Source organism: Vibrio sp. 10N.286.51.B11, assembly GCF_041469245.1.
GTDB lineage: Bacteria > Pseudomonadota > Gammaproteobacteria > Enterobacterales > Vibrionaceae > Vibrio > Vibrio crassostreae_C.
This window is the reverse complement of record NZ_JBFRKI010000012.1, coordinates 1-57,671: the sequence shown is the minus strand read 5'-3', so window position 1 is coordinate 57,671 and position 57,671 is coordinate 1. Positions and strand designations below refer to the sequence as shown.

Below are 57,671 nucleotides of genomic sequence, written 5' to 3'. Positions count from 1 at the left end.
GGAACCACTATGAGATTAAGCTTAAAGATGAAAATGGCGAACGCTTACTTTCTTATCAAGGCAACTGGCGTGATATTTTCCAAAACTGGGAAGCGATGGCTCTTAGTTATCCAGGGTTCATCAAATCATTCATCTCTAAGTTTGTTAATGCTTCAACGGTGGATGGTTACAATCCGTATCGAATTACTAAAGATGGTGTAGATTGGGAGCTGTTAGAGGCGGATGATCCTTGGAGTAACATTGGTTACTGGGGCGATCATCAAATCATTTATCTATTAAAATTCCTTGAGTTAGCAGACAAATTTGAGCAAAGCGATCTTATCGAATTACTAGAGAGTGACATTTTTAGTTATGCCAACGTGCCTTACGAGCTTTGTGGAGTTCAAGGCCTCTTTGATAACCCTAAAGATACCGTAGAGTTCAACCAAGACTTGCAGGAATTGACAGAGCAACGTGTAAAGAGCTTAGGCAGTGACGGTCGCTTGTTGATGACGGGTGACCAAGAAGTTTATATGGTCAACTTAATGGAGAAGATACTCGTCCCTTTATTGGCGAAATTGAGTAACTTAGTGCTTGATGGTGGTATTTGGCTCAATACACAACGTCCAGAATGGAATGATGCAAACAACGCTATCGTTGGCAACGGCCTCTCAATGGTAACCTTGTACTACATGCGTCGCTATGTTGCCTTTATGCAGCGCCTGTTAGAGAAGTCACCATCGTCATACAGTATTTCCAAAGAAGTGTTTGAGTGGATGTCTTCTGTTACACAGATCGTTTCAGAGGCAAATACAGAGATTCGTCAAGATACGGTCACTCGTCAAACGCGTAAAGCAATGCTGACTAAGCTGGCTAAATCCGCTGCTAATTATCGTGAGCGCGTGTACCGAGTAAATGGATTCTCAGGGAAAACGAAAGTTGAGAAAGAAGCGATTGTTCAATTGATGGGCGCGAGCTTAAAAGTCCTAGATTCTACGATTGCAAACAACTTGCGTGAAGACGGTTTGTACAATGCGTATAACATCTTGAGTTGTTCTGGTGAGAGCTTAATGGTTGAAGAGCTTTACCCTATGCTAGAAGGGCAAGTTGCAGTATTGAGCTCGGGTCTATTATCATCTAAACAAGCGGTTGAGTTGTTGGATAAATTGTTTGCCAGTGACATGTATCGTGCTGATCAAAATAGCTTCATGCTTTACCCTGACCGTGAGCTGGCTTCTTTTATGGACAAAAACTGTTTAGACGCTAAAGACATTGACCAGAGCAAATTGTTAAGCATGATGGTTGTTGCCAAAGATAACCGATTAGTAAACCAAGACAGCAAAGGTTCTTACCACTTCAATTCAAGCTTTGAAAACAAAGGTTTCCTTCAGGCTGCGATTGATGAAATTAAAGCCGATTACCCGTCAATTAGTGATGATGAATTTTGTCATGTATCTAGTTTGTATGAGCGTGTATTCAACCATAAAGCCTTTACTGGGCGTTCGGGAACCATGTTTGGTTATGAAGGTTTAGGTTGTATCTATTGGCATATGGTTTCTAAGTTGCTGCTAGCTGTGCAAGAAAACTATCAGCATGCTTGGAGTATGGACTCTAATAGCCAGGAAACTCTTAAATTAGCGGATTACTATTACAAAGTGAGAGCTGGTATTGGTTTCAACAAAACGCCGGAAAACTACGGTGCGTTTCCGACGGATCCGTATTCTCATACGCCAAAGCACTCTGGAGCACAGCAGCCAGGGATGACAGGGCAAGTTAAGGAAGAAGTGATTACTCGTTTTGGAGAGCTAGGTCTAGAGGTCGTTGATGGCACAATTGTAATTAACCCTTCACTTCTTAGTCCTAAAGAGTTCTTACAAAAAGCGGCGACTTTTGACTGCCAAAATATTGAAGGACAAATGCAGAGCTTTATTGTTCAGGCTGGGCAACTGGCTTTTACTTACTGTCAGGTACCGTTTATTTACCAACTCAATGATGAGCCAACACAGGGTATTGAAGTTCAGTTTAAAGACGGAACAAGTGAGGCATTTGCATCGTTAACGCTAAACCATGAAATGGCTTCACAGCTCTTTTCTCGTAGTGGTCTTATTGAGAAAGTCGTTGTCGTGTTGTCAAAGCACCAGTTACTCTAATTCTAATTTAAAGTGAAATAAAAAGGCTCTAAGTGAATACTTAGAGCCTTTCTTTTAAGTGTAAAAAATGGGGTGCTTGATATACAAAAATCAAAGTTTAGCCACGGACTCTCTTACAATCAATGTCGGGGTTAGTTTGTGCTTCAATGGGTAGTCGCGTTTATTAATTAACGATAAAACACCTTTTGCAGCTTCTTCTCCCATCTCATGAACTGGAAAGTCGACCGTCGATAAGCGAGGACGAATATGCTGGCTATGAGTATCGTTATCGAAGCCTACGACTGAAAGGTCTCGCCCAATAATGAGGTTTCGCTCTACTGCTACGTCATATACAGCAAGCGCGATGTTGTCATTTTGACAGAAAATCGCGGTGATCTCAGGGTCTCGGTCTAACAAGCGTCGCGCAGCTTCGTGGTTGCCTTGATGATCAAAGCGTCCCTCTACAAACAGCCCTGCGTCGTATTCGATACCGAACTCTAACAAGGCATTTCGATACCCTTGAAAGCGATCTCTACTATCAACTTTACTCAACTGGCCTGTGATACAAGCGACTTTTTTATGCCCGTTCTCAAGTAAGTGCTTCGTTGCAAGGTAGCCACCAAGCTCATTATCAATGTAAATACAGCGATCAGAAATCTCAGGAATAAAACGGTTGAGAACAATCATTGTTTCACTGTCTTTCGCTATTTTGATCAGTTCGTCATCACTGAGCTTGTCTGAGTGAACAATGAGGCCATCCACAAGTTTAGATTGCAAAAACTGGATAGAATCGAGCTCTTTGGTTCGTGATTCCTGGCCACTTGTAACGATTAAGTGAATATTATTTTGGCGAACGGTATCTTCGGCTGTATGCATTAATGGTCCATAGAAAGGCCCATCAAGCGAACCAACTAGCATGCCAATGCTATTTGAACGACTGGAGGCTAGAGCTTGTGCAAACGCATTAGGCTTGTAGCCCAGTTGCTCAATAGCTTTAAATACTTTTTCGCGATTGGCTTCCTTTACCGTAGGGTGACCATTTAATGCTCGTGAGACGGTTGATTGAGAAACTTGAGCAAGTTCAGATACTTCTTTAATGGTGATCAATGGTAGTGGCCTTATCTCTACAAGGAGTGAACTAAGCTATATTACCTTCGTGATCAATAAGAGCCTAGTAATCCAATGATTAATATTTAAAAACTCTGAACTGCTTAACGCTAAATTTGAAGGTCAAGCATACAAAGTAAGGTAACGAATATTTTCATATACTCGATTAAATATCAAGCAAGCGCTTTCTTTGTTGTTGTAGTGAAAGTGAATCTGTTTTTCTGATCTTAGTTATGAACTAGATAAAATAGAAGTCTGAGAATAAAGGGCTACTAGGGCGTTATCGCAGATAATCGGGTTATGAAAATTCTTGGGAATCTATATAAACCGCAATGAACTTTAGCAAAATGTGAAACCCAACAAGAAAGCGCTTTCTTAAAGTGAGCGTTGTCTCTTTTTTGAACTATGCACTTTTATATACTCATTTTGAAACGGTTGTGCATGGCATATTGGGTCCATGCTCGCGGAGTTATTCATTTATCGACTTTCTGTTATGGGCTCCGATATTAAGTGTCGCCTGCTTAGAAAGTCGTGATACAAGGAGTTGTAATGCAAGATCTAACCAATCAGGCAAAGATATTAACGTCTTTTATTTCTGCCGCTTTGATGTCTGGTTGCACGGCGATAGAGCTGCCGGTATCCGAAAGTGCTGACTTAGCTCAAACTGAAAAAGCGATTGTGCTATCCCATGCTCCAGTTACTTTAAGTTCAGACTGGCAATTGGTGTGGGAAGACCAGTTTGAAGGCGAGCAAATAAATAAACGTAATTGGTCATTAGAAGTGAACTGTTGGGGAGGAGGGAACAATGAACAACAGTGCTACACGGATGATCCTAATAACGCATTTGTTAAAGATGGCTTTTTACACATTGTCGCGCTGAAGCAAAGTCATACTGGGCCTGACAATGCCGAAGGTACGATTGGCGGAGCAACTAAAACACTCCCTTATACTTCTGCGAGGCTTAGCACAAAAGACAAGCGTGACACCAAATATGGCCGTTATGAAATCAGAGCAAAGTTACCCGGTGGACAAGGTTCATGGCCCGCGATTTGGATGCTGCCAACCGACAATAAATATGGTACATGGGCTGCTTCTGGCGAAATCGATATTATGGAAGCGGTTAACCTAAACACACTTTCAGATGCGGCGGGAGCGAAAAATGATGCTCTAGAGAGCCGGGTCTACGGGACGTTACATTACGGACGAAATTGGCCAGACAATGTTTATAAAGGGCAAGCCGCGACATTGCCAAATGGTGTGAACCCTACTGAGGGCTTCCATACATACGCGATTGAGTGGGAAGAAGGTGAAATTCGTTGGTATGTAGACAATATTCATTACGCGACTCAAACTCAAGAGGGCTGGTACAGCCAATATGAAGCGGAAGAAGGGAAACTCATTAATGCGAGTGGAGCAGCTCCGTTTGATGAAAAGTTTCATTTGTTATTGAACTTGGCCGTCGGTGGGGCGTGGTCAGCAAACGCAAATGATAAAGGCATCGACGAAGGTTTGTTTCCGAAAACAATGCTAGTTGATTCAGTAAAGGTTTACCGTTGTAAGGTTGATCGTTGGAAAGGAAAAGGGTGTGCAAGTCGTTCTGAACATGCAATACAAGTGATAGGGCACGAAGCTCCAGAGATCTTAGCAACCGATGATAGTTATGCTGATGGACCAACGTTGGAGATTTTTACCGAAACTCTTAACGCAAGCTTGGCTTATGCAAGTTATGACCCATTGGATATTGTTGACTATCAAGAAGTGACCGAACCAGATCGTGGAACAGTGCTACAAGTGAATAAGAATCAAGGATCAGGAAATATCTATTTTCGTTCTCCTGTAACAGATGTGACACATTGGCAAGAGACGGGTGAACTGGTCTTTGATTTGAAAGTTGAGAGCATGGCCGACGGGGTTGAACTATTGGTTAAGATGGACAGTGGCTGGCCGAAAACAAGTGACTATACCGTGCCGCTATCAGCAATCAATGAATGGAAGACGGTACGTATTCCAATCGCTGACATTTTAAAGAGAGACAACCGTTTTGCTGGTGGGAATCAAGCTGATCCAACAACGATCACTAACCTTTTAGTGTTTGAGCCTCAAGGAGAAATGAGTTTTAAATTAGACAATATTCGATTTGAAAAGTAAGCTTTTTAACAAAAGGGTTTGAATAAAATTCTGAATATAAAGGGAACATACAATGTATGTTCCCTTTTTTATTTTGACGATTATTTGAGGAAGGCAATCGACGATGTATTCCGAAACAGGTTCTGAGTGATTGAACGGAGTAATTCGTCCTTAATATGTGAACAGTGATATTTTACTTGGTTCCATGATTGTTCAAACAAAATACTTAACATCTCTATTTTTGTGACTTACGCATAAGAAAGCGCTTTCTTTGGTGGGGTTGATCACGGTTTATATTCACGAGATCGATTTATACTCTTTCCATACCAACTGAGCGGTTAATGCCAATAAGGTTAAGAGTGCATAGTGAATGTGGGCTTAGATTTGATCTTCTTTAAATCTGTTCGATTGGTTTTTTTAAGAAAAATAAAGAAAGCGCTTTCTTTGTGAAAGTATAATTTGGAACATGGAGTTATTATGAAACTTTCTAAGCTTACCCTTGCTTGTTTAGTCGCTACAGCTGGCTTGTCTACTGCACCTGCTGTACATGCCGAAAAATCGGATGGATTTGAATTTCACGGTTATTTCCGTGCTGGTGTTCTATTCAGTGAAAATGATGATTTTAAACGAGCAAAGTTCCCAGCATCTAAAGAGCGTTTAGGTCGATTGGGTGTTGAGTCGGATAGCCACTTTGAAGTTGCACTGCAGAAAAATTTTGAGAATGACGGTGGTCAGAAAATTCGAATCAAAACACGAGCAGCAGCCAACAATGCGGAATATGCAACCAACCAACTTGGTGCCAATGCCGATGCAACCAACAGCGAAATTGGTATGGCAGAAACTTTTGTCGAGTTTGAAGGTGTATCTGAAACCGGTGTTGTATGGGGTGGTAAGCGCTTTTATGGTAAAGATAATTACATCTTTATGACCGACTTTTTCTACACGGATATGTCAGGTACTGGTGTTGGTATTGAAGGTGTTGAGCTAGGTGGTAATAAGTGGGACTTTGCTTATATTGCAAGCGATGACTCTGGCGATACAAGTTTCTGGGGTGACAGCAACAACATCATGCATGCACTTCATGCTGGCGTGAACTTTGGCAGTGTTGAGCTTCACGCTATGGCTAAGTATATGCCAGACAATATGGTCGATTTAGGTTTTGGTAATGGCCCAGAAGCATTCGCTGAGAATGGCTATGAAATGACGGCAATTGTTCACACTGAGTCTGTCTTTGGGTTGTCAGATAAAGGTTTTACAAAATACATCGCGCAGGCTGGTAAAGGCTTAGGTTCAGGTAACCTTTTAGGCGGTACTCTTACGACTTACAACACGTACAAGCCTGGTAGCGACTATCAAAGTTGGTTAACGACAGGCACGGGCTGTGGTACGTCTTGTTTGAAGGCTGTTGATGAAAACGATGTATCGCTACGTGCTTTAGCATGGGGTGGGTACTTTTTTGAAAATGGTGTGAATATTTTCCACTCTCTTCAAACCCAGTACAACGATTTTGACAATGGTGACACAGACGGCTGGGTATCAGCAATGGTGCGACCAACGTTCCCAATTTCAGAAAACTTCTTTATCGCTACCGAAGCTGGTTACATGTACAACTACGAAGACCGAAATGGTGAGTCAAAGAATTCTTATGATTACAAGCTAACAGTAGCACCGACTCTAGTTGTGCACTCTGGCTTCGGTCCATCTCCAGAAATTCGCTTCATGGCATCTTACCTTGATGGTGAAATGCAAGATGGTACGGGTAAAGAGGGCGACTTTGTTGTAGGTATTCAAGCTGACATGTGGTGGTAGAATTTTTTACCTTCGGGTCTTAAGTGATATCGAGCATACCGGGGGAGTGGTATGACGGCCTTGCCTTTAGGGCGGGCAAGGTTCTCGATATCCTATTTATTGCAATAGTTGAGCTCTTTCCTAGCAGCACAAAGAGTTTCATTTTTATTGCTATGAGTCTTCCATATTTGAGTTTCGTTTCAAATGTGTTCTTGCCAAAGATACTCATCGACCGCTTCGAAAGGAGCGGTTTTTTTATGTGTGACATATCTAATCTTTTAAGGCTTAAGGCTTAAGGCTTAAGGCTTAAGGTTTAAGGGGGAAAGGGTTATGAGTTATGGGAAGAATGTTGCTTTCTAAATTCGCGAGGGCTGCATCCATTTTGGGCCTTAAAACATTTGGAGAAATAGTTGCTGTCAGAAAAGCCGCAAGACTCAGCAATGTGTTGGATGCTTTTGTTGTCGTTTAATAATAAGGATGCCGAGTGTCGAATTTGAAGGTCTTTGACGTATTGGTTTGGGGATGTATTTAAAAACTGCCTGAATAACCTTTCTAGTTGCCGCTTGCTGATATAGGCCGCTTGCGCAATGGTTTCTGTATCTAATCCTACTTCTTTGTAATGACGGTCAATATGTGCGAGAGCACGGCTCAATGCCAGGGTTGTTTTTGGTAAGCTATGGGTCTGTTCTTGATATCGCCGAGCAAGTTCTATCGCAAGTTGCTGCATTGTGCTCGTCAATATGATTTCAAACCCCTGTTCTGCGTTGTCGTATTCCGATTTGATTTGTTGTAGAAGTCCATTGATTCGTTTCAACTGAGAAAGTGATAACGTAAGCTTTGCTTGATATTCAGATGCTTGTCGAGCAATTGGTTCTACCTTGAAAAGCGCTTGATAACCTGGCATTTGACGCATTGAAGGGACCTCAAAAAAAGGCAATGCCGTATCAAACATCAAGTTTACAATCTTCAGTTTATTTACTTCACAAAATCCATGTTCAATATCCCCATTAATAACAAATACATCTCCTGTACTTAAAGGGTAAGTGTGGCTAGCTACCGTATGCTTTCCACTACCACTCACAACTAAGAAAAGTTCAGAAAAGTCATGGCTATGTACGTCAAAGTCGAAATCGTGATGACCATCGACATAGGCAAATTTTATCTGAGGATATCTCTGATGACTTTGGAGTCTAAACTTGGTTTTCATGTCGCTATTTTACCTATTTCTGTCGCTTATTTGGTAGTTAAACGCCGTGGTTAAGATTACTATTTTTTGAACAAAGACAATATTAACTTTTAGAGCGAGAGGTCAAATTTTTGCTCTAAGTAAAAAAATAGTAGGACTTTAAATGAATACTGTGGAAATTCTCGAAGCACAGAAGCAGCTTGCACCCATAAGTCGACAAGCGGCTACTGAGGGCATTGTGCTACTAAAAAATAGTGATTCAATATTGCCATTGCAGGCTAGTGATACGGTGTCTCTTTTTGGTCGCTGTCAGATTGATACCTACCGAAGTGGCACTGGATCTGGTGGAGCTGTGAATGTCCCTTATTCCGTTAATGCATTACAGGGCTTGTATGAGAATCCAAACATCAATCTTAATCTCAGTTTGGTGGAGGTATACAAACGTTGGGTCAAGGACAACCCGTTCAATGACGGAGGAGGTGGTTGGGCAGCAGAACCTTGGTTTCAAGATGAAATGCCTCTTTCAAATTCAGTTGTGATGGATGCCGTTGCCAAATCTAACAAAGCCGTTATTTTTATCGGTCGAACGGCGGGTGAAGATCAAGATAATGCACAGCAGCAAGGCAGTTACAATTTAACCGCGCTAGAAATACAAATGTTGGAGAAAGTGACAGAATATTTTGATGATGTCATTGTGATACTGAACGTGACCAACATAATCGATATGTCATGGACAAGTTCACTTAAAGGTTCTGCTGCGATTAAGGCTGTTCTGTATAGCTGGGCCGCAGGTATGGAAGGTGGGCATGCTTTAGCTGATGTTTTATCAGGTGATGTTAGCCCGAGTGGACGTTTGACCGACACTATTGCGCACTCTTTATCTGATTATCCTTCCAGCGCTAGCTTCGGAAATAAAGAGCGTAATCTGTACCAAGAAGATATCTATGTCGGGTATCGGTATTTTGAAACTTTCAATCCTAAAGCTGTTCAATTTGAGTTTGGTTTTGGGCTGTCCTACACCCGCTTTTCCAATCAATTAAATGCGCTAACGATTCTTGGTTCTGGCTCTGAACAAGAGTTGGTCTTCGATATTGAAGTTAAAAACATAGGCGAGAAATACAGTGGTAAGGATGTGGTTCAACTGTATGTTGAATCGCCTCAAGGTCACCTTGGTAAGCCTTCACGAGCACTGATCGGTTTTGTGAAAACACCGACCTTGGACCCGCAAGATACGGTGTGTTTGACTATTTCATGTCCTCTATCTTCCTTCGCATCATTTGATGACTCCGGTAAAACGGGACACCCAAATAGTTACGTACTTGAAGCTGGAGAATATCACTTTTATCTAGGAGGAAGTGTTCGCCAGGCAAAGCTTGTTAGTGAGAGCGTTAAAATAGAAGAGCTGTTGGTTGTTGAGCAATTAACGGAAGCACTTGCTCCTGTCACCGGATTTAGTAGGTTGATCCCAAAAGGCAACGAGGAAAATGGTGTTTACAGTTGCGATTACGAATCTGTGCCGCTGCGAACTATTGATTTGAGTAAACGTATTCTGAGTGAGGTTCCAAGCTCTATTCCTCTTGGTGAAGATACGGGCATTCGTTTACTGGATGTTAAGCAGGGGCGAGCGAACATTGACGAATTTATCTCGCAAATGACCGTAAAGCAGTTAGCGACAATTGTTCGTGGGGAAGGTATGTGCAGCCCTAAGGTGACGCCAGGTACTGCTGCTGCTTTTGGGGGTGTTTCGCCGAGCTTATTTGATTTAGGTATCCCTGTCGTTGCAGCTGCTGATGGTCCGTCTGGTATCCGAATGGACAGCGGACATAAAGCATCTCAAGTCCCAATTGGTACATTATTAGGCTGTACATGGAACCCAGAACTGAATGAGAAACTATTTCATTTAGTGGGGAAAGAGATGCAAGCCAATCATATTGATACGTTGCTTGGTCCTGGGATTAACATCCACCGCCACCCTTTGAATGGTCGAAATTTTGAGTATTTCTCAGAAGATCCATTTCTCTCAGGGGTAATAGCTGCATCTCAAACTCTTGGTCTTAAAGCTGCAGGAGTATCTGGCACAATCAAGCATTTGGTGGCGAATGATCAAGAAACGTCACGGTTTGATGTTGATAGTGTTATATCTCAAAGAGCACTTCGTGAGATTCATCTGAAGCCTTTTGAAATAGCGGTAAAACAAGGAGGAGCTTCGAGTGTTATGACCTCCTACAACCCTATTAATGGTCACTGGGCTGCATCCAATTACGACCTCAATACTACGATTCTTCGTGGGGAGTGGGGTTATAAAGGGATAGTGATGACGGATTGGTGGGCAAAAATGAATGACCCAATCAAAGGTGGCTCTGAAAGTCGAAGTTACACATCCTTTATGCTTCGCTCTCAAAATGATCTTTATATGGTTGTTGAGCATGATGGTGCGGAAAATAACGTGTCGAATGACGATACGTTACAGGCGCTTGAAAACGGAACGTTGAGCTTAGGGGAGTTGCAACGAAGCGCGATGAATATTTGTCGTTTTATTATGGACTCTCCAGCAATGGGTCGCCCATTAGTCGCTTTTGATCCAGTTAAGAGCTTTGAGGCGACCCAAAATCTTAATAAACAACAGAGTAAAACTGATGGAGACTTTTGCTCTCTGACGGCAGAGCAACATGCAATAGTATTACCACTTAATATCAGAGAAAACCGTAGCATTGTTTTGGAAGTTAAACAGGCTGGTGTGTATCGATGTGCAGGTATTGTTAACTACGATAGTGGCACTTTGGCTCAATCTGCGTGTAGTTTAAGTCTCAATAACGTGTACGCGATGTCTCTATCAGTGAATGGTACTAATGGCGAGACAGTTTCAGTTGAGGGGCTCTCCGTTAAGCTTGATAAAGGCTTTTATTCTTTGGATATTGAATTCATCAAATTAGGCTTAGAATTGGAGCAATTAGTATTTTCGTTTATGCCTGAATAGGGCTAAGGGATAACAGTCGTTTATTTAACTCTCGTTGCTCAAAAAAGAGGTAAAGTGAGAGAAAATAAACGACTACTTTGAGGTTGAGTTATTGTGCTTTTTGATATTGCTTCATCGCGTCAACAAAGGAGTTTCGCATCCCTTCGATTCCTAATCGCTCAGATTCTTCAACGTAAGTCAGTGCTGCACTAAAATCTCCAGATGAAACCGAGTTTTCTATAAGAGTTTGATAAACCTCTTTCTTATTCAGTGTATTTTCCGTTAATAAATCTGATTGGGCTACGGTTGATTCTGGAATAATTTGTTGAACTCGCTTTTGACGGTTTTGTTCTTCAACAACGGTGGTTACCGCTGTGAATTTAAAATCAAAGGAGACTTTCCCGATTGCAGAATGAGGGATGGCGTAGTCCGTGTTATGAGCGATGTTTGCCTGGATATCACCAGAACGTATCGCCATATCACTTGGTTTTTCGACAGGAGTTGTTTCCGCGAGTGCTTCGCTGGTTGTGAATACGACCAAGTAAGCAGGAGCCTCGCCGTTTAAGTAACGTTCTTGCAGTTCGATTTGCGCGCCATATTGTGCACCATCAAGCAGGCTAAGTGGTTGGTACTTAATACTTTCATTGCCAATGACATCTAGCGGCTGGTAATTTTTGTCTAAGACTAAAAGTGACGGAACGAATGCTGAATAACTAGCATTTGAAGTCACTGAAAAACGAATAGCATCTAGTGTTGCAGGAAGCTTTAGCCCTCCAGCAAAGGATCGGCCCGATTTGAACTCGATCTTAGGGCTTGCTGTGGTGATCGAAACAGATGTTTCTTCTGGGTTCGTAACGCTTTGATATTGAATTGTACTCAGGTTTTCACAGCAGTTTTCGTTGTTCTGTAGTGACTCTAGCCCCGGAGAAGTTTTGTGGTAGCTAACCGGTGACTCTGTCACTGTTGAACAGGCGCTTAGTGCGAATACCGCTGGTAGAATTGCTAAATATTTCATAATTTCTCACAGTTAAAAAAGCATATCTGATTCAGAGTGCCTGATTGATAATAGAGACACACTACAAGAAAGCGCTTTCTTTTTGAGTGACGAACACCAAATTTAAAGAAATACTCGCTAATAATTAGTACGAATTAGGTAACAGGCTGCCGTTGGGCTGTTACCTAGATTGAAAGTTAACGAGATACCGAACTTAACAACTGAGTAAAGCGTTGCCATGATTTTTGGTCAGCTTCATGTTGATAGTTATTCGATCCGAATACTGTGAAGGCGTGTGGCGCACCACTATAAGTGATCATCTCATGCGGAACTTTGGTTGATTCAAGTTGAGCGGCGAGGCTTCCAAAGTCGTGCATTGAAATCATGGCATCAGCCGTGCCGTGGAACACGACTACGGGAGCTTTAGTCTGCGAGTAGTCTTGACCTTTTGGTGTTGATAAACCGCCATGGAAGGTGACATAAGCCTTCGAAGGAATGCCCGCACGAGCGGCTTCCAATACAGCGGCTCCGCCGAAACAGTATCCCATCATTACGTTGTTATCTAAGTTGCCGCCAAGTCTTTTCGCTTCCATGGCACCAGCGTTGAGCAACGTACGCATTTTTTCTCTGTCTTTATACAGCTCGCCTGTATGTTGCTTTTTATCTTTCACTTCCGTAGGGCGAATGCCTTTACCAAATAGGTCGATGGCGAACACGTTGTAACCGAGTTCGTTGAGCATCTCAGAACGTTTCTTTTCGTAATCGGTTAAGCCATCCCAATCGTGTATTAGCAGTACCAAAGGCGCTTGGTCACTGGCTTCACTCCAATAACCTTCGTAATCCATCCCATCGACTTGGTAAGTGACGTTTTCTCCTGATATCGCAGAGAAGGGCAGTAAAACTGAAAACAGGCCGAGCGTAGTGAGTTTTCGCATGCGTAATTCCTTTCGATGACAATTGACGTTCCAATCGAAAGTATAGATAACGCGATGATTCTCGCCAGATTTCTGTCTCTAACTTGAAATGTCTGGCAGGGATAGCAGGTGGCTATTACTGATAAACAGCCATCGAAAGGGAGTGCGATGGCTGTTCATGATGCGCTGAGAAATTCTCAGTTCGCAGAAACGCGGGGCATTAGAGTAGAAAAGAACGGATTACTACCAAGTAGCGTTATCAGCGGTGTGGCTACTTCGAAGTTCTGGGTACTTACGTTGATAGCGCGGCAACATCGACTCATTACCTAAGATGCCACCTTGATGGATATAGATGACGGTTTTGGTTGGGTTCTCTTCTTGCCATTGCTCTAAGCATTGCCACATTAATGGGTCGTAGAGCAGGTCGAATTCAATATCAGTTTGTTCTTGTAGATCCAACCAAGTTTGATAGTCCTGCTGGTACAACTTACCAAAGTGGTGTTTGGCTTTAAGCGGTAATATCTGCGGGTGATCGGTTTCGCCAAGCTCGTTGAACTGTTGCGTTAGGTAATCACTGCCGCCAACACATGCACAGGTTAATACCGGGATGTTGTGTAGTTTTAAATGCTTATGTAGATACAGAGCCGTGCTGCCTGTGCCTGCTGGCAGTGCCACAACAAAATCGTATTGGTTTTCAAAGCGAGTCCAGCTGAGTATTTCCATCGCCAGTTGTTTTACGCCATATTCAGAAAGCTGAGAGCGTCCACCTTCTGGTAACACAATGCATTGTGAGTCAGGTTGTCTTACTTGCTCAATATACTCTTGTGGATGAAGCTCAGAGCCTGTTTCTTTGACTGAAATAACCTCAGCCCCGAGATCGATAGCGCCACGGTAGTTGCCGAGTGGGCGTTCTTGTAGCCATCGAGGTAGGTGATCAACGTAAAACTCAAGCGTCCAACCTTTGATTTTTGCAAGTGCGGCTAGCGAGAACAATGAGTTGGCTTGAGCGGAACCATAGCTTATTAGGGTGGTAGTGCTTGGGTGCTCGTCTTCCAGTAGCTTCATGAACTTTCTGGCTTTGTTGCCGCAAAAGTGGGAATGAAGCTGATCGTCACGCTTTAAGAAAAAGGTGTGGTCGTTGTATTGATGTTGAGTTACAGGGCTATTATTTAGTTTCATCGCACTTAGACAAAATGCTGACTCAAGAGCCAGCATTTTTAAATCAAATAGGACGGACGAGTATCTAGTAGCCAGAGGCGGCTGTAAACCAACTAAATCAAGTTTTCGTTCGATATTGACGCGGATGAATCGGCTTGAAAGGTGATCTTGGCTGTGCATCCACCACAGCTGCGATTAAACAATTCAAAGTCCCAATGAAAACGCTGACACAAGTCATCGACAATCAACAAACCTAGCCCGTGTCCATTCGGGTTGTATTGCTCCTGCAGGCCTTCGCCTTGGTCTTCAATAATAAGACTGTCTTGAGAAAGGGTAATAGTTACTGTACCGCTATTAGTGGCTGCAATCGCGTTTCTTAACAAGTTACCGACCAACATATTCATTATCGCGCTGGTGGCCTGAATTGTGGGTTCTGATTGAACTTGTAAGGTTATCGCGACTTCCTTCTCGTCAGCCTGCAACGAATTTTTAGAAACGATAGTCTCTAGCTCTTGCTGGCTGAATAAACGTAGCGGTGCATCGTCACTGTTTCTTTCATAGCGAACGAGACCAAGCAGTGCATCGACCATTTCAGACATTTGAACAATGGCTTCATCAATACGTTCAACCTGACGAGATTGAAATTCGGTTGTTTCGCTTCTCAGTAACAGTTTGTTGGCACCACGAGCAACAGTCAACGGAGTTCTTAGTTCATGACTTGAGTAGCGTGCGAAAGCTTGCTCGCGTTTTACTAGAGAATTGATTTCTCTTCTGTATTGATTGAGTTGATCCGTCAACTGACGAAACTCCACCGCCGCATCGTCATTCACTCCAAATTCTTCGTTTAGGTTGAGCTTATTGGATTCCAATTGTTCGGAAATAGAATTGAAGGGTTCAATCAGTCGTTTAGATAATCGATAGAGCAGAGCACCAAAGCTAAAAATTAGAATAGAGAGTAATGTTAGTACAAAGGTGGTCGCATAAACCAGTTCGTAAATCTCAAACTCGACGCGGTCGATCTCGGAAAGCAGAACGATTGGGTGGGTTTGACCTTTATCAGAATACTCACCAACATACACCATGCGAGAGTTAGGTTCTTCACCTACCTCGCCAACAAAGCTTTCTTTGCCTTTAATGTATTTGAGGTATTCGGCAGGTATCAATGAAAGATCATTGTAGGCGATTGTCAGGTCATCAATTCTTAACGTACCGCTTTCCCCTGCTTGGAATAAACCAACCGCATAGTTACGGTCGATCAGGATGCGTCTTTCACCGACGCGATCTTCTGACATGTAGAGTGCGGCAACAAAGACTAAATAGACAAAGGCCGATACAATCACGGCCATTAACCCAAAGAAAACCGCTAAGCGGCCGGTTAGGGTTTTGGTGCTCGTGAGAACATTTAAAATCAATTCGATGACTCCAGACGGAATCCAACTTTAGGGACGGTAATCAACATCTGAGTATCAAACGGCTTGTCGAGTTGGTTACGTAATTGATAGATGTGACTGCGCAACACGTCATTGTTGGGTTCGTCTTCTTCCCAGAGTTTGTAGGAAATATCTTCGCGAGTAACCACTTCTGGTGCTTTTTGGCACAACATCTCAAGGATGGTGTAAGTGGTTGGGTTGAGTGCGAGTAACTTATCTTGACGGTAAGCTTTACGCGTTTTTTGGTCGATGGTGAGTTCATCAAACTGCAATTTAGAAGAAGCCACTTTTCCTCGGTAACGACGAACAAGCGCTTTCATTCTGGCTTCCAAAATATCCAAATCAAAAGGTTTGGTTAGATAGTCATCGGCACCATGCTCAAACCCTTTTAACATATCATCGCGGCTATCTAACGCAGTCAACATCAAAATAGGTGTCGCGTTGCCTTGGTCTCGCAGTTTATTACAAACCGTGAGGCCGTCCATTCTTGGCAACATCAGATCCAATATGATGATATCAAATGAGTTTTCCAACGCGAGTTGCAGGCCGAGTTCGCCGTTGTCCGCATAATCGAGTTCCATGCCAATACACTCAAAATAATCAAACAAGACACCTGCGATTTCACGGTTATCTTCGACTAATAGAACTCGTTTCATTTTGATTCTCATACAGAAATAGACGGTAACATTATCCTGAGTGAGCGTGAAAAATATGTCAATAACATAACTTTCACTTATGAGGGGGTAGATTGGATTCAGATTAAAAAATAGAAGAACGTATTATGTCTGAATTTCATATTAGCCGACCTAAAGTCTCCACATCACGGATCAATCCCGCCGTTTCACTATCGATCATTGTGCCGTTTTACGATGAACAAGAGGTGTTAGAAGAGTTTCATTCTCGCTTAACCAAGGTACTGGATAGCTTACCCATCACCAGTGAAATTGTTTATGTCGATGATGGCAGCAAAGACAACAGCTTGGATTTGGTGAGTTCATTCACTTCAATCAATAGCTCAATTTCTGTGATCGGTTTAAGCCGTAACTTTGGTAAAGAATCAGCGATGAGTGCTGGCCTCGAACACTGCCGAGGACAAGCTGTGATCTTGCTCGATGCCGATCTACAAGACCCACCCGAGCTGATTCCTCAAATGATTGCCAAATGGCGCGAAGGTTATGACGTCGTCAATATGCAGCGTAGCCAACGTGATGGTGAAACGTGGTTTAAGAAGTTTTCAGCAGCAAGCTTTTACAAAGTCATGAACGTGGCAGCGAAGATCGATGTTCCAGAAAATGTCGGTGATTTCCGACTGTTAAGCCGAGAGGTTGTCGACCATATCAACCAACTGCCTGAACGTAACCGTTACATGAAAGGCATCTTTTCATGGCCAGGTTTTAGACAAGCAACGATTCAGTTTAAGCGCGACGCTCGCTTCTGTGGCGAGACGAAATGGAACTACCTGAAACTCATCGGATTGGCGATGGATGGCATCACATCATTTTCTATCCGCCCACTGCGTATTGCGACGGCCGTTGGTGGATTAGTGGCGCTTACTGCTTTCGTGTATGGCGTCTTCATCGTGTTCAAAACCATGATGTTTGGTGAGCCTATTACGGGCTACCCATCCATGATGGTGGTTCAACTTGCCCTTGGCGGCATTCAACTTCTGAGTATTGGTTTAATGGGGGAGTACATCGGTCGTATCTTCATCGAAACCAAGAACCGTCCTTTGTATCTGATCCAATCGGTGGTCGATACCCCTGCATTAAAAACACATTTTAAATTAGAGGAGTCAGCATGAGCCTGAACCGAACGCACCTATGGTATTTGTTGGCTTTTGCATTGGTTCTAAGGCTCTTATCTCTGGCGACATATCCTTTAATGGACACCACGGAAGCGCGCTACGGTGAGATGGCTCGCTTGATGGTAGAAACCGGCAATTGGTTAACCCCTCAATTTGATTACGGCATCCCTTTCTGGGGTAAGCCTCCGATGTTTACCTGGATGAGCGCGATTGGCATTGAGCTGTTTGGTTTGAGTGAGTTTGCTGTGCGTGCGCCACACTGGTTAGCAGGTTTTGCGACGATTTTGTTGGTTGCGTACATGGCTAAGCGCACCGGACAAAGTGCCTTGGTGGCGGCCGTGGTATTGGCGACATGTGGTATTTTCTCTATTGCGGCAGGTGCTGTGATGACAGACATCGCGTTAACCTTAGCGATGACTATTGCCATGCTGGGTTTCTACCTATGTTGGCTAGGAGGAGAAGCGGGGAAGGGTGAAGGGAGTGCGAAGACTAATCGGTCTTGGGGTTATGTTGGTTTCATTGGTTTAGCATTAGGCTTGCTGGCAAAAGGGCCGGTAGCGATTGTCATCATGGGTATCGCAGTTTTCCCTTGGTTGGTATTACAACACGGCTTCTTTGGCGCTTTCAAAGTGTTATGGCAACGCTTTCCACTGTTGTCTGGCTTAGGTGTGATGCTGGCGATTGCCTTGCCTTGGTACATCATGGCTGAAATGGCAACACCGGGTTTTATTGATTACTTTATTGTTGGCGAGCACTTTAAGCGTTTTGTTGTGAGTGGCTGGGAGGGCGATTTATACGGTTCTGCCCATGACCAAGCAAGAGGCATGATTTGGATTTTCTGGATTCAAGCGGCTGCGCCGTGGTCGATTGTGTTGCCTATTTTGACTTTCGCCCGTCGTAAGAAAATCGCAGAAGTTAACGCTGAACATAGTGGGTTGTTTTCATTCCTTGTGTGTTGGTTGGTCTCTCCTCTAATTCTTTTCACTATGGCGGGTAATATTCTTCCAGCTTACGTCCTACCGGGTATTCCAGCCCTTGGCTTGCTGGTGGCAACGCTTGTGGTAGAAAAAGATAAGAAGTGGTTCTCGAGTGTGGCTTTGGTGCTACCTGTGCTGTTAATGATTGCGATGGTCTACCTCAACCTAGGCAAAGCGAACGAGAAAAGTGACCGTATTATCTTCGAGCAGATCACGGATGAAGCGCCGAGCTTTTACATCGGTAAACGACCGTTCTCTGGGCAATTTTACAGTCATGGACAAGCGAAAAAGCTACTTGATGTTAAGCAGTTAGATGGTATCGACAAGTTCTATCTGATTGGTAAAAGAGCGGAAGTGGAAACCAAGATTAAAGACAATGCGTTGACCTGTATTTTAGAGCCGACGGTGAAGATCAAGCGCGCTCTATTTAGTTGTCATAGCCAAAACATCAAACCAAATCTATCGTTGAGCCATATTCGAAGTGATGGCGATGTTCAATTTTAACTCGTCATCGAGACTGTTTAGCCACAAGTTCGACGTGCTAAACCAAAAACTACAACCTCATCATAAGATGATTAAATTCGCTATGGTGGGGTCGGGTGGCTTTGTTGTCGATTGTGCCGTGTTTGCGTTGCTGCATTACGTTATTGGGCTGCCGTTAATGAGTGCTCGAATTGGCTCTTTCATCGTTGCAGCAACGACAACCTGGTTTGGAAATCGAGTGTTGACCTTTGAATTCAAAGGGCAGGGGAATTGGTCCGAAAAGCTGATTCAATGGCAAAAGTTCATGTTCTCTGCATCAATATCGGCGATACCTAATTTGCTGTGCTTTAAGTTGATGACTGAATTGCTGCCTGCATTTACTGGGGCAGTGTTTATCGCAATGGCGGTTGGCATCTTGGTGGGCATGGTCAGTAACTATTTGCTTAGTCAGTATTGGGTGTTTGCTCGTTAGGCTATCTTGTAACAGACACAAAAAAGCGCAGCTAAATAGCTGCGCTTTGTGTTTTTACGATAGCGAAGTAAACTGGTTCGCGATATTAGCGTTGTGCTGCGCGCTGGCGGTTCTTGCCGTTACCCGCAGGTTTGCCACCTTGACCATTGCCCGTTTTGTTACGGTTTGGTTTGCCATTTCCGCCGCCATTACCTTGCGATTGCTGACCTCCAGGACCTTTCTTAATAAAGCCAGTCGCTGGTTTACGACCATTGTCATTACCGCGACCTTGGTTAGCATTGCCTTGGCTACCGTTGCTGTTACCAGTCGGCTTCTTGCCACCCGGTTTCTTACCAGAGTGGTTACGTGGGCTTTCGCCACCAAGACCTGGCTGAGATTTACTGTGCTTAGTCGCAAAGCGTTGTGAACCGTGACGACCAGACTTACGACGTTGTGCCGGTGTTTGTGCATCAAAGTCTTCTGCTGGTACTAGGCAGTTTGCTTTGTCACCAATTAGGTGCTGTTTACCCATGCTGATCAGTGCTTCACGGATGATTTTCCAGTTTTCAGGATCGTGGTAACGAAGCAGTGCTTTATGCAGACGACGTTGACGATCACCTTTCGGCACAGGAACATCTTCACGCTTCTTATATTTCACGCGTTTCAGAGGGTTAGTCTCTGAGTAGTACATCGACGTTGCATTACACATTGGCGATGGGTAGAAGTTCTGTACTTGGTCACACTCGTAGTTGTGCTTTTTCAGCCACATTGCTAGGTTAAGCATGTCTTCATCTTCTGTGCCCGGGTGAGCAGAGATAAAGTAAGGAATTAAGTACTGTTTCTTACCGGCTTCAGCGCTGTACTTCTCGAACATCTCTTTGAAACGATCGTAAGTGCCCATGCCCGGCTTCATCATCAGATCCAGTGGGCCTTTTTCAGTATGCTCTGGAGCAATCTTCAAGTAACCACCAACGTGGTGAGTCACAAGCTCACGAACGTATTCTGGAGATTCAATCGCTAAGTCGTAACGTACACCAGAAGCGATCATGATCTTCTTAACACCCGGTACTTTTCTCGCAGAGCGGTACAGGTCGATAGTGTGTTGATGGTCTGTGTTTAGCTTTTCACAGATTTTCGGGAACACACATGATGGACGACGACAGTTAATTTCAGCTTTTGGATCTGAACAACCTAAACGGTACATGTTCGCCGTTGGGCCGCCCAAGTCAGAAATAGTACCTGTGAAGCCCGGTACTTTATCTTTAATGTCTTCGATCTCATCCAAGATAGATTCTTTCGAACGGTTCTGAATGATGCGACCTTCGTGCTCTGTGATTGAACAGAAAGAACAACCACCAAAACAACCACGCATGATGTTAACCGAGGTTTTGATCATGTCGTATGCTGGGATTTTCGCTTTGCCGTACATCGGGTGCGGAACACGCTTGTACGCAAGGCCAAACACGTAGTCCATCTCTTCTGTGGTCAATGGAATAGGCGCTTGGTTAATCCAAAGCTCGCGATCACCGTGACGTTGAATCAGAGCACGACCTGAGTACGGGTTTGTCTCAAGGTGCAGAATACGACTAGCGTGAGCGTAAAGAATACGGTCATTGTTTAGCTTTTCGTAACCTGGGATACGAACCGCTGTAGTTTTTGCATCGTGACGAGAAGGGCGAATAGTAATAGGTTGCGCTTTTACTTCTTCTTTTTCGTCTTTCTTGGTATCACACTGAGTTTCAACTTCGTACGGGTTAACCGGAACATACGCTTTGTTCGGCTTTTCGATACGAGAAGAGTCAATGATCTTGAAGCCTTCAGGGGCCGCAGGAAGATTGATAGCAGTACCGCGGATATTGGTCAGCGTAGACATGTCTTCACCATCGGCAATGCGGTGTGCTACTTCAACCAGTGCACGCTCAGCGTTACCAAAAAGAAGAATGTCAGCTTTTGCATCAAACAATACAGAGCGGCGAACTTTATCTGACCAGTAGTCGTAGTGAGCTACACGACGTAAGCTCGCTTCAATACCACCAAGCACGATTGGCGTGCCTTTGTAAGCTTCACGACAACGTTGAGAATAAACCAGAGTTGCACGATCAGGACGCTTGCCACCTTCATTGTTCGGAGTATAAGCATCATCGTGACGTAATTTGCGATCAGAGGTGTAGCGGTTGATCATGGAGTCCATGTTACCCGCTGTGATGCCGAAGAATAGGTTAGGTTTACCTAGCTTCATGAAGGCATCTTTATTGTCCCACTTTGGTTGAGCAATAATGCCCACGCGGAAACCTTGAGCTTCAAGCAGACGGCCGATGATAGCCATACCAAAGCTCGGGTGATCGACATAAGCGTCACCAGTTACAATAATAATGTCACAGCTATCCCATCCAAGAGCATCCATCTCCTTTCTACTGGTAGGCAAAAAGGGTGCAGTTCCGTAGCACTCGGCCCAGTATTTTTTGTGTTCGTGAATAGGAGTGATATCGCTGTACATATTTCAACCTCTGATTTTTGAGGCGGGAATTATAGCGGCATGAGCCTAGACTAGCCAGTAGAACATGCCCCTGTTAGTTCTGGTGTCTTTCGTCTTTTTACGGTAAATGGCGACAAAAGAACCATACAACAGCATAGTTGAAGCCTTGAATAACGTCGCTAATTTGTGATTTTGATTAGTGTTCGCAGCAGTTTTTGATATTATTCGCGAAAATAAGTCTGAAGAAGTAGATCCACAATGGTCGAAACGTTATTAGTACAATTTGCTCCGATGCTTTTAGGAGCCCAACTGATCTTAACCCTCATCTTGGTGAAAGGGGATATTTGTCCGGGGCAGCGTGGTCGTATCCACAAGATGTTACCTGCGATTGGCGTGCTGTGGCTTGCCGTTGCCTCAGTAAAAATTGAAGCCTTTCTGGTCGTGTTTGCGATCTTTTATTTCTATTCTCAAGTTCAAACTAAGAAGACACGCGATTCTGGCCCTATTTGGGTGATGTACTTAGCTTGTGGTTTGGCATTGTCTTACGTTGCTATCCAAGCGACGGAACAAGCAACTACCGTTGGTATCATCACTACTGTATTGCTAGTGGCACTGTTAGGCTCAGCGTTTGGCCATTTACTGCTGACGATTGCAAGAACACGCTTACAGGCATTTCACCGTGTTCTGCCTGTTGTTGGTATTTTGACGGGCATGTTGGTGGTTTTGGCAACAGTCGTGAGTGTCTATTCTTTGTCTGAAGCTCAACTAGAACCAGTGATTTCAACGCTACTGTTCAGCTTTGCTTTGCTAATCTCAGCTATCGTGGTGTGGTGTTGGCATCTACTGTTCGTTAAAACCCCGGAAAAACTTCAACTGACGGTTTCGTTACTGATGTTATTGGCTGCGGCTGTGGGTTTAACGCCAGTGTGGGCACTTTAATCGCGCACTTTCATTAATTACGTGCGCTCATTAATCACGCATTCTCTTTAAGAAGTGTGATCAGTTTTTTAGCATGGCCTTGGTAAGCGTTCTAAACTTAATTTTAGTCGGTGTGTTCGTAAGGAGTACGAGATGGATTTAAGCAACGTCAAAGGTTTCGATAGCATTATCTTGCTGGGAATCGTGAATGAGAAACTTCGCCTAGAGTGCGATAGCTTTGAAGAGCTGATCAGTATGTATGAAATGGATATAGAAAGTGTCGTGGGCAAGCTCGATATGCTTGGCTATCAATACGACCCATTGACTAACCAGTTTAAGTCTTATCCAAGATAGTCTATTTTCGCGAATCAACAGATATCGAAAATCATCGATACTGAAACTAAAAAGTCACAGATTATCTGTGACTTTTTTTGTTTCTGGCGTTTGCCTTTCCGATTTAATACAGGCTTAAGCTAGCCAACAATGAATCTCTTAAACAACCTCAATGCCATCTAAGTGACTCTTACTTTGCTGTCTTGCTGTGCTAAAGAAAGCCTGCAGGTAACGTTTGTCTTTTTCTGAGTTTCTTACCGCTGCAAACAGTCTTCTTGAAAGCCCTTTGCCCAACGGCTTGCTGGCTATCAAGCCTTGTCTTGAGAACTCACTGATTGCCCAATTTGGTAATGCCGCGACACCTAATCCTGCCGATACCATTTGCACCAACATCAAGGTATTGTCTGCTTGCTTCCACTTCTTAGGTTCTACACCTGCAGGTTGTAAAAAGTGCTTCACCACATCCAAACGCTGTTTTTGAACTGGATAGGAGAGCATCGTGAGATCGCTAAGATCTTGCGGGTCAATGCTCGCTTGATCTGCCAAAGGCGAGTTGATCGCAGTGATGAGACGCATCTCAAAATCAAAGAGTGGTTCGTAGTGAACCTCAGAGCGAGGCTGTATATCAGAGGTGATCACCAAATCTAGCTCGCCTGCCATTAGCGCGGGTAGCGGCTCAAACCCAAAGCCTGACGAGAAATCTAGCGTTACGCTTGGCCAAGCCACTTGATATTCCTTCAAAGCAGGCATTAACCATTGGAAGCATGAGTGACATTCAATCGCCATGTGCAAACGACCATTCACATCCTCTTTCAGGCTCGCGAGTTCGTTCTCCGCTTTAGCTATTCTTGGCTGTATCTCATCGGCAAGCCTAAGCAAAATCTCACCTTCAGAGGTGAACTTAACTGGTCTAGTTTTACGTAGGAAAAGCTGACCACCGATACGCGCCTCAAGGTCTTTCAGTTGGTGAGAAAGCGCCGACTGCGTCAAATGAAGAGAGGTTGCAGTGGCAGTTAGTGAGCCGCTGTCTCTTAAGGTAGTCAATGTTCGAAGGTGTTTAAGCTCTATCATGAGTTTTCCTCATATTCCCTAAGCCAATTCAATATTTCTTAATAATCACCCTACGGGGTTTTCCTTCATTTGTAAACGTCTAGATGTCCAGATGGATTTAATTTTTCAGCTTTAGATTATTCAAGATGAATATTTTTAATAAACAAGATGAATATTTGGACGTTGTTCATCGTTCAGATTAGGGAGATAGTTTAGCCATCTAGACGCCTTGCAAAGAACTTAAACCATAAGCTAGGCAGTTTGATCGAACACTAAAAATTATTGAATAAGGAACAGGTTCATGACTACGACAACGCATATTTTAGGCTACCCACGTATCGGCGAAAAACGCGAACTCAAATTCACTTTAGAAAAATACTGGCGCGGTGAGATTAACCAATCAGATTTAAAGCAACTCGGTAGCGAACTAAGAAATCGTAACTGGAATGTACAAGCTAAGGCGAATCTAAGCTTTGCAACTGCGGGTGACTTCGCATGGTACGACCATGTTCTAACAACGACGTTACTTCTAGGTCATGTACCTGAGCGTCACGCTGGTGGATCAGAAGGTGAAAAAGCCTTCCCAGATTTAGATACCTTGTTCCGCGTTGGTCGCGGTCAATCTCAAACTCAAATACAATCTCAAAGGCAGCCAACTTGTTGTGGCGCTAAGCACGGCTCTGAAAGCGCTAAAGATGGTGCAGCAGCATCAGATATGACGAAGTGGTTCAACACTAACTATCACTACATTGTTCCTGAGTTCAGTAAAGACGACACCTTTGAAGTGAGTTGGCCACAACTGTTTGATGAAGTGAGTGAAGCGATTAAAGCGGGGCATAAGGTGAAGCCAGTTCTTCTAGCCCCATTATCTTATTTATATCTCGGCAAGGAAGTAGAAGAGGGCTTTGACCGTTTAACTTTGCTTCCACGCTTGCTTACCGCTTACCAAGCGATTCTGGCAAAACTGGCCAAGTTGGGCGTTGAGTGGGTACAAATCGATGAACCTATCCTTTCTCTGGAACTTGAGACTAAGTGGGCAGATTCATTCAAATTGGCTTATCAGGTGATTCAAGGTGATGTGAAGCTACTCCTTACCACGTACTTTGATTCTGTGACTGACACGTTAGATAAAATCATGGAACTGCCCGTCAACGGCTTACACATCGATTTGGCTGCCGCACCCCAGCAACTCGATGAAGTGGTGAACAAGCTACCTGAAGATTGGGTGCTTTCTGCAGGAGCAATCAACGGACGCAATGTTTGGCGAGCAGACTTAGCCGCGCAGCTTGAGTTGCTGCAACCTGTGAAAGACAAGCTAGGCGATAAACTATGGGTCGCAAGTTCATGTTCATTGCTGCATAGCCCAGTCGACCTTGAGTTAGAAGAGACGCTTAGCGAAGAAGTGAAGAGTTGGTTTGCCTTTGCAAAACAGAAAGTCACTGAGGTGAGCTTATTGGGTGCGGCGTTAGACGGCGACCAAAATGCCATTTTAGCGTGTGAGACGTATAGCCACCCGATTGTTGCACGCAAGAGTGCAACTCATGTGAATAAGCCGCAAGTTCAAGCTCGTATTAACACGATAACTAAAGCGCTAGCAGAGCGCACAGCTCCATACGCAGAACGTGCCGCGCACCAGTCTGAGGTGTTAGGCTTACCGCTGTTACCAACCACAACCATTGGTTCATTCCCACAGACAGGCGAGATCCGTGTTCAACGTAGCGCTTACCGCACTGGCAAACTGAGTGAAGCGGAATATAACACTGCATTGAAAGGCCATATTGCGGATGCCGTTAAACGTCAAGAAGCACTGGATTTGGATGTGCTTGTTCATGGCGAAGCTGAACGTAACGACATGGTGGAGTACTTTGCAGAAAACCTAGCAGGCTTTCAAACCACTAAGTTTGGTTGGGTACAAAGCTATGGCTCACGCTGCGTGAAGCCGGCGATTGTGGTCGCGGATATAGAGCGTGAGAAGCCGATGACCGTAGAATGGTCGACCTATGCCCAATCTCTGACCTCGAAGCAGATGAAAGGGATGCTGACAGGCCCAGTCACTATCTTATGTTGGACATTCCCACGTGAAGACATTTCACGCAAAGAGATCACTAATCAATTGGCATTTGCGCTGCGAGATGAAGTGTCTGATTTGCAAGACGCGGGCATCAACATTATCCAAATCGATGAACCAGCGATTCGTGAAGGTCTGCCATTGAAAAAGCGCGACCACGCAGAATACCTAGAGTGGGCGGTCGATGCCTTTAAGATCTCAGCGGCAAGTGCTAAACCAGAAACTCAGATTCATACCCACATGTGTTACAGCGAGTTCAACGAGATCATTGATTCAGTAGCCGCGCTAGATGCCGATGTGATTACCATTGAGACTTCTCGCTCGAACATGGAACTGCTGAAAGCATTTGAAGAGTTCAACTACCCGAATGCGATTGGACCTGGCGTTTATGACATTCACTCACCAAACATCCCGTCAGAAGAGTGGATTGTTGATTTACTTAAGAAAGCGGCAGAGAAAATTCCAGCGGAACGTTTGTGGGCAAACCCTGATTGTGGGCTGAAGACACGGAACTGGGCAGAGACGGAAGCGGCGCTGACTAACTTAGTTTCGGCAACTAAAGCACTGCGTAAAGAGTGGGAATCAACCGAGGCATAATTCAGCTTAGGATTTTGATTGCTTCATAAAACAAAGGCCTCGCATTTGCGAGGCCTTCTGGTTTTATACTTGTTCGAATCTCGAGCTAGAATTTAGCTGCTGCTCTGACACGTCTCTTTGCTGATCAACTTCTCAACCATCAGTTGTCCGCGAGTGTTGCGAATCTTGATGTTGTAAGCCAAGCCCATATCAAGGTTTGCTCTCACTTCAGAGTTGGTGCAGTAGCTATTCACACTCATGTCTACAACTTGGTTTAAAGGCTTAGCACCTTTTGCATCTTGGTTGTAGATCATCATGATTTCGATAACCGTGTTTTTTGCTAGCACGCGCATGACCGACAGTGGGCCATACTCAATCGGCAGGCCTGCAGATAAAACGCCAGCTCGGTGCTGCGCCATCATCTCTAGCTGTCTTTGTTCGTCTTGCTCACTTGAAGCACAGCCTGCAAGCAGAGCTAAAGCCAGTGAGCCAATAATCCATTTTTTCACGTTAAAATACTTTCTTGAATGGTTTTACAATCACATTTTGGTAAACGCCAGCATCAATGTACGGGTCAGCGTCTGCCCATGCTTGTGCATCTTCCAAAGAGTTAAATTCAGCAATCACAGTTGAACCTGTAAAGCCTGCTTCGCCAGGGTTATCTGAATCAATCGCTGGCATTGGACCTGCTGTTAACAGTCGGCCTTCATCGTGAAGTGTTTGTAGGCGTTCTAGATGTTGTGGGCGAACACTTAGGCGTTTTTCTAATGAATTTTCGACGTCTTGAGAAAAAATCACGTACCACATATTGAGATATCCTTATTTTACTTCACTAAATTTGGGGCGTTTAAATTCGCTATCTTGCTAATTTACGCGAACTAATTGGTATTGGAAGGGCTAATGATAAGAAATTGTGAATTGGTGCGAGAGAGTTGTATGGTCGTTAGGGCGTGTTGACCTTTCGTGGTTAAATTTTGTTCGGGTGGGGACGCCTAGTCAAAAGCGTTTTAATCGCGGCGAGGGGGAAGTAGCCTAGTCATTCTAAGCAAATCTCCCTCAACAAAGAGTAAAACGCTTTTAGCTGAACCCTTCGGGCAGCGTTTGCTGGTCATTTCTACTACGTTATCGGCTTCTTATGGAGGCTAGCTACACATCAAAGCCTCTGCCTTGTATAAATACCCAGCAATTCGCTGCAAAAGTCAGCTCGAAAGGTCAATACGCCCTAGTAATTTCATTTATAAAAACTAAAGACCATCGGTGCCACACGCTTAATAAAAGGTGTTATTTGTTGATAGAGCGAGGCTTGCCACTTTCATCAACTGCCACGTAATTGAACGTCGCGCCACACACCTTGTAACGGTCGCCGATGCCGTGATCAAGTACAGGCTTAACCCATACTTCTAGGTCGATATTCATCGAGCTACGACCAATTTTAGTACAGTCACCATAAACGCACACCACATCACCTACTGAAACCGGCTGTTTGAACTCGATACTCGATACTGAAACGGTGACTATTTTGCCGTTAGAGATCTCTTTTGCCAGTATGCCGCCAGCAAGGTCAAGCTGTGACATTATCCAACCACCGAAAATCTGGCCTGCTGCATTTGTATCAGAAGGCATCGCTAATGTGCGAAGAAGTAAAGAACCAATCGGGTTCAAAGTTGATTGAATAGTCATTGTCGTACTCTTAATGGTATTGATTGTTTTATATAAAAATAGATGTGTTTACGAGACTCGTGGTGGTCTAATTTTTAACGTCTTCACCGAACACAAATAATCAGCGGCCAATGATCACGAGTATCATTGGCCAATCGCATATTGATAATAATTGTATCAAATAGGGTATGAGGACTCATCCCTAAGGGCTATTTCTCGTCGGTATTTTTATCCGTTAACTCTTTCTGCTGGTCTTTTGGTAGATGCTTATAGATATAAACACCAGTGAGCAAGGTGAAGAGCAAGGTCGCGATGAGTAGACCAAACACTTTGAAGTTGACCCAAACATCCAACGGTAGGCTGAAAGCAACGTAAACGTTGAGAACGGCACATAGGGTAAAGAACAGCGTCCATGCCCAGTTGATCTTGCCCCATACCGAATCAGGCAGTGTGATCTCTTTGCCTAACATACCTTTAATCGCTGATTTGCCCATGATGTGACTGACCGTCAGGCCAATCGCAAACAGTGCGTAAACGATGGTGACTTTCCATTTAATGAAGTTGTCGTCGTGCAAGAAGATGGTCATGCCACCAAATACGGCAACCATTAGAAAGGTGATGACCTGCATTTTTTCGACTTTCTTGTAGATGAGATAAGTCAAAATAATTTGAACTGCAGAGGCAACGATCAAAGCGCCGGTCGCGGTATAGATGTCGTACATCTTATAAAGCGCAAAGAAAATAATGAGAGGAATGAAATCAAGAATTTGTTTCATGAGACACTGACTATCCAGTTAGTTGAGTTGCTGACAGTCTAACGAAAACTGTCTCGATGCTAAATAGCTCGAGACAATTGGGTGCCAATTAATTCAATCTAACCACTCATCGTGTTTAAAGAGTTGAAGCAGGTTATCGCATTGACGAGGTTTGATAGCGAGGTATCAGCTTTTTGATATCTTCAAGGTAACCTTCGCTCTTTAAGCTGTCTAAGGTGTTTTCGAGCTCTTGCTCACTCATGGCAAAACATGTCGATTTACCGGTCGTTAAGTCGAGATACTCGTGATATTCACGCTCTGTGAAGTGGCCAATTCTGTCCATTAATAGGGTTTTAATTCCATGGTGAATCAAGCCGTAATACGTATGTCTTTGTAAGGTCATAGCCTATCCTCCGTGACAAGCTGCAGTGAAACTGGTGCAACCTGCTGTATATTGGTTGGGTTATCTATGACAAAGCAACTCGAATGCCATTTTCTCCAACGGAACAGAATAAATTCCCGGCTAAATAGAATTGAACTTCTTTTCAAATAGTTAAAGGAAGGTACGTTCTATTCTCTGACAATCAATACGAAACAGACATCAAATAGTTTCATTTTGAGAACGGAAAAATTCTCATTATGACGCTCTCCTGCTGCTTATAAAGAGGCCTACCAACAATGATTGCCGCTAATCGACGAGCCAATCAACAAGCGTAGATAAGGATGTATTTTGTCGATTCTTGGGTTGCAGCAAGAAGTAACCATTTCCAGAGAAAACACTGCCTTCACTCACTTTTACCAATCTACCTAAATCAATATCTTGCTTGGCCAGTGTGATGTCGCCTATGGCAATGCCAAACCCTTGAATGGCGGCGTTCATAGCTTGATCGAGTGTCGCGAATTGTTGGTTGTTCTTGCTTGAAAGGTCGTGGCTGCCTATGTGCTCTAACCAAAGTCGCCAATCACTTTGCTCATTGTTGGCGTGTAGCCAAGTGTATTGGGCAAGCTTGTGTGGCTTGATGATGGTCGATGCGTCGTCGACAAGATGGCTCTGTGTAATGCTTTGTGCTTGGCAAACGGGCGCTAGCTGCTCGTTAAACAATAATTGGCTGATAATCGATTGTTGATTTGGCTTCTTACCATAGGTAATTACGGCGTCAAACGGATCAAAGCTTGGTTCGAAGACGTGCTTGATGGTCGACGTCAGTTCGACATCAATTTCAGGATAGGCTTGCTGAAAAGACATCAACTTAGGTAGTAGCCAAGAGGTAATACAGCTCGGTGCGTTGAGTTTGATCTTAGACGGAGAGCTAGCCACTTGATTTAGAGCCGATTGCAGCTGATGAATCGTTCCTTGTATCAGGGGAACCAGTTCTTCTCCTTTCGGCGTTAAAGACAATCCGCGAGCATGGCGATAGAAGAGATCACAGCCAAGGCTTTCTTCAAACGACAATACCTGACGACTCACTGCACCTTGCGTAACATTGAGCTCATGTGCCGCGCGTGTAAAGTTGAGGTGCCTTGCCGTAGACAAAAACGCGAGCAAGGTTTTGGTTGAAGGAAGTGTGCGATTCATATCTTTACCTATGACTTTTTATCATGGCTATTATGTGATTATTTCGATTCATTTATCAATAGTGTTCTGTTTGAATGTAAATACTTAATCATCATTTGTGATTCAATATGTGTATAAGTCACATTTTTTGAATATGAAGGCAATGATGAAGACATTGTGATTTTGTGAAAGGGATAGCTTCTTGACATCTTTTATTGATAGCTTAGTGCCTCAGGCTGTAAAAAAATTAATACCTTATCAATCGGCAAGAAGAATTGGTGGTGATGGACGTGTCTGGCTAAACGCCAATGAATTGGAAAGCTCGCTGTTTCAAGGAGAAGCAAGTCACAACCGATACCCAGACTTCTTACCACAAGATATTGCTAAGGCTTATCAAGATTACTGTAGTACCGATGCCGCGACTGTGGCTGTTCGTGGTGCAGATGAAGCGATTGATTTGCTGATCAGAACATTCTGTAAACCGGCGTGCGACAACATACTTATCTGCTCTCCAACGTATGCGATGTATGAGTTTTGCGCTGATGCATTGGCGATTAATACCTTGGACTCTCCATTGCAGGAAGACTTTAGCCTGAACGTCGCTGATATTGTGAATAAGGCAAAACTGGCGAATATCGTGTTTCTTTGCTCACCAAACAATCCAACGGGCAATGTGATTCCTAAATTGGATTTGATTCAGGTACTGGAAGGCACGACTGGAAAATCTCTAGTGGTCGTCGATGAAGCGTATATCGAATTTGAACCACAAACGTCAGCCGTTAGCCTTATTGAGCGTTATCCGCACTTGGTTGTGATTCGCACTTTGTCTAAGGCATTTGGACTGGCTGCAGTTCGTTGTGGTTTTATCTTAGCGAGTCAAAATGTGATGCAGTATGTCGCGAAGCTGATTCCACCTTATCCGATGCCAGATTGCTCATCTCAAATTGTATTAGACGCGTTGTCTGATGAACGAGTCTCAGTGATGCAAGATGCGACGCAGAATCTGGTTGAGCTGCGTAACTGGTTTGCTTGTGAGTTAACGCAGTTTGATTTCATCGAGTCTGTTTACCCTTCATCGACAAACTTCATTTTGCTGCGTCAAAAAGCTGGGCATCAAGTGTTCAGTGTCTTGGCGAAGGACGGCATTGTGACAAGGAACCAAAACCATGAACCGGCTTTGCGTAACTGTGTTCGAATCAGTATTGGTAGCCAAGAGAGCATGCTAGAAGTGATAACGTCACTAACACGTTACCAAACCGAATTAGAACAGAGTCAACAAGGCAAACACATTCAACAAGCTCAACATAAAGAAACTCAATCTCAACTCGATAAAGATCATATCTAGGATGGCAATGATGAAAAAGATAATACTAGGACTCGCTTGTGCGGTCGCTTTACTTGGTACAACGGTACAGGCGAAAGAAATCCGTTTGGCGTCGGACTTTACGTATCCGCCATTCAACTATAAAAACAGCGACGGTGTGCCTGTCGGGTTTGATATTGAGATAGCTGATGCTTTGTGTGAGCAAGCTAAACTCGATTGTACTTGGGTTTCACAAAGCTGGGACTCGCTAATTCCAAGTTTGTTGGCAAGAAAGTCAGATGTGATCATGGCGTCAATGCGTATCACCGAAGAGCGTAAGCGTAAGATCTTGTTTACTGATAAGTACTACCAAACACCAGCCGTATTTGTTGCTGCTAAAAGCGCTGAGTTCAGCGTCGATCAGGCAGGCTTAGCGGGCAAAACCATAGGTGTTCAGCAAGGTACGATTCACGATCGCTACGTAACCGACAAGTTTGGCAATGTTGCCAACATTAAGCGTTACACAGGGCAAGATGAAGTTTATCTGGATCTGCAAAATGGTCGTCTAGATCTAACCTTTGGCAACTCGGATCAACTGTCATTAGCTTTCTTAGATAAAAAAGAAGGTGAGGGCTTTGAATTTAAAGGTAAAGCAGTAACCGACAAAGCCTACATTGGCGAGGGTACGGCGTTAGCACTAAGAAAGCAGGATTCAAAACTGGCGAAACAATTCAATGCCGCGATTGAAGAGATCAGAGCGAACGGTACTTACGACAAGATCGCCGCTAAGTACTTTACGTTTGATATCTATGGCGCTGATTTGTAATTCGTCTAACGCCTAAAAATTAGAACACCAAAAACAAAAATCCGAGGGCTGTGAGGCTCTCGGATTTTTGTTACAAATAATTCATCCTCTCAAGCTTCTCTCTATTGCCTTTATCTATTCTTGTTACCTAAATTCAGCCGAAAACCTTGCCTTCATCACCTCACAAAGCACTGTTCACGACTCGCGTTTTAGAACGAGGAGACCTTCTTTGTCGTGCTCCATAACTGAATTTAATGTCTTAAAATAACATAAATACATCGGTAATTTTTTGCTAAGAGATTGTTCTAAAAGCAGTTGAAAGTAATCGAAATTCCCAAAAAATCCGAAGTTAGACTGCTTAATGGTCTAATTAGTCCCAAATATGATTGGTATCACAATCAATTAGGTTCTCAGGCCAATAGATAAACCTTAGTTCACAAAATGTACATATAGTATTGTAATACAAAATTCATAGAGGTAAGAATATTGTAATGAAACGTTACTGCTATGAGCGATGTGCAATAGAACGTTAGATTTCAAACTTAGCTATAGCGTTGCATATAAAAACTGTACCTCTTACAAAATGGATTCTGGAGAAGAACATGAAAAAACACCTACTGACGATTGCAGCGGCTTCAATTCTTATGGCATTTGGCGCTCAAGCAAAAACTTTGACGTTAGGGCATGCAATGTCATTAGAAAGCGCAGCTCACCAAGGCATGGTGATCATGGCTGATAAAGTTAAAGAAAAATCGAATGGTGAACTTACGATTAAGATCTTTCCAAACGGTCAATTAGGCTCTGAACGTGACCAAGCGGAGCAAGTTGTTACTGGCGCGATTGATATGGCCAAAATCAATGGTGGGTTAGCCGAATCTTTTGAACCAACGTTTAAGGTTAATGCACTGCCTTTCTTATTCCGTGACGTTCCACATATGAGAACGTTCATGCGAAGTGAAGCTGCACAAGAGATGTTGCTTTCAAGTGAAGGTAAAGGCTTCATCGGTCTTACATTCTATGACTCAGGCACACGTAGCTTCTACGCTAAAAAAGCCATTAACTCACCGGCTGATCTCGCTGGTATGAAAGTTCGAGTTCCGGGTTCTCCAACCATGATGGAAATGGTTAACCTATTAGGTGGTAAAGCAACGCCTGTACCTTTCAATGAGGTATACACGGCGCTGCAACAAGGCGTAATTGACGGTGCTGAAAATAATATTTCTAGCTTAGTTGAAATGAAACACAGCGAAGTTGCCAAATTTTACTCTATGGACCAGCACATGATGACACCTGACGTGATCATCATTTCAGAATACAAATGGGGTTCATTAACGGCAGAAGAGCAAAAGATCTTAAAAGAAGCTGCTGCTGAGTCTCTTGAAGAGCAGATCAAAATCTGGGATGCAACAGATGACATGAACAAAGAGAAAGGAGTGAAAGAAGGTGTCACGTTTGTTGAAGTTGATAAAGCCCCTTTCCGTGCAGCTGTTAAACCTATGATTGATGAGGCGAAAAAAGATCCAAAACTAGCTCCATTCATTGAAAAAATTGAAGCTCTTTAATCAGTCTTAGTGAAAATATAATTTTGCCTTGGCTTTGCTAAGGCAAAATTTTTTGAGGTATCACACCATGTTAGCAACTTTCAGAAACCTACTTGATAGGCTGATTCTTTTTGTCTCTTCTTTTGCACTAATGTTACTTGTCGTTACTGTCACTTGGCAGGTCTTTAGTCGTTATGTTTTGAATGATCCAAGTAACTGGACTGATGAACTTGCTCGTTATGCGATGGTATGGCTTGGCTTATTAGGAGCAAGCTACTTATTCGGTATCAAAGGACACTTAGCAATAACGTTATTGGATGGTTATCTTAAGGGTAAAGCACATATCGCATTACATGTACTCATCAATATCATTTCTGGCGCATTTGTATTTCTAGCAATGCTTCAAGGTGGCATCGCCCTAATGGGAAGAACCACACAACAACTCTCTCCAGCACTGCAATTACCGATGTCGACGGTGTATTCAATATTGCCGATTTCAGCCGTTATTATCCTCATTTATTTGGTCATGAATACGTTTGATCTTTTTTGTGAACCCAACAAAAAATAAGTTTTAAAAGGACTCTATATTATGGATTTGTCCATTGGTGTTTGGCTGCTAGGCCTATTCTTATTCATGATCGCGATAAGCATGCCGATTGCGATTGCAATTGCCATGTCATCTTTAACCATCATGTATTTCATCTTACCGTTTGAAGTCGCCAGTATTACTGCGGGTCAAAAAATCATTACCGGTATTGATAGTTTCAGTTTATTAGCCATCCCTTTCTTTATCCTCGCGGGGAATATAATGAATGTAGGTGGCATCGCGAGTCGACTCATCAACCTTGCAAAGCTCTTGGTTGGTTGGATCCCGGGCTCACTTTTTCACGTGAACATCTTCGCCAATATGATGTTTGGCGCCGTTTCAGGATCAGCCGTTGCAGCAGCAGCTGCGGTTGGTAAAACCTTAGGCCCAGAATTAGAAAAAGATGGTTATGATAAAAACTTAGCAACAGCAGTAAACGTTGCATCTTGCCCGGCAGGCTTATTAATACCGCCGAGTAATTCACTGATCGTATTTTCAGTGGTATCGGGTGGAACATCCGTTGCGGCGTTGTTTATCGCAGGGTATGTCCCAGGTATTCTAATGGGCTTAAGTTGTATGGTCGTCGCCTATTTCATCGCTAAAAAGAAGGGCTACAAAACAAGTGCGAATGACGGCTTCACAACGAAAGATGTGCTGAATATTGTTTGGCAAGCAACACCAAGCTTAGGGCTTATTGTTGTTGTTATTGGCGGTATTATTGGTGGTATATTCACTGCAACAGAAGGGGCATGTATAGCGGTTCTATACTCTTTTATACTGTCACTCTGTTACCGAACCCTCAAATGGGCACACTTTCCGATAATTTTTAGAGAAACGGTTCAGGTTACTGGCATTATGCTGTTCTTGATTGGTGCTTCTACCATTATGTCATGGGCAATGGCGTTTACCGGTCTACCAACCATGATCAGTGATTGGATGCTCTCTATTTCAGACAATCCAATTATCATCTTTATTCTGATGAACCTGATTCTACTGATTGTGGGTATGTTTATGGACCTTACGCCAGCCGTATTGATCTTTACCCCTATCTTTATGCCGATTGCTGAGCATTTAGGCATGCATCCAATTCACTTCGCGATGATGATTATCTTCAACTTATGTATTGGCATTGCAACGCCACCCGTTGGTACGGCGCTATTTGTGGGTTGTAGTGTCAGTGGCTCTAAGATTGAAAACGTTATAAGAAGTATCATGCCGTTTTGTGCCGTATTGATCGTCACACTGTTGGCCATTACTTTTATTCCTGAAATTAGTTTGGCTCTGCCTCGTGCGTTTGGACTCATCAATTAGCCTGACAAGGGTAAGATTTACCGAATCAATATCGATCATTACCTAATAAAAAAACCGCCTCATGAAGGCGGTTTTATTTATCAATCAAACTGAAGCTTAATATTACGCTTGCTGTTTTTGTAGCTCAGCTTCTTTCGCTTCGTCTTCGATTAGAGAATCAACGATGACTGCACATGCTGCATCACCAGTGATGTTTAGAGCAGTACGGATCATGTCGAAGATACGGTCTAGAGCGAACAACAGAGGTAGACCTTCAATAGGGATACCAGCTGCTAGAAGAACCGCAACCACTAGGAAAGAAGGACCTGGAACACCTGCTTGACCAACTGCGCCTAGAGTCGACGTTACGATGATAGCAATGTAAGCGCCCATAGACAGGTCGATGTTGAACAGCTGTGCGAAGAAGATAGCAACTAGGCCGTAGTAAATTGCGTTACCAGACATGTTGATCGTCGCACCAAGTGGCAGAACGAATGAAGCCGTAGAGTTACGAACGCCAAGTTCTTTCTCTACCGTTTCCATTGTTACTGGCAGTGTCGCCATTGAAGAGGCTGTTGATAGTGCAACCGCTTGAGGCTTCTTCATTGCCACTAGGAACTTCTTAGCAGAAGTCTTAGTGAAGATTTGAATCATTAGCGGGTAAGCAACAAAGCCGAAGATCAGAATCGCAGCGATGTAGACAACGAACAGTTTGAACACAACCATAAGTGCGCCAAAGCCGAATGTACCCACAGCTTCTGCCATTAGGCCGAATACGCCAAGTGGTGCAATGATCATAACCTTGTTGATCATCCAAACCATAGCGTCAACAATCGCGTTTACGCCATTGATGATAGGGTCACGTTTCTCTTTCGCTTGTTTAGAAATCGCAATACCGAAGAATAAGCAGAAAACTAGAATTTGCAGAATGTTTGCTTCATTCAGTGATTGGAAAACGTTGGTCGGGATCATGCCTGTGATGGTTGCCCAGAACGTTGGAAGTTCACCTTTCGCAGCGTATTCAGAAGAGAACATGCCTTCAACGCCAGAAACATCGATACCACGACCTGGTTCGAATATTTCACCCATTACTAGCGCTAGTGCTACAGCAAGTGCAGACGTTAGTGCAAAGTAACCTAGAGTGGTCACGCCCACTTTACCTGCTGATGAGCTGTTGCCTAGACCAGCAGCACCTGAAATTAGGGCAACCGCGACTAGAGGGATAACCAGCATCTTGATCAAATTGATGAAGATAGCACCCAGTGGAGCGAACATAGTTGCGCTGTCACCCATCATCGCACCGACTAGGGTACCGATGATCATTGCAATAACGACTTGAACGCCGATGTTGCTTAGTAAACTCTTTTCTTTTAACACTTCCATAACCTCTGTGCTACTAAATATAAAAATCCCAGAACTACTCACCAATGTACGATGTACCATTGGATTAATATTTCGCGAGAAGTTTTACACGTATCTTTTACATTTATCAATATGAGCAGAGATGAAAGAACACCAAAAAGCAGTAATCAAATGTCATTTGATGATTTTTCACACTAAAGCAAACGTTTGCTTTTTGATTTGTCATTATTTTTATAAATGGTGGTGATGTTTTGGTGGGGTATTATAGGTGTGCTACAGGTTTGTATGAGGTGTTGTTTTTATCAGAAATTTAACAATTGAGAGGGTTTGGACGTGTTCTCGGAGAAAAACTCCCACAGCGCAAATTATCGCACTAGTGGGAGCCTATTTATTATTTTTGCGTTGCCGCTTTCATTGGCGTAACAAACTCAGCAAGTGCTTTAAGCATTGCTTCTGGTTGTTCAACGTTGTTTTCAATGATTTTCACAACCGCAGAGCCAGAGATAGCACCAGCAGCGCCAGCTTCGATGGCTTCTTTTACTTGCTCAGGAGCAGAGATACCGAAACCAAGCAGTGCTGGTGGCGCATCAAACTTGTTCAAACGGTCAAGTAGGGCTGTCACAGGCATGTTTGCTTTGGTTTCTGCTCCCGTTACGCCAGCACGAGAAAGTAGGTAAGTGTAACCACCACCTAGCTCAGAAACCGATTGAAGCGTCTCATCACTTGCTGTTGGTGGAGCAATAAAGATTGGGTGAATACCAAACTTCTTAGCTGCAGCAACAAACTCGCCACTCTCGTTGGTTGGTACATCAGCAATCAATACTGAATCGATACCTGCATTCGCACAACGCTCGTAGAAGTTCTCGATACCACGTGCGTACACCAAGTTTGCGTACATCAGTAGGCCGATTGGCAGATCTGGGTATTTAGCACGAATTTGACCAATAAGATCAAAACACACATCTGGCGTTACTTTTGAATCTAACGCGCGAATATTTGCGCCTTGGATTGTCGGGCCATCTGCAAGCGGATCGGAGAATGGAATACCAAGCTCAAGTGCATCTGCACCCGCTTCAACCAAAGTTTCCATGATCTTAAGCGATTGCTCAGGGTTAGGATCGCCAACTGTTACGAATGGTACGAATGCGCCCTGATTCTTTTCAGCTAAGCGAGTGAAGAGTGATTGATAGCGATCCATTATAATGCTCCTTTCTCTTTAAGAATGTCGTGTACAGAGAAAATGTCTTTGTCACCACGGCCAGATAAGTTAACGACTAATAGCTGTTCTTTCTCTGGATCATCGTGAGCCATTTTGATTGCATGAGCCAAAGCATGAGATGACTCTAGCGCTGCGATAATACCTTCGTTACGTGCGATAGCTTGGAAAGCTTCTAGTGCTTCGTCATCGGTTACGTTGTCGTATTCAGCACGGCCAATAGCATTTAGGTGCGCGTGTTGAGGGCCAACTGATGGGAAGTCTAGACCCGCAGATACAGAGTAAGACTCTTCTACTTGACCATTCTCATCTTGCATCAGTGGTGCTTTCATACCGAAGAAGATACCAGTTTTACCGTGTTTAAGCGGCGCGCCGTGTTGGTCGGTATCAATACCTTTACCAGCAGGCTCTACACCGATTAGGCGTACAGACTCTTCTTCAATGAAATCCGCGAACATACCGATAGCGTTTGAACCACCGCCGACACACGCGATAACTGCATCAGGAAGGCGACCTTCACGAGCTAGAATTTGGTTCTTCGTTTCTTCACCAATCATGCGTTGGAAATCACGAACAATCGTTGGGAATGGGTGAGGGCCCGCTGCAGTACCCAATAGGTAGTGCGCGTCTTCATAAGTTGCCGACCAGTCACGTAGCGCTTCGTTACATGCATCTTTTAGCGTTGAAGAGCCAGAATGAACAGGGATAACCTCTGCGCCCATTAGCTTCATACGGAACACGTTCGGGCTTTGACGTTCAACGTCTTTTGCACCCATGTATACACGACACTTAAGACCTAGTAGAGCACACGCTAGAGCCGTTGCCACACCGTGTTGGCCTGCCCCAGTTTCAGCGATGATTTCCTGCTTACCCATACGTTTTGCTAGCAATGCCTGACCAAGAACTTGGTTTGTCTTGTGAGCACCGCCGTGAAGTAGATCTTCACGCTTTAGGTACAGTTTGGTTTTTGTACCTTTTGTTAGGTTGCGTGCTAGCGTTAGCGCCGTTGGACGACCAGCGTACTCTTGAAGAAGCGTCATGAATTCGCTGCGGAACTCAGGATCGGCTTGTGCATCGATAAATGCTTGTTCAAGTTGGTCTAGTGCTGGCACTAGGATCTGCGGTACGTATTGACCACCGTATTCACCAAAGTAGGCATCGAGTTTAGCCATTGTGTTATTCCTTCAATTCTACTGATGTGTATTCACACCAAGTCATTTAATCTTGTTTGAGCTTCGCAAAAGGCAAAGCTCACAAATATGTTTTTAGTTTCTGCTTTCTAATTTCTAGCGCCGAGTTTGGACTAGTAATTGCGAATCGCTGCAAAAGCACGTTGCAGTTTGTCTGCGTCTTTTTTTCCTGGAGCGGATTCAACGCCAGAGTTTAGGTCTAATCCTAAGCAACCCAACTTAGCGGCTTGGTTAGCATTTTCTGGGTTTAGGCCACCCGCCAACATGATTGCGCTTTGGTTGTTGATTAGGTTCCAATCGAACACTTGGCCTGTGCCACCAGTTTGAGAACCCACTTTAGTATCTAGCAGGTGACGAGTCACGTTGCTTTCCAGTAATTCTGGTAGCGAGCTTTTAGCACCGGAAGCAGCACCAGAAGCAACACCGTAAGCTTTCCAAATCTCAACGCTTTCAGGTAGTGACTGTTTTAGCTCATCGACAAACGCTTGAGACTCATCACCGTGCAATTGCACAGCGAACAGGCCTAGCTCAGAAACCGTTTTCGCAACGTCAGTAACGCTGTGGTTTTGGAACACACCCACGTAGTTCAAAGGTGCGCCGCTCATAGTCAAACGAGCCGCTTCGATATCCACATGACGCTTAGATGCTTCAACGAATATCAGACCACCGAATACCGCACCAGCTTGATAAGCCTTTGCTGCATCGTCAGAGTGAGTTAAACCACACACCTTGTTTTCACCCAGTGTTACTTTGCGTACCGCAAGCTCGAGGTTCTTCTCTGCCATTAGAGAGCTACCGATTAGGAAGCCATCTGCAAACGTTGAAAGGTCACGAACTTGTTGATGTGTGTAGATGCCAGACTCTGAAATCACAACTGCGTTTGGAGCCAGTTCGCGAATCAGCGGCGCCAACTCTTTAGTACGGTTCAAATCAGTCGAAAGGTCACGAAGATTACGGTTGTTAATGCCGATCACCTTAGCGTTTAGAGCGACTGCACGGTGAAGCTCTTCTTCGTTGCTGACTTCGGTCAATACACCCATGTTGAGTGAGTGAGCGACTTCCGCCAGCGCTTTGTACTCTTCGTCATCTAATACCGATAGCATTAACAAGATAGCATCAGCTGAGTAATGACGAGCTAGATACACTTGGTAGGTATCAACCATGAAGTCTTTACACAGGATAGGCTGCTTAGCAATGCTGCGAACTTTAGGTAAAAACTCAAAGTCACCTTGGAAGTACTTCTCGTCTGTCAGCACAGAAATCGCGTTTGCGTGGTTGTTGTAAACAGAAGCAATGTAGTCGAGGTCAAACTCGTCACGGATTAAACCTTTTGACGGAGAGGCCTTTTTACATTCAGTGATGAAAACCGTTTGTTCTCCGCTCAGAGCGTCATAAAAGCTGCGGTCTGTTGCAGTTAGTGACGCTTTAAACTCGTCTAATGGTTGAGTCTGCTTACGTGCTTCAACCCATTGGTATTTATCACGAACGATTTTTGCTAATACTTCCGCCATTTCAGCTTCTTTGACTGAAACGTGGGTCGAAAGTTTATCGGTAGTCTGTGTCATGTTCTTTGTCTCGATTCGTCGTTCGTTAGGCGTGTGCAGCAAGCTTTTGTACAAGCTCGTATGCTTTGCCAGAGTTCATCGCGTCAATTGCTTGCTGTGCGTTGGCTTTTAGGTCTTCGTGACCAAACAGACGCATCAGTAGAGCAACGTTGACTGCCACTGCGCCAACTTGAGCATCAGTGCCTTTACCCGTCAGGATATCGGTTGTGATGGCTTTGTTCTCTTCTGGCTCGCCGCCCTTGATTGCTTCAAGAGGGTGAGTGTTCAAACCAAAGTCTGCTGGTGTCACTGTGTATTCGTGAATTGAGCCATCTTTGATTTCAGCAACCATGGTTTCGCCGTGAATCGCTACTTCATCAAGGCCGCTACCGTGAACAACCGCCGCGCGCTTCATGCCCATTTGCAGCATGGTTTCCGCGATAGGGCGTACAAGCTCTTTGCTGTAAACACCCATTAGCTCGATGTTAGGGCGAGCTGGGTTAATCAGTGGGCCAAGGATATTGAAGATAGTGCGCGTTTTCATGGTTTGACGAACAGGCATCGCGTGACGTACACCAACGTGATACTGCGGAGCAAATAGGAACGCTACGCCAAGTTCATCAACAGCCGTACGCGTGTCTTCTGCTGTCATCGCTAGGTTGATACCGAACGAATCCAATAGGTCAGAAGAACCTGATTTGCTCGATACGCTGCGGTTACCGTGCTTCGCGACTTTTAAGCCACATGCTGCGGCAACAAATGCAGAAGTCGTCGAAATATTAATGGTGTTGTGACCGTCGCCACCTGTACCAACGATGTCTGCGAAATCGTAATCAGGGCGAGGGAACGGGTTTGCATTCGCAAGCAGTGCTTTCGCCGCACCAGCGATCTCATCGGGCGTTTCGCCTTTGATTTTTAGTGCAGTCAGCGCAGAAGCCATCAAGATTGGGTCAAGTTCCCCCTTGATGATCACATCAAACAATTGTTGGCTTTCTTCTTGAGTAAGAGACTGCTGTTCGTAAAGTTTATTAATCTGTTCCATGATCGTTTCCTATTTTCCAGTCTTTTCAAGGCGAAGAGGTTTCTCAAGAGCCCATTCGATAGCGTTTGCTAGAAGCGTTGCACCGTAGGTCGTCATAATTGATTCAGGGTGGAATTGGAATCCACACACCTTGTCTTGTTCTTGAACCACAGACATCACCAAATCATCGACTTCAGCTGTCACCGTTAGGCTATCAGATACATGCGTTGCCACTAAAGAGTGATAGCGAGCGATAGCCAGTGGCGAAGGTAAGCCTTGGTAAGTCGCATGGTTTTGGTGTTCCATCATCGACACCTTACCATGAATGATTTCGCCAGCGCCTGCAACGGTGCCGCCATAGGCTTCAACAATCGCTTGGTGGCCTAAGCAAATACCAATCATTGGCACTTTACCTTTTAGAAGCTGAATCAGCTCTGGCATACAGCCCGCATCTGCTGGAGCGCCAGGGCCTGGTGAAAGCAGTGCAACAGGGTTGTCTAGTTCGTTGATCGCCGCTTCAACTACTTTTGCAGGAATGTTGTTACGGTAAATTTTTACGCTGTGACCTAATGAACGAAATTGGTCTACAAGGTTGTAAGTGAACGAGTCGAAGTTATCGATGAATACAATATCAGCCATGATTACGACTCCTTCTTGTTTGTTAGGTTCTTAGTATGAGCTGCTTGAATCGCTGAGATAACCGCTTGTGCTTTGCCGCGAGTTTCATCGGCTTCTGCTTGTGGGTCTGAATCGAATACCACACCAGCGCCAGCTTGTACTTGTGCTACGCCATCTTCAACGTAAGCAGAGCGAATTACGATACAAGTATCTAGAGTCCCTTCACCGGTTAGATAACCGACTGCACCACCGTAGCTACCACGACGCGTTTTTTCTACGTCACGAATAAGCTGCATTGCGCGGATTTTTGGTGCGCCCGTTAGCGTGCCCATGTTCATACAAGCTTGGTAAGCGTGCAGAGCATCTAAGTCTTCACGGAGCTGACCAACAACACGAGAAACCAAGTGCATTACATGGCTGTAGCGGTCTACTTTCAGTAAGTCTGCTACGTGGCGAGTGCCAGCTTCGGCAATACGTGCCACATCGTTACGCGCTAGGTCAACTAGCATCATGTGCTCGGCGTTTTCTTTCTTGTCGGTACGCAGTTCAAGCTCGATACGGCTGTCTAGGTCGAAATCGATTTGACCGTCAGGGCGCTTACCACGACGACGAGTACCAGCAATCGGGTAGATCTCGATTTGGTTGGTTTCTGTCTCGTATTTCAGCGCGCTTTCTGGAGATGCACCGAACAGAGTAAACAGCTCGTCTTGCATGTAGAACATGTAAGGGCTTGGGTTGCTTTGTTTGAGTTCTTTATAAGCCGCCAGTGGGGCAGGGCAAGGTAGAGTGAAGCGGCGTGAAGGTACCACTTGGAATATATCGCCTTTAACTACGTACTCTTTTAAATCACGAACCGTTTGGCAGAAGTCTTCATCTGAAACGCTAGGTACAGCTTCAACGTTGTCTAACGGCGTTACTTCAGTGATGGCTTTCAGGGACTGACACTGAGTTTGAATGTCGGCTAGACGGTCAGTTAATTGCGCTTTGATGTTGTCATCTTGAGCAAATAAGCTCGCGTGAAGTAGGCCTTCGTTCTCTTGGTGATCGAAACGCAATAGTGTTTCAGCTACGTAGAATACAAAGTCAGGACAATTGTTGGTTGCTTCAGCATCACCTAGTGGCTCAAAGTTTGCCACGATGTCGTAAGCGAATAAGCCCGCCATGAATAATGCGTGTTTGTTATCCGCGTCTTGCTCAAAGCTGTGCTGAACCAAACGCAGTGCATCGAATGAAGAGGCTTCTCTTAAACGTGAGTCTTCGTCTAATTCGTTGCTTGGTTCGATAAAAGTCAGCGTCAAAACGTTATCAGTAAGGTCAGATTTAATTTCTGCTTTCACGTTTTGAGTGAGATGTTCGATAAGCGCTTGACCGTTTTCAGTCAATGCTTGAAAGGTTACTTCATGTCCGCGACATACGATGCGAACAGCAGAGTCGATAAGGAGTAGGCTTGTCAGGTTCTGTTTAGATTCAATCTCGGCAGATTCCAACAAAAGACTATCAGTTTTGTTTTCACACAAAGTATGAAAAACGCTGGTTGGATCTTGCGAGTAAGGAACTGAGGAATTGATGACCTCAATGGTTCCCAGCTTTTTGATTTCAATGGCCTTGTTCACAAGACCTCCTTTATGATTCTTTAAATTTCCTGCCGTACATAGTCGCATAAAGATACCTTTCACCCAATCTAGAATATGGTCAATTCGATGATTTGTTAGTCAGTTGAATGTGAGATGTTCGACAAATTAAAAAGCCCGCTATTAAAGCGGGCTTAGTGATAACTTTTTTATAAACAAACTGTTTAATTAGAAGTACACGTTAGCCCACCAAGAACTTGTCCAAGTGCGCCACCAATTAAGCTCTGAACTTGCTTCTACTGAAGAAAGTTCTAAAACTTTATCTTTATGGTTTTGGTTAAATTCTTGTAACATGGTGAACCTATCAAATGTGATACTTCGTATTTGTGTACTAGTTAACTAGTTTTCTGCTTGCGGGTCAAGTGTGTTGACACAAATATAACGATAAAAATTGAAAACAATGAAAAAGAATATATGAGAATTGATCTACATAGTCATACAACAGCCTCAGATGGCCGACTTACTCCACCTGAGCTAATTGACCGAGCGCTTGGCTTTAACATCGAAGCGCTAGCGATTACAGATCATGACACGACTGATGGGCTTGCTGAAGCACGCAGCTACATTGCGGATAACAACCTTCCTATTCAGTTGATAAACGGCATTGAGATTTCGACTGTTTGGCAAAACAAAGATATCCATATTGTTGGGTTAAACGTTGATCCTGAGTCACCAGAACTCAAAGCGCTCATTGAACAACAGAAGCAACACCGTATTGGGCGTGCTGAGATGATCGCTCACCGTCTTGAGAAAGCGACTCGTGAAGGGGTGTTAGAAGAAGTTAAATTGATTGCGGGTGATGCACCAATCACTCGCGCTCACTTTGCTAAGTGGCTAGTCGACAATGGCTATGCGAAAACTATGCAGCAGGTGTTTAAAAAGTTTCTTACTCGTAATAACCCAGGTTATGTGCCGCCAACTTGGTGTTCAATGAGTGATGCTGTCACGGCTATTCATGCTGCTGGTGGACAAGCCGTACTCGCTCACCCTGGGCGATATGGACTTACAGCCAAGTGGGTTAAGCGCCTGCTAGCGGCATTTGTTGAAGCGAAAGGGGATGCGATGGAAGTAGCTCAACCTCAGCAAGCGCAACAAGAAAGACGCACACTCGCGGATTATGCTATACAATACAAACTATTAGCCTCCCAAGGCAGTGATTTCCATTACCCATCTCCGTGGATGGAACTTGGACGCAATCTCTGGCTACCTTCTGGGGTCGAAGAAGTATGGAAAGATTGGGAGTTTCAAACGGTTTCACCATCTGAATAGTCTTTAGGTGAGCCAGCTCCTTCTGATGATAGAGTCGAGAGATTCGATAACGAGGATCAACAATGAGCCAGTTTTTTTATGTACACCCAGATAACCCACAAGCACGCTTAATTACTCAAGCGGTTGCGATTATTCGCAATGGCGGCGTTGTGGTTTATCCAACAGATTCCGGTTATGCGCTGGGCTGTCAGCTTGAAAACAAACAAGCACTTGAACGTATCTGTAAAATTCGTCGCATCGATGACAAGCACAATTTCACCTTGTTATGCCGTGATCTTTCTGAGTTATCACTGTATGCACGCGTTGATAACGTGGCTTTCCGTCTGCTGAAAGCACACACGCCAGGTGCTTACACGTTTATCTTTAAAGCAACTAAAGAAGTGCCAAAGCGTTTGATGAACGCCAAGCGTAAAACGATTGGTATTCGTGTCCCAGACAACAAGATTGCACTCGACCTGTTGGAAGCGATGGGCGAACCACTGATGTCGACGTCTCTGATTCTTCCGGGTAACGAGACTACAGAGTCGGATCCAGAAGAAATTCGTGACAGCCTAGAACATGCGGTTGATGTCATTTTGAATGGCGGTTACTTAGGTGAGCAACCGACGACGGTTATCGACTTCAGTGACGATGATGCCGTGGTTCTACGTCGTGGTGCTGGCGATCCTGCGCCGTTTGAATAATCGCTTTACTGATTAACAGTCTGTAACGATACAGCAAACCTGCCACAGTAAATAACAAGTGCTTTTTGGCAGGTTATTTGCGATAATACGCGACCGCGATTTGGTCGCGAAAAATTCATTCGACGTCTGTGAAGACGACAATTAGGTAGAAAAGAGTAAATGAGCGAAAAATTACAGAAGGTTTTAGCGCGAGCTGGTCACGGTTCTCGTCGTGAACTAGAAGGTTTAATCAAATCTGGTCGTGTAAGTGTTAACGGTCAAGTTGCGAAACTGGGCGAGCGTCTTGAAGACGAGAACTCAGTGATCCGTATCGATGGCCATACTGTTTCAGGCAAGGCTTCTGAAGAAGTGGTTTGTCGTGTACTTGCTTACTACAAACCTGAAGGTGAGCTTTGTACTCGTCACGATCCTGAAGGCCGCCGTACTGTTTTCGATCGTCTACCTAAGATCCGTGGTTCTCGTTGGATTTCAGTTGGTCGTCTTGATGCAAACACATCAGGCCTTTTGCTTTTCACTACTGATGGTGAGCTTGCAAACCGTCTAATGCACCCAAGCCGTCAGGTTGAACGTGAGTACCTAGTACGTGTATTCGGTGAAGTGACTGAGCAGAAAGTTAAAAACGTTACTCGTGGCGTACAACTAGAAGACGGCATGGCTCGTTTTGAAGATGTGGTTTACGCTGGTGGTGAAGGTATGAACCATACTTTCTATGTAGCGATTAACGAAGGTCGTAACCGTGAAGTTCGTCGTCTTTGGGAATCACAAGAAACAACAGTAAGCCGCCTGAAACGTGTACGTTACGGTGATATCTACCTTGATAAGAAACTGCCTCGTGGCGGTTGGAAAGAGCTAGATCTTCAAGAAGTTAACTACTTGCGTGAGCTTGTTGAGCTTAAGCCTGAGAAAGAGACACTGTTGGATCTTGATCCTTCAAACACTTCTCGTAAGCGTGAGCGTTCTCGTAGCCAAAAAATTCGTCGCGCTGTTAAGCGTCACGAAGAGCGTGCAAACGCACCAAAAGGCCGTAGCAACCAAACTAAGCGTAAGAAGCCTGCAACTCGCGGTACTACAACACCTGATTCAGGTCGTAGCGCTCCAGCTGCAAACAAAGGCAAACCTCAGGCTAACAAAAGTAAGCCTAAACTGAACAACGGTCGTCCGGCTAAACCAGCTAAGCCAAGAACACGTCAGTAATTACGTAATTTATTGCGCGTAAAGCTTCATTGGCTAAAAGCACTGAATACTAAAAAACCTGCTCATTGAGCAGGTTTTTTTACGTCTAGAAGAAATAAAAGATTCGGGATGCGAGTAATCGAGTATCGAAAACATACTGCCATAATCGGCAGTAAGCATGCTCTTCGCATCTCTTATCTCGTTTACACGTATCTATAAATCTTTTCTCATCTCGTATCTCGTTCTATTTACTTATGATTCGAGAAGTTATCGCCTTTCGCTAATCGGTCGTAAAGCACTACATTCACTGATGCTGCTAGGTTCATGCAGCCGTTGGTCGGAACGTAAATCGTCTCACGACAGAAATCTGTGATTTCTTTCTTTAGCGTGCCATCTTCTGGGCCAAAAATGTAAAACGCGCGTGGTGGGTGCTTGTAATCAGGTAGAGGCTTAGCACCTTCAATCAGATCAACAGCAACCGGCACGCAGCCTACTGGAATAATATCTTTCAGCTCTTCAACACCAATCAAAGGCAGGGCTAAGTGCTTTTCTTTGGTGTCGGTATGGAATTTTCGCGCATGGTCGTAGCGTGTGCCAGTGTAAAACACAGAGTTGGCGCCGTAGCAGCCAGCAGCTCGCATTACAGAGCCTACGTTTTCAGGCGTCTTTGGGTTAACTAGGCCAATGCAGGCATAGCCTTTTGATTGTGTGTCTGTTTTTGCTTTGGTCATAATCAGTGAATCTAAAGTTGATGATGAAAGTGAGTAATCATGATGAGAAATGGCGTGATAAAAATAGCCGAGCAATCGGCTCGGCTAACTTTTAACTCGCTTACATGAATACTTGTTTACTCATGCTGATGAGCGTCAACAGCGGTATTAGTCACGTTTCCACAGCATGTGACAGAACTTATGTTCTGGGTCACGGCTGATTAGCATGCGAGCAAATACGTCGTCTAGAACGTCATCAGCTTCATTCACAAGACCAATGCGCACTTCAGCGTAGATTTCTTTGTCGACTTCAAAGCCAACATGTTCAACCCAATCATCGCCAGTTTCAACAAGCTCTGCAGCACCACGATCTTCAAACTGAGCTGTGAATAGAATCACGTCTGCAGGTTCAAGATTATCAGGTGCCATCTCTAGAAAGATGTCGTATGCAGTATCAATTGCATCGTCGTAAGACATTAGGTCGTTAGCTTCGGTCATAATAAGTATCTTAGCTTGCGCGGTTCATGTATTTACGTTCAGCTGTGTTCACAACAACTTTGTCGCCAGTTGCGATGTACTCAGGAACTTGAACAGTAAGGCCTGTAGACAGACGAGCTGGCTTAGTACGAGCAGACGCTGATGCACCTTTGATTGAAGGGTCAGTTTCTTCGATAACAAGCTCAACTGAAGTTGGTAGCTCAAGTGTTGCTGCATTGCCGTCGATAAGAATCGCGTACATGCCTTGAGTTTCTTCGTTTATGAACAGCAGTTCGTCTTCGATGGTTTCACCGTTGAAGATGAATTGTGTGTAATCTTCGTTATCCATGAAGATGTACTCGTTGCCGTCAACGTAAGAGAACATTACTGCACGCTTAGTTACGTCGATAGTTTCAACGATTTCGTCAGCCTTGTGGCGAACTTCAGTTTTAACGCCAGTTGCTACATCGTTACCACGGAAGCGGTAAATTTTTTGGCCGCCACGGCCGCCTGGTGTTGTTACTTCGATATCTTTAACTAGTATTGTTTTACCATCAACGTCGATCGCAAAACCTTTTTTAATTTCACTTGCTCTAGGCATTTTGTGTTTGTCCTTAGTGGGTCTATCCGCTGATTATATCTCGGAGATGCTATAAATAGGAATAGCTTGAATCATAAAGTCACCTAGGCGATCATAGAGTTATAGTTAAATCATGATTTTATTTACCGAAACGACCTATGCAGCTACCTGTTATTGACCCAACACAGCCTTTTCAACCTGAATTTCAACCTGTGGTTAACGATCTGATTACCTTTCTAAAAGGTGGGTTAGGATCTAATCTGCACAGTATTTATATTTATGGCAGTGTGGCTCGTAAGCAAGCCGTCGTTGGTCGCTCCAATCTAGATGTGGTTGTGGTGACCCATCGACCGTTTCCTGACCAACGAACCACTTTGTTGAACACCATCAAATGGCGTTTCCAAAAGAGCTTCCCGCAGGTAACTCAAGTGGCGATAAAAACTACCTTAGTGAGTGAGATAGTCGATTTCGACAATATCTTCACTTGGGGTTTTATGCTCAAGCATTTAGCCGTGTGTGTGCATGGTGAAGACTTATCAGACTGCTATGGTGATTTTGAAACAAGTTGGGAAATCGCTAAGCACTGGAATATGGATGCGGAAAACTGGTTGGCGGTGTATCGCAACAAGATCGCACGAGCGACAACGCCAGAACAACAAGTCGCTGCGCAGGTGATTATTGCCAAGAAGCTTCTACGGGCGAGTTACTCACTGGTGATGTACCGCGATAAATATTGGTACGATGATCCTGTTGAATGTGGCCAACAGTTCTTGAAGTATCACCCAGATCGAGAAGTCGAAATCCAAAGGTTGGGCATTTTACTTTCTGGTCGACCAATCCCTAAACGTTCGGTGATCGGTATTCTTGATGGCTTTGGTGAGTGGTTGATTAAGCAGTATCAGAAAACCGAGTTCAGAATCGGATAGAGATTTATAACCGATCCATTGATACTAAAAAGCAGAGTGTGCTGAAGAACATATCTCTGCTTTTTTCGTTTTAAGAGCATATTGAATATAGTGCTAGAACAAACCCAACTGCTGCCCACTAACTCTTTCAAAGTCTAAACCGATGAAGGGCAGTATTGCCTCTGCGACCGGTTTAATCTGCTTGTCGATATAGTGCTGATAATCGATACCACTCTTTAAATACTCCTTGGGCTCAGGGCCACTCAGAGTAATCAAATACTCAATGCGTCCTTTATTTTGGTATTGAAGAGGGCGCCCTAACTGAGCATTGATCTCATCGGCCATACGAGCTGCGCGAACCTGCGGCGGAATGTTCTTTTGGTATTCATGTAATTTGCGGCGTAAGCGCTTTTGATACACCAATAAATCATCATGTTTGCCAGCAGAGGTTTCATCAACAAACTGTCTGACGTAGTCGGTTGGATCTTGATCGTGAAACACCATCTCATACAAGGTTTGTTGGAATTGCTGTGCGAGAGGTGTCCAATCGGTGCGTGCACTCTCAAGCCCTTTAAATATGATCTTTTCTTTATCGCCTTGAGTGATTAATCCGGCATAACGTTTCTTCGAGCCGGTTTCTGAACCTCTAATGGTCGGCATTAGAAACTTGCGATAGTGAGTCTCGTATTCCAATTCGAGTATTGAGGTTAGGTTGTGGGTCTCTTTTAAGTGATTCGTCCACCAATCGTTGATGTAAGCGACCAGTGTGTTCCCGATCTCGTCTGCTTTTTGCTGATCATAACTGCCGTTCAGAGACACGAAGGTTGAATCGGTATCGCCGTAAATCACTTGATAGCCTTTGTCTTCGATCAGAACCTTGGTTTGCTTCATGATCTCATGTCCACGCATGGTAATTGAAGACGCTAACCGGGTATCGAAGAAACGACAACCAGACGAACCTAACACACCATAGAATGAGTTCATGATGATCTTAATCGCCTGAGAGAACGCTTTCTCGTTGTTCTTCTTCGCCACATCACGTGCAGCCCAAAGGTTTTCGATCATCTCGGGCAAGAAGTGTTTAGAGCGGTGGAATTGCCCACCTCGAAAGCCATCAACGGCTTGGTTTTCTGCTGGGCCTAGTTCAAGCTTCAACCCTTCAATTAGTCCCATAGGGTCAATCAGAAACGAGCGAATGATCGATGGATACAGGCTCTTAAAATCGAGTACCAAAACCGAGTCGTACAGATTGGGAATTGAATCCATCACATAACCGCCGGGGCTCGCAATCCAATTCTCTGGCTCTAAGTTCGGTGCGACATAACCCGCTCTGTGGATTTGAGGCAGATATAAGTTAGTAAAGGCCGCAACAGAGCCACCAACGCGATCCAGCTCAACACCGGTTAATCGAGAGCGCTCAATCGCGAAGTCGAGTAGGTGAGTGTGCTCGAAGATGCTGTTTACCAGTACGCAGTCTTGAAGGTTGTACTTAGCGAGTGAGGGTTTATCGAACTTAAACATTCGGTTTATCTCATCCATACGGTCATGAACGTTATGGATGTCTTTGCCTTCCCCAAGCAGCTCTTGCGATACCGACTCAAGAGACCAAGAACGGAAGTGGTAGGTCGCTGTCTTGAGCATATCAATACCATCCAAGACAACGCGCCCCGGAATCGTGATAAAACCTTGCTGATTTTGAGCAGAACTGCGGAAAAAGCTCGGTTGGTTGTCTCTGCCGATGTTGAGCTTCACTTCGTTCCATTCTGAACGTTTGTGCAGCAGCCTAAAATCGAAGTCGATAACATTCCAGCCAATGATGATGTCAGGATCAAATTCAGAGAACCAAGCTATCATGGCTTCAAGTAGCGCTTTCTCGTTGGCAACCCATTGGATATTGGTTTCAGCTTGTTGTGCTTCGCCGACCATGATTACTCGGCTGTCCATTGGGCTGTCTAGGCCAATTGAATAAAGCACGCCTTTTTCCGAACACTCAATATCAAGCGAGACCACAGATAGACTGGGTAAGTAATCACCTGCTCGGCATTTTGCGTTTGAGACTCGACGATGCTGATTTTTTTGCACAGCAGATCCGGTGAACTCAATACTTCCCTTGATAAAACGTTCCATCAAGAATCGATCGGCGAGTCGAATATCGCTTTCAAAGGTTTGGATTTCTTCGTTGTGAAAGGCTTGCGCTAAACCAAAGCTGCTTCTCGACAGTGAGGTGTAACACGCGGCGAGAGGTGTTTGCTCGAATGTGGCTAATTCTAGAGGCTTAAATTGGCAATCGATCGACTCTTTCGCTGCGATTGTCTGACATGCCTCAACGTCAGATTGAGCGACAAAAAATACCGGTTTTTCATTTTGAATCGTCAGCAGAGTAGGGCCTTGAGGGGTGCTTAACCACAAGTCGATTTGTGTGCGCCCTGAAAAATCTCTTGCTTGTCTTGTGAGTACAAAGCCTTGCTGAATATCCAATGTAGTAACCTATTGAAATGGGGAATCGAATACTACCATCTAGCGACCTTCTGCGCACAAAAGGCAGTAAAAATACTAACTAAATTCTAGTTAGTAGAGGCAAATAACGGGACTCTATAAGCAAATAAGTGAAATTGTCGCGAATGGTTATTCAATGGTATTGAAAATATCTTTATCTTATGTAATTTTATTGGGTGTTGTTTTAACTGGTTGATTTTTAGAAAAAGCTTGTTGTTTTAGTTAGCTTATTTGTTAATAAGTACTTGCTAAAGTTCGTGTTTCAGCACATATTCAACAGAGCTTTTTTTTAGTAATTAAGTTAAGATGTACTCAATGCTGCGATCCACTGTTCCTTTGTTCAATTGTTTCAAACAGATGAAATGACACAGTGGTTGCAGAGCCAATTAATAGTGTGGAGATACAAGTTTGATAAATGTTTTCCTTGTAGATGATCACGAGCTGGTTCGCACAGGGATACGACGTATTATTGAAGACGTCCGTGGAATGAACGTAGCAGGGGAAGCTGAAAGCGGTGAAGATGCTGCAAAATGGTGTCGTACTAACAATACTGACGTTATTTTGATGGATATGAATATGCCTGGTATTGGTGGCTTAGAAGCAACCAAGAAGATCTTGCGTTTCAACCCTGATGTTAAAATCATCGTTTTAACTGTTCATACGGAAAATCCGTTTCCAACTAAAGTGATGCAAGCTGGAGCTGCTGGTTACCTTACTAAAGGGGCAGGTCCGGATGAAATGGTAAATGCAATTCGAGTGGTTAATAGTGGCCAACGATACATTTCACCAGAAATTGCGCAGCAGATGGCTTTGAGCCAATTCTCGCCTGCGTCTGAAAATCCATTCGCAGACTTATCTGAACGTGAACTTCAAATCATGATGATGATTACCAAAGGTCAGAAAGTGACGGATATTTCAGAACAACTCAATCTAAGTCCTAAAACAGTCAACAGTTACCGCTACCGCTTGTTCAGTAAGCTGGATATCAGTGGCGATGTAGAGCTGACGCATTTAGCGATTAGACATGGAATGTTAGACACTGAGACCCTTTAACACTGAGATCGTATAGTGACCAACTTGTTTGACTCAGTCTCATTCCTCAAGACAGTAACAGAGCAGCCCGGCGTTTATCGAATGTATAACGCCGAGGCTGCCGTTATTTACGTCGGTAAAGCTAAGAACCTCAAAAAACGCCTTTCCAGTTATTTCCGTAAAAAAGTCGACAGTGAAAAAACACGCGCTCTAGTTAGTAATATTGACAAGATCGATGTCACTGTAACGCACACGGAAACAGAAGCGCTCATTCTTGAGCACAACTACATCAAGCAGTACTTGCCTAAATACAACGTACTTTTGCGTGATGATAAGTCGTACCCTTATATTTTTATTAGCGGTCACAAGCATCCTCGTTTGTCGATGCACCGTGGTGCTAAGAAGAAAAAGGGCGAATACTTTGGTCCTTACCCTGATTCCGGCGCTGTGCGTGAGACGCTACACCTAATCCAAAAGATTTTCCCTGCCCGCCAGTGTGAAGATACGGTTTATGCCAATAGAACGCGCCCGTGTTTGATGTATCAGATTGGTCGTTGTGCTGCGCCATGTGTTAGCTCAATCATCTCTGATGAAGAGTACAGTGAACTTATCGACTACGTTCGTCTGTTCCTGCAAGGGAAAGACAAATTAGTCCTTGAGACGCTCATCGACAAAATGGACAAGGCAAGCCGTGAGCTTCGTTTTGAACAAGCTGCCGCTTTCCGTGATCAAATCCAAGCGATTCGACGTGTGCAAGAACAACAATACGTATCTGACGATTCAATGGAAGATATGGACGTGTTGGGATTTGCTCAAGAGAATGGCGTAGCGTGTATTCATATCTTGATGATTCGCCAAGGCAAGGTTTTAGGCAGTAGAAGCCATTTCCCTAAAATTCCCAACAATACGGTGCGAGAAGAGGTCTTTTCGAGCTTTTTAAGCCAATACTATCTTGCGCATAGTGAAGCGAGAACCATCCCAACCCGTTTGATTCTCAATGCCGATTTGATGGAAGATGTCACACCGATTCAAGAAGCCTTGTGTGAAGTAGCGGGTCGTAAGATTCACTTCAATACCAACCCTTCAGGTACTCGAGGTCGTTACCTTAAATTGTCTAATACCAATGCATTGACGGCTATTACCACCAAGATTAATCACAAGATGACGATTAATCAGCGCTTCAAAGAGCTCCAAGAAGTGCTGTCGATGGATGCTATCAAGCGCATGGAATGTTTTGATATCAGTCATACCATGGGTGAAAGCACGATTGCGTCGTGTGTGGTGTTCAATCAAGAAGGCCCGGTTAAACCAGAGTACCGTCGTTACAACATCACCGGCATTACAGGTGGCGATGATTATGCAGCGATGGCTCAGGCGCTTGAGAGACGTTATTCGAAGCAACTCGATGTCGACAAGATCCCAGACATCATCTTTATCGATGGTGGTAAAGGTCAGCTAAACCGCGCTCATGAGATCATTTCTCAATATTGGGGTGATTGGCCGTTTAGACCAAGAATGATGGGTATTGCGAAAGGCGTGACGCGTAAACCGGGTTTAGAAACTTTGGTAACCCTTGAAGGTGAAGAGTTTAATTTACCTAGCGATGCACCAGCGCTGCATCTTATCCAGCACATTCGTGATGAGAGCCATAATCATGCGATTGCAGGGCACAGGGCGAAACGTGGTAAAACGCGCAGAACCAGTGCTTTGGAAGGAATTGAAGGGGTAGGACCTAAACGTCGTCAAGCTTTGCTGAAATATATGGGTGGCTTACAAGAACTTAAGCGTGCAACTGTCGAAGAAATAGCCAAAGTGCCGGGCATTAGTCATTCTTTGGCAGAAAACATTTATCAAGCATTGAAACAATAGTAAAAATCCCGCACCATTAAAGCGCAATTAATAAGAGCCCAATAATATGCGTTTGAATATACCTAACATTTTGTCCTTACTGAGACTATTTTTGATCCCAGTATTCGTTGTCGTTTTCTATCTACCTTATCAATGGGCTCCTTTCGCTGCTGCGATGGTGTTTTGGGTAGCCGGTTTCACTGATTGGCTAGATGGCATGCTAGCTCGTAAGTTAGGGCAAACGTCTCGCTTCGGTGCCTTCATTGACCCTGTGGCTGACAAAGTGTTGGTCGCTACGGCTCTTATCCTGATTACAGAGCATTACCACTCTATTTGGATAACTATTCCAGCCGTGACCATGATTGCTCGTGAGATCATCATTTCAGCGCTTCGTGAATGGATGGCTGAAATCGGTAAACGCGCAAGTGTTGCGGTATCTTGGGTTGGTAAAGTCAAAACGGTTTCTCAGATGTTCGCTCTTTGGGTACTTATCTGGAGATACGACGACTGGATGGTGTGGGTAGGTTACATTGCACTGTATGTCGCCACCGTTCTTACTTACTGGTCAATGGCACAATACTTGATGGCTGCCAAAGACGATTTGTTAGACGAAAAACATCATTGATGAAGAAGCGAGCTGAGGCTCGCTTTTTTGATCTTTAACCTAAGGTTAAGTTATCAATAGTGGATATCTAATGTGATATAGATCTCCTTTGAATAACCCGCTCACAGTGTGTTTTGAACATAAAGTCAGCTATTTGGCCTGTTTCGTATGAAATCTATTCAAACGAATTAAAAATACAAAAATAATATTGACTCAATCGTCTGAATCCGTAGAATGCATCCCGTACCCAAGAGGATGGCAATGAGCGATTCGATTGGAGTTACTAAGGCGCCTTGGCAGAGTGGCTATGCAGCGGATTGCAAATCCGTGGACCTCGGTTCGACTCCGGGAGGCGCCTCCATTCTCTCTTTCTTCTAGAAAGAATTTGAATGAAAATGCGATACTAGCTCAGTTGGTAGAGCGCAACCTTGCCAAGGTTGAGGTCATCGGTTCGAACCCGATGTATCGCTCCAAATTTTGTAATGTTGATTGGCGTCAGCATTAAGATGGTGTTTTACTTTTCAGTAATCGGCATCGCAATAAAGAATTGCGTGCCCTGGTGGTGGAATTGGTAGACACAAGGGATTTAAAATCCCTCGGCGTTCGCGCTGTGCCGGTTCAAGTCCGGCCCGGGGCACCATCTATTAAAGTCTTTATCTCGATAAAGCAAATGCGATACTAGCTCAGTTGGTAGAGCGCAACCTTGCCAAGGTTGAGGTCATCGGTTCGAACCCGATGTATCGCTCCAAATTAAGAAGCCCGAACAGAAATGTTCGGGCTTTTTGGTTTCTGACGTTTAGCTTTTACGTTTAAGAACTCTTCTTGTTCGAATCCGCACTCAACATTCATTTCTATCTCTGTTTCAAATTTTGCAATCAAGTTAGTTTTTAAAAGCGAGATTCCCTATGAACTCG

Annotated in this window: 49 protein-coding genes, 4 tRNA genes and 1 other annotated feature (1 of these 54 running past the window's edge); of the genes, 26 read left to right on the top strand and 27 right to left on the bottom strand. The window is 44.2% G+C overall.

The genetic code is table 11. From position 1 onward, the window contains the following. Positions 1-2,129, top strand: the 3' portion of a protein-coding gene (locus tag AB4154_RS07240) for a hypothetical protein (protein WP_372122616.1). 1,315 nt of this gene lie to the left of the window's left edge; the window shows 2,129 of its 3,444 coding nt (coding positions 1,316-3,444); its start codon lies off the left edge, out of view; it ends in the stop codon at positions 2,127-2,129. A gap of 90 nt (positions 2,130-2,219) precedes the next feature. On the opposite strand, the gene AB4154_RS07235 is transcribed toward AB4154_RS07240, so the two are convergent. Continuing rightward, entirely contained in the window at positions 2,220-3,215 is a 996-nt protein-coding gene (locus tag AB4154_RS07235) for a LacI family DNA-binding transcriptional regulator (protein WP_372122614.1), read from the bottom strand. A 549-nt stretch (positions 3,216-3,764) separates the two neighbouring features. Between AB4154_RS07235 and AB4154_RS07230 the strand changes: the two genes are divergently transcribed. Further along, positions 3,765-5,363, top strand: coding sequence for a family 16 glycosylhydrolase (locus tag AB4154_RS07230; protein ID WP_372122612.1), 1,599 nt, complete (start codon positions 3,765-3,767; stop codon positions 5,361-5,363). A gap of 456 nt (positions 5,364-5,819) precedes the next feature. Then, the gene (locus tag AB4154_RS07225) at positions 5,820-7,151 is read left to right on the top strand and encodes a carbohydrate porin (RefSeq protein WP_019821079.1); all 1,332 of its coding nucleotides are present in this window, start codon (positions 5,820-5,822) and stop codon (positions 7,149-7,151) included. A gap of 307 nt (positions 7,152-7,458) precedes the next feature. On the opposite strand, the gene AB4154_RS07220 is transcribed toward AB4154_RS07225, so the two are convergent. Continuing rightward, positions 7,459-8,337 carry a helix-turn-helix domain-containing protein gene (locus tag AB4154_RS07220; RefSeq protein ID WP_048664698.1) on the bottom strand — a complete coding sequence of 293 codons (879 nt, stop codon included), beginning with the start codon at positions 8,335-8,337 and terminating at the stop codon, positions 7,459-7,461. 142 nt (positions 8,338-8,479) lie between these two features. Here AB4154_RS07220 and AB4154_RS07215 point away from each other — a divergent pair, with 142 nt between their 5' ends. Beyond that, the gene (locus AB4154_RS07215) at positions 8,480-11,293 is read left to right on the top strand and encodes a glycoside hydrolase family 3 C-terminal domain-containing protein (protein WP_372122610.1); all 2,814 of its coding nucleotides are present in this window, start codon (positions 8,480-8,482) and stop codon (positions 11,291-11,293) included. Between the two features lie 88 nt (positions 11,294-11,381). Here AB4154_RS07215 and AB4154_RS07210 read toward each other — a convergent pair whose 3' ends face one another. The 5 genes from AB4154_RS07210 to AB4154_RS07190 form a co-directional block, all read right to left on the bottom strand. Continuing rightward, a complete protein-coding gene (locus AB4154_RS07210) occupies positions 11,382-12,287 on the bottom strand; it encodes a MalM family protein (protein ID WP_061038885.1) in 906 nt (301 codons plus the stop codon). A gap of 176 nt (positions 12,288-12,463) precedes the next feature. Further along, the gene (locus AB4154_RS07205; RefSeq protein ID WP_136973590.1) at positions 12,464-13,201 is read right to left on the bottom strand and encodes a dienelactone hydrolase family protein; all 738 of its coding nucleotides are present in this window, start codon (positions 13,199-13,201) and stop codon (positions 12,464-12,466) included. A gap of 222 nt (positions 13,202-13,423) precedes the next feature. Next, positions 13,424-14,359, bottom strand: coding sequence for a pyridoxal-phosphate dependent enzyme (locus tag AB4154_RS07200; RefSeq protein ID WP_136973591.1), 936 nt, complete (start codon positions 14,357-14,359; stop codon positions 13,424-13,426). Between the two features lie 92 nt (positions 14,360-14,451). After that, on the bottom strand, positions 14,452-15,750 hold the full coding sequence (locus tag AB4154_RS07195; RefSeq protein WP_372122608.1) for a sensor histidine kinase: 1,299 nt from the start codon (positions 15,748-15,750) through the stop codon (positions 14,452-14,454). After that, complete coding sequence (locus AB4154_RS07190) at positions 15,747-16,424, bottom strand: response regulator transcription factor (protein ID WP_065585153.1); 678 nt, start codon at positions 16,422-16,424, stop codon at positions 15,747-15,749. The genes AB4154_RS07195 and AB4154_RS07190 overlap by 4 nt, the downstream gene beginning before the upstream one ends. Before the next feature lie 125 nt (positions 16,425-16,549). On the opposite strand from AB4154_RS07190, the gene AB4154_RS07185 reads away from it, so the two are divergent. The 3 genes from AB4154_RS07185 to AB4154_RS07175 are packed head-to-tail and all read left to right on the top strand — an operon-like array spanning position 16,550 to position 19,504. Further along, a complete protein-coding gene (locus tag AB4154_RS07185) occupies positions 16,550-17,569 on the top strand; it encodes a glycosyltransferase (protein ID WP_372122606.1) in 1,020 nt (339 codons plus the stop codon). Beyond that, complete coding sequence (locus AB4154_RS07180) at positions 17,566-19,053, top strand: ArnT family glycosyltransferase (protein ID WP_372122604.1); 1,488 nt, start codon at positions 17,566-17,568, stop codon at positions 19,051-19,053. Before AB4154_RS07185 ends, AB4154_RS07180 begins: the two co-directional genes overlap by 4 nt. After that, the gene (locus tag AB4154_RS07175; RefSeq protein ID WP_017062031.1) at positions 19,040-19,504 is read left to right on the top strand and encodes a GtrA family protein; all 465 of its coding nucleotides are present in this window, start codon (positions 19,040-19,042) and stop codon (positions 19,502-19,504) included. The genes AB4154_RS07180 and AB4154_RS07175 overlap by 14 nt, the downstream gene beginning before the upstream one ends. Before the next feature lie 85 nt (positions 19,505-19,589). Here the strand turns inward: AB4154_RS07175 and AB4154_RS07170 are convergent, their stop codons facing one another. After that, entirely contained in the window at positions 19,590-21,980 is a 2,391-nt protein-coding gene (locus AB4154_RS07170; RefSeq protein ID WP_372122602.1) for a YgiQ family radical SAM protein, read from the bottom strand. A 237-nt stretch (positions 21,981-22,217) separates the two neighbouring features. On the opposite strand from AB4154_RS07170, the gene AB4154_RS07165 reads away from it, so the two are divergent. Together AB4154_RS07165 and AB4154_RS07160 are read left to right on the top strand one after the other, a co-directional pair. After that, the gene (locus tag AB4154_RS07165; RefSeq protein ID WP_372122600.1) at positions 22,218-22,898 is read left to right on the top strand and encodes a hypothetical protein; all 681 of its coding nucleotides are present in this window, start codon (positions 22,218-22,220) and stop codon (positions 22,896-22,898) included. Between the two features lie 132 nt (positions 22,899-23,030). Then, on the top strand, positions 23,031-23,231 hold the full coding sequence (locus AB4154_RS07160) for a DUF4250 domain-containing protein (RefSeq protein WP_004736508.1): 201 nt from the start codon (positions 23,031-23,033) through the stop codon (positions 23,229-23,231). 138 nt (positions 23,232-23,369) lie between these two features. Here the strand turns inward: AB4154_RS07160 and AB4154_RS07155 are convergent, their stop codons facing one another. Further along, positions 23,370-24,281: a LysR substrate-binding domain-containing protein gene (locus tag AB4154_RS07155; protein ID WP_137001119.1), complete on the bottom strand. Its 912-nt coding sequence runs from the start codon at positions 24,279-24,281 to the stop codon at positions 23,370-23,372. A gap of 280 nt (positions 24,282-24,561) precedes the next feature. Between AB4154_RS07155 and metE the strand changes: the two genes are divergently transcribed. Further along, positions 24,562-26,925, top strand: a complete 2,364-nt coding sequence (metE, locus tag AB4154_RS07150) for a 5-methyltetrahydropteroyltriglutamate--homocysteine S-methyltransferase (RefSeq protein ID WP_372122599.1) — start codon at positions 24,562-24,564, stop codon at positions 26,923-26,925. Between the two features lie 92 nt (positions 26,926-27,017). Here the strand turns inward: metE and AB4154_RS07145 are convergent, their stop codons facing one another. From AB4154_RS07145 to AB4154_RS07120, 6 genes are all read right to left on the bottom strand, one after another. After that, positions 27,018-27,413 (bottom strand): GspS/AspS pilotin family protein, encoded by a 396-nt coding sequence (locus AB4154_RS07145; protein WP_017062026.1) that lies wholly within the window; start codon positions 27,411-27,413, stop codon positions 27,018-27,020. 1 nt (position 27,414) lies between these two features. After that, positions 27,415-27,711, bottom strand: a complete 297-nt coding sequence (locus AB4154_RS07140) for a YciI family protein (protein WP_004741234.1) — start codon at positions 27,709-27,711, stop codon at positions 27,415-27,417. A gap of 474 nt (positions 27,712-28,185) precedes the next feature. Then, positions 28,186-28,584, bottom strand: a complete 399-nt coding sequence (gene yciA, locus AB4154_RS07135) for an acyl-CoA thioester hydrolase YciA (protein WP_009846426.1) — start codon at positions 28,582-28,584, stop codon at positions 28,186-28,188. Between the two features lie 188 nt (positions 28,585-28,772). Beyond that, positions 28,773-29,339: a septation protein A gene (locus AB4154_RS07130; RefSeq protein ID WP_372110748.1), complete on the bottom strand. Its 567-nt coding sequence runs from the start codon at positions 29,337-29,339 to the stop codon at positions 28,773-28,775. Between the two features lie 133 nt (positions 29,340-29,472). After that, entirely contained in the window at positions 29,473-29,721 is a 249-nt protein-coding gene (locus tag AB4154_RS07125) for a hypothetical protein (RefSeq protein WP_017069991.1), read from the bottom strand. Positions 29,722-30,006: 285 nt separating this feature from the next. Beyond that, positions 30,007-30,894 (bottom strand): LysR substrate-binding domain-containing protein, encoded by an 888-nt coding sequence (locus tag AB4154_RS07120; RefSeq protein ID WP_017063534.1) that lies wholly within the window; start codon positions 30,892-30,894, stop codon positions 30,007-30,009. Between the two features lie 181 nt (positions 30,895-31,075). Here AB4154_RS07120 and hisC point away from each other — a divergent pair, with 181 nt between their 5' ends. The 5 genes from hisC to AB4154_RS07095 all read left to right on the top strand — a co-directional run bounded on the left by hisC (position 31,076) and on the right by AB4154_RS07095 (position 36,419). Next, complete coding sequence (gene hisC, locus AB4154_RS07115; protein WP_372122597.1) at positions 31,076-32,218, top strand: histidinol-phosphate transaminase; 1,143 nt, start codon at positions 31,076-31,078, stop codon at positions 32,216-32,218. A 10-nt stretch (positions 32,219-32,228) separates the two neighbouring features. Then, positions 32,229-33,002, top strand: a complete 774-nt coding sequence (locus AB4154_RS07110; protein WP_102398228.1) for an ABC transporter substrate-binding protein — start codon at positions 32,229-32,231, stop codon at positions 33,000-33,002. 581 nt (positions 33,003-33,583) lie between these two features. Then, positions 33,584-34,543, top strand: coding sequence for a TRAP transporter substrate-binding protein (locus tag AB4154_RS07105; protein WP_372122595.1), 960 nt, complete (start codon positions 33,584-33,586; stop codon positions 34,541-34,543). A gap of 67 nt (positions 34,544-34,610) precedes the next feature. Further along, positions 34,611-35,090: a TRAP transporter small permease gene (locus AB4154_RS07100; RefSeq protein WP_004736522.1), complete on the top strand. Its 480-nt coding sequence runs from the start codon at positions 34,611-34,613 to the stop codon at positions 35,088-35,090. A 21-nt stretch (positions 35,091-35,111) separates the two neighbouring features. After that, positions 35,112-36,419, top strand: a complete 1,308-nt coding sequence (locus AB4154_RS07095) for a TRAP transporter large permease (RefSeq protein ID WP_372115468.1) — start codon at positions 35,112-35,114, stop codon at positions 36,417-36,419. 102 nt (positions 36,420-36,521) lie between these two features. On the opposite strand, the gene AB4154_RS07090 is transcribed toward AB4154_RS07095, so the two are convergent. The 8 genes from AB4154_RS07090 to AB4154_RS07055 form a co-directional block, all read right to left on the bottom strand. After that, positions 36,522-37,841, bottom strand: a complete 1,320-nt coding sequence (locus AB4154_RS07090) for a dicarboxylate/amino acid:cation symporter (RefSeq protein ID WP_346393668.1) — start codon at positions 37,839-37,841, stop codon at positions 36,522-36,524. A gap of 310 nt (positions 37,842-38,151) precedes the next feature. Beyond that, positions 38,152-38,958 (bottom strand): tryptophan synthase subunit alpha, encoded by an 807-nt coding sequence (gene trpA, locus AB4154_RS07085; RefSeq protein WP_017069986.1) that lies wholly within the window; start codon positions 38,956-38,958, stop codon positions 38,152-38,154. Then, positions 38,958-40,148: a tryptophan synthase subunit beta gene (trpB, locus tag AB4154_RS07080; RefSeq protein WP_048613233.1), complete on the bottom strand. Its 1,191-nt coding sequence runs from the start codon at positions 40,146-40,148 to the stop codon at positions 38,958-38,960. The genes trpA and trpB overlap by 1 nt, the downstream gene beginning before the upstream one ends. A gap of 131 nt (positions 40,149-40,279) precedes the next feature. Further along, entirely contained in the window at positions 40,280-41,731 is a 1,452-nt protein-coding gene (gene trpCF, locus AB4154_RS07075) for a bifunctional indole-3-glycerol-phosphate synthase TrpC/phosphoribosylanthranilate isomerase TrpF (protein WP_372073295.1), read from the bottom strand. A gap of 25 nt (positions 41,732-41,756) precedes the next feature. Then, entirely contained in the window at positions 41,757-42,752 is a 996-nt protein-coding gene (gene trpD, locus AB4154_RS07070; protein WP_372122593.1) for an anthranilate phosphoribosyltransferase, read from the bottom strand. Between the two features lie 9 nt (positions 42,753-42,761). Beyond that, positions 42,762-43,370, bottom strand: coding sequence for an aminodeoxychorismate/anthranilate synthase component II (locus tag AB4154_RS07065; protein ID WP_017063544.1), 609 nt, complete (start codon positions 43,368-43,370; stop codon positions 42,762-42,764). Between the two features lie 2 nt (positions 43,371-43,372). Beyond that, a complete protein-coding gene (locus AB4154_RS07060; protein WP_372122591.1) occupies positions 43,373-44,962 on the bottom strand; it encodes an anthranilate synthase component 1 in 1,590 nt (529 codons plus the stop codon). 125 nt (positions 44,963-45,087) lie between these two features. Next, positions 45,088-45,202: a sequence feature (Trp leader region), on the bottom strand. After that, positions 45,149-45,274 carry a trp operon leader peptide gene (locus tag AB4154_RS07055; RefSeq protein ID WP_009848753.1) on the bottom strand — a complete coding sequence of 42 codons (126 nt, stop codon included), beginning with the start codon at positions 45,272-45,274 and terminating at the stop codon, positions 45,149-45,151. (Overlaps the previous feature by 54 nt.) A gap of 120 nt (positions 45,275-45,394) precedes the next feature. On the opposite strand from AB4154_RS07055, the gene rnm reads away from it, so the two are divergent. The 3 genes from rnm to rluB all read left to right on the top strand — a co-directional run bounded on the left by rnm (position 45,395) and on the right by rluB (position 48,126). Continuing rightward, on the top strand, positions 45,395-46,249 hold the full coding sequence (gene rnm, locus AB4154_RS07050) for an RNase RNM (RefSeq protein ID WP_017061496.1): 855 nt from the start codon (positions 45,395-45,397) through the stop codon (positions 46,247-46,249). A 62-nt stretch (positions 46,250-46,311) separates the two neighbouring features. Further along, complete coding sequence (locus AB4154_RS07045) at positions 46,312-46,932, top strand: L-threonylcarbamoyladenylate synthase (protein WP_009848751.1); 621 nt, start codon at positions 46,312-46,314, stop codon at positions 46,930-46,932. A 159-nt stretch (positions 46,933-47,091) separates the two neighbouring features. Next, positions 47,092-48,126: a 23S rRNA pseudouridine(2605) synthase RluB gene (rluB, locus tag AB4154_RS07040; protein WP_017055112.1), complete on the top strand. Its 1,035-nt coding sequence runs from the start codon at positions 47,092-47,094 to the stop codon at positions 48,124-48,126. Positions 48,127-48,353: 227 nt separating this feature from the next. Here rluB and AB4154_RS07035 read toward each other — a convergent pair whose 3' ends face one another. The 3 genes from AB4154_RS07035 to yeiP all read right to left on the bottom strand — a co-directional run bounded on the left by AB4154_RS07035 (position 48,354) and on the right by yeiP (position 49,893). Next, positions 48,354-48,836 carry an RNA methyltransferase gene (locus AB4154_RS07035; protein WP_017061495.1) on the bottom strand — a complete coding sequence of 161 codons (483 nt, stop codon included), beginning with the start codon at positions 48,834-48,836 and terminating at the stop codon, positions 48,354-48,356. Between the two features lie 147 nt (positions 48,837-48,983). Beyond that, positions 48,984-49,313, bottom strand: a complete 330-nt coding sequence (locus tag AB4154_RS07030) for an HI1450 family dsDNA-mimic protein (RefSeq protein ID WP_004741258.1) — start codon at positions 49,311-49,313, stop codon at positions 48,984-48,986. A gap of 10 nt (positions 49,314-49,323) precedes the next feature. Beyond that, positions 49,324-49,893: an elongation factor P-like protein YeiP gene (yeiP, locus tag AB4154_RS07025; protein ID WP_136977872.1), complete on the bottom strand. Its 570-nt coding sequence runs from the start codon at positions 49,891-49,893 to the stop codon at positions 49,324-49,326. Positions 49,894-50,030: 137 nt separating this feature from the next. Between yeiP and AB4154_RS07020 the strand changes: the two genes are divergently transcribed. Continuing rightward, positions 50,031-50,798, top strand: a complete 768-nt coding sequence (locus AB4154_RS07020) for a nucleotidyltransferase (RefSeq protein WP_050620851.1) — start codon at positions 50,031-50,033, stop codon at positions 50,796-50,798. A 93-nt stretch (positions 50,799-50,891) separates the two neighbouring features. On the opposite strand, the gene AB4154_RS07015 is transcribed toward AB4154_RS07020, so the two are convergent. Further along, a complete protein-coding gene (locus tag AB4154_RS07015; RefSeq protein WP_372122589.1) occupies positions 50,892-53,255 on the bottom strand; it encodes a DNA polymerase II in 2,364 nt (787 codons plus the stop codon). A gap of 426 nt (positions 53,256-53,681) precedes the next feature. On the opposite strand from AB4154_RS07015, the gene uvrY reads away from it, so the two are divergent. From uvrY to AB4154_RS06980, 7 genes are all read left to right on the top strand, one after another. Next, positions 53,682-54,326: a UvrY/SirA/GacA family response regulator transcription factor gene (gene uvrY, locus AB4154_RS07010; RefSeq protein ID WP_004729778.1), complete on the top strand. Its 645-nt coding sequence runs from the start codon at positions 53,682-53,684 to the stop codon at positions 54,324-54,326. Between the two features lie 15 nt (positions 54,327-54,341). Further along, positions 54,342-56,174 carry an excinuclease ABC subunit UvrC gene (gene uvrC, locus AB4154_RS07005; RefSeq protein ID WP_029235668.1) on the top strand — a complete coding sequence of 611 codons (1,833 nt, stop codon included), beginning with the start codon at positions 54,342-54,344 and terminating at the stop codon, positions 56,172-56,174. A gap of 46 nt (positions 56,175-56,220) precedes the next feature. Next, positions 56,221-56,778 (top strand): CDP-diacylglycerol--glycerol-3-phosphate 3-phosphatidyltransferase, encoded by a 558-nt coding sequence (gene pgsA / locus AB4154_RS07000; RefSeq protein ID WP_017061490.1) that lies wholly within the window; start codon positions 56,221-56,223, stop codon positions 56,776-56,778. Between the two features lie 266 nt (positions 56,779-57,044). Continuing rightward, positions 57,045-57,118: transfer RNA gene (locus AB4154_RS06995), tRNA-Cys, on the top strand. 36 nt (positions 57,119-57,154) lie between these two features. Continuing rightward, positions 57,155-57,230 (top strand) — tRNA-Gly (locus tag AB4154_RS06990). 80 nt (positions 57,231-57,310) lie between these two features. Beyond that, positions 57,311-57,397: transfer RNA gene (locus AB4154_RS06985), tRNA-Leu, on the top strand. Between the two features lie 32 nt (positions 57,398-57,429). Next, positions 57,430-57,505 (top strand) — tRNA-Gly (locus tag AB4154_RS06980). The last annotated feature ends 166 nt before the right edge of the window (positions 57,506-57,671 follow it).

Excerpts from the sequence above, each read along its gene's own strand:
- AB4154_RS07230 (WP_372122612.1), top strand. The coding sequence starts at position 3,765 with ATGCAAGATCTAACCAATCAGGCAAAGATATTAACGTCTTTTATTTCT.
- AB4154_RS07225 (WP_019821079.1), top strand. The coding sequence starts at position 5,820 with ATGAAACTTTCTAAGCTTACCCTTGCTTGTTTAGTCGCTACAGCTGGC.
- AB4154_RS07220 (WP_048664698.1), bottom strand. The coding sequence starts at position 8,337 with ATGAAAACCAAGTTTAGACTCCAAAGTCATCAGAGATATCCTCAGATA.
- AB4154_RS07215 (WP_372122610.1), top strand. The coding sequence starts at position 8,480 with ATGAATACTGTGGAAATTCTCGAAGCACAGAAGCAGCTTGCACCCATA.
- AB4154_RS07210 (WP_061038885.1), bottom strand. The coding sequence starts at position 12,287 with ATGAAATATTTAGCAATTCTACCAGCGGTATTCGCACTAAGCGCCTGT.
- AB4154_RS07205 (WP_136973590.1), bottom strand. The coding sequence starts at position 13,201 with ATGCGAAAACTCACTACGCTCGGCCTGTTTTCAGTTTTACTGCCCTTC.
- AB4154_RS07200 (WP_136973591.1), bottom strand. The coding sequence starts at position 14,359 with ATGAAACTAAATAATAGCCCTGTAACTCAACATCAATACAACGACCAC.
- AB4154_RS07190 (WP_065585153.1), bottom strand. The coding sequence starts at position 16,424 with ATGAAACGAGTTCTATTAGTCGAAGATAACCGTGAAATCGCAGGTGTC.
- AB4154_RS07185 (WP_372122606.1), top strand. The coding sequence starts at position 16,550 with ATGTCTGAATTTCATATTAGCCGACCTAAAGTCTCCACATCACGGATC.
- AB4154_RS07180 (WP_372122604.1), top strand. The coding sequence starts at position 17,566 with ATGAGCCTGAACCGAACGCACCTATGGTATTTGTTGGCTTTTGCATTG.
- AB4154_RS07175 (WP_017062031.1), top strand. The coding sequence starts at position 19,040 with ATGTTCAATTTTAACTCGTCATCGAGACTGTTTAGCCACAAGTTCGAC.
- AB4154_RS07170 (WP_372122602.1), bottom strand. The coding sequence starts at position 21,980 with ATGTACAGCGATATCACTCCTATTCACGAACACAAAAAATACTGGGCC.
- AB4154_RS07165 (WP_372122600.1), top strand. The coding sequence starts at position 22,218 with ATGGTCGAAACGTTATTAGTACAATTTGCTCCGATGCTTTTAGGAGCC.
- AB4154_RS07160 (WP_004736508.1), top strand. The coding sequence starts at position 23,031 with ATGGATTTAAGCAACGTCAAAGGTTTCGATAGCATTATCTTGCTGGGA.
- AB4154_RS07155 (WP_137001119.1), bottom strand. The coding sequence starts at position 24,281 with ATGATAGAGCTTAAACACCTTCGAACATTGACTACCTTAAGAGACAGC.
- metE (WP_372122599.1), top strand. The coding sequence starts at position 24,562 with ATGACTACGACAACGCATATTTTAGGCTACCCACGTATCGGCGAAAAA.
- AB4154_RS07140 (WP_004741234.1), bottom strand. The coding sequence starts at position 27,711 with ATGTGGTACGTGATTTTTTCTCAAGACGTCGAAAATTCATTAGAAAAA.
- yciA (WP_009846426.1), bottom strand. The coding sequence starts at position 28,584 with ATGACTATTCAATCAACTTTGAACCCGATTGGTTCTTTACTTCTTCGC.
- AB4154_RS07130 (WP_372110748.1), bottom strand. The coding sequence starts at position 29,339 with ATGAAACAAATTCTTGATTTCATTCCTCTCATTATTTTCTTTGCGCTT.
- AB4154_RS07125 (WP_017069991.1), bottom strand. The coding sequence starts at position 29,721 with ATGACCTTACAAAGACATACGTATTACGGCTTGATTCACCATGGAATT.
- AB4154_RS07120 (WP_017063534.1), bottom strand. The coding sequence starts at position 30,894 with ATGAATCGCACACTTCCTTCAACCAAAACCTTGCTCGCGTTTTTGTCT.
- AB4154_RS07110 (WP_102398228.1), top strand. The coding sequence starts at position 32,229 with ATGAAAAAGATAATACTAGGACTCGCTTGTGCGGTCGCTTTACTTGGT.
- AB4154_RS07105 (WP_372122595.1), top strand. The coding sequence starts at position 33,584 with ATGAAAAAACACCTACTGACGATTGCAGCGGCTTCAATTCTTATGGCA.
- AB4154_RS07100 (WP_004736522.1), top strand. The coding sequence starts at position 34,611 with ATGTTAGCAACTTTCAGAAACCTACTTGATAGGCTGATTCTTTTTGTC.
- AB4154_RS07095 (WP_372115468.1), top strand. The coding sequence starts at position 35,112 with ATGGATTTGTCCATTGGTGTTTGGCTGCTAGGCCTATTCTTATTCATG.
- AB4154_RS07090 (WP_346393668.1), bottom strand. The coding sequence starts at position 37,841 with ATGGTACATCGTACATTGGTGAGTAGTTCTGGGATTTTTATATTTAGT.
- trpA (WP_017069986.1), bottom strand. The coding sequence starts at position 38,958 with ATGGATCGCTATCAATCACTCTTCACTCGCTTAGCTGAAAAGAATCAG.
- trpB (WP_048613233.1), bottom strand. The coding sequence starts at position 40,148 with ATGGCTAAACTCGATGCCTACTTTGGTGAATACGGTGGTCAATACGTA.
- trpCF (WP_372073295.1), bottom strand. The coding sequence starts at position 41,731 with ATGACACAGACTACCGATAAACTTTCGACCCACGTTTCAGTCAAAGAA.
- trpD (WP_372122593.1), bottom strand. The coding sequence starts at position 42,752 with ATGGAACAGATTAATAAACTTTACGAACAGCAGTCTCTTACTCAAGAA.
- AB4154_RS07065 (WP_017063544.1), bottom strand. The coding sequence starts at position 43,370 with ATGGCTGATATTGTATTCATCGATAACTTCGACTCGTTCACTTACAAC.
- AB4154_RS07055 (WP_009848753.1), bottom strand. The coding sequence starts at position 45,274 with ATGTTACAAGAATTTAACCAAAACCATAAAGATAAAGTTTTAGAACTT.
- rnm (WP_017061496.1), top strand. The coding sequence starts at position 45,395 with ATGAGAATTGATCTACATAGTCATACAACAGCCTCAGATGGCCGACTT.
- AB4154_RS07045 (WP_009848751.1), top strand. The coding sequence starts at position 46,312 with ATGAGCCAGTTTTTTTATGTACACCCAGATAACCCACAAGCACGCTTA.
- rluB (WP_017055112.1), top strand. The coding sequence starts at position 47,092 with ATGAGCGAAAAATTACAGAAGGTTTTAGCGCGAGCTGGTCACGGTTCT.
- AB4154_RS07035 (WP_017061495.1), bottom strand. The coding sequence starts at position 48,836 with ATGACCAAAGCAAAAACAGACACACAATCAAAAGGCTATGCCTGCATT.
- AB4154_RS07030 (WP_004741258.1), bottom strand. The coding sequence starts at position 49,313 with ATGACCGAAGCTAACGACCTAATGTCTTACGACGATGCAATTGATACT.
- yeiP (WP_136977872.1), bottom strand. The coding sequence starts at position 49,893 with ATGCCTAGAGCAAGTGAAATTAAAAAAGGTTTTGCGATCGACGTTGAT.
- AB4154_RS07020 (WP_050620851.1), top strand. The coding sequence starts at position 50,031 with ATGCAGCTACCTGTTATTGACCCAACACAGCCTTTTCAACCTGAATTT.
- pgsA (WP_017061490.1), top strand. The coding sequence starts at position 56,221 with ATGCGTTTGAATATACCTAACATTTTGTCCTTACTGAGACTATTTTTG.